Raw genomic sequence first — 56,975 nt, 5'->3', positions numbered from 1 at the left:
GAGGCCGTCCACGATGGGCATCACCACGTCGCGCCCAGCGAAGTCCACGAGCACGGGGGCGGGCGACGATCGGATGGTGGTGACGAGCGCGGCAGCGTCGACCGCCTGCGGACGTCCGGACGTGTCGAGGGGGCGCCGGCAGCGGTAGCACGCCTGCGGAGGCGCGCTGTCGATCTGTGTACGGTTCACCGCGCCGCAGCCGGAGCAGCGGAAGACGGCCATGACGTCCCCCCTTCGCCGGCGGAGTATCCCCCCGTCGCGTCCGGGGTGCAACTGGACCCGGGAAAGGGTCAGCGACCGAGGATGTCCTTGAACAGCGTCACGCCGAGGATCAGCGCGAACAGGGCGACCGCGCCGACGAGATTCACGACACCTTCGAGCTTCGCGTTGGCGCGGCGACGCGTCACGATCTCGTAGGCGAGGAACACCAGGCGGCCGCCATCGAGTGCCGGAATCGGGAAGAGATTCAAGATCGCGAGCACGACCGAGATCGTCCAGACGAGGCTCAGGAACGCCGGCTTGCCCTCGTGCGCGCTCCTGACCAGGTCCTTCCCGATCCCGACCGGCCCGGTGACGTCCGGCTTCTGCGCGCCCGAGAACATCGCGCCGAAGCCCTTGAGCTGAAGCGCGATGTTGCCGTTCGTGCGGTCGAACGCCTCGTGGAGGGCGCCGAGCGACGTGCTCCGGGCGAGGATCTGGTGCTGGCGGAAGCCGACGCGGCCGATCCCGCTCTGGTCCACCGGCGTGATCGGGATGGTGAGCCGCTGCGCCGCCGCCCCCTCCCCGCGCTCGATCTCGAGGGGGAAGGTGCGCCCCGGCCGTCGCTGCAGCTGGCCCACCAGCTCGAGCCAGGTCGCGACGGGCGTGCCGTCGACCGACACGATCCGATCCCCGGGCGCGAGCCCTGCCTTCTCCGCCGGCATCCCCGGCGTGAGCGCTCCGATGCGCGCCGACGGATCGCCGTCCGGCAGGCCGACGGAGACGAGGCACGCCGCGGCGATCGCGATCGCAGCGACGTAGTTCATCGCCGGCCCGGCGAGGATCACGAGGAACCGGCGCCAGGCCGGGTGGTTCGCGAACGCGCCCGCGTCCGTCTCGGGGACGTCCTCGCCCGGGGCCATCCCGGCGATCTTCACGTAGCCGCCGAACGGCAGCGCGGACAGCGCGAACTCGGTCCCGCTGCGGCGCGTCCGGAGCAGCACCGGGCCGAAGCCGACGCTGAAGCGCTCCACCCGCATGCCGAAGGCGCGCGCGGCGAGGTGGTGCCCCGCCTCGTGGATGATGATGAGGAGCGAGATGGCGAGGACGGCGGCGACGATCGCGAGCGGGGTGGTCACTCTAGGTGGGCTCCTCGCCGAACTCGTCCGCCTCGAAGGCGTCGAGCTCGGTGTCCGGCTCCTGCCAGGCGCGGGCGGGGAGGCCGGCCTTCAGGCACACGTGCTTCAGGAAGGTCTCCACGTCCCAGCCCTCGCGCGCCGCGACCTTCGGGAGGAGGACGCCGCGGTGCCAGCCCTTCCGCACGACGAGGCCGTGCGCGCCGACCTTCACCGCGCGCGGCTCCGCGAGCCGGAACGGCTCGCCGAGCACCGACACGGCGAGGCCGAGCTCGGGCACGTCGGCGGACGAGAGCGGCACGAAGCGCGGGTCCTCCGTCGCCGCGGACACCGCCATGCGCGCGACGGTGCGGGCGAGCGCGTCGGTCGGGCGGAGCGTGCCGATGCACCCCCGGAGCTCGCCCCGGACGCTCACCGTCACGAACGCGCCGCGCGGCTCGGCGAGCGGGCCCCTCTCCGGCAGCGCCGGCGCGGGGGCGATCCCGAGGTGGGAGAGGATGGCGCCGCGGGCGATGCCGAGGAGCGCGGCGCGGTCGGTCGGCGACAGCGGCGTCATGGGCGCCTTCGCGTGCCGGTGAGGAGGAACCGCCGCGCGTCCCCGAGGATCTCGGCGTGATCGAACGCGAGGGGGGACGGGAGCGCCCCCCAGGCGAAGGCGCGCGCCTCGTCCGCGTCGTCGGCGCCCTTCGGCTCCCCCGCCGCGCGCCCGATGAACACCGCCGAGAGCGTGTGCCGGCGCGGGTCGCGGCGCGGATCGGAGTACACCCAGAGCAGGTGCTCGAGCGTGACCTCGAGCCCGGTCTCCTCGCGTGCCTCCCGGACCGCGGCGGCCTCGACCGTCTCGCCGACGTCGACGAAGCCCCCGGGCAGCGCCCAGCCGGGCGGAGGGTACTTCCGCCGGACGAGCACCACGCGGTCCCCCGGCAGGAGGATCACGACGTCCACGGTGGGAGAAGGGCCCTTCGGCTCCGGCACGAGGGGAGACCTAGCGCACGGCGGCAGGACGGTCAATTCGGACCGGGGGCGCGCGACGGCGCGCGCAGCGGTACGGGAACCATCCCGCGGTCATCGCGGCGGCACGATCAGCGGCTCGCCCGGCGGCAGGGCATCCGCGGGGGCGGCGCCCCGCGGCGGCTCCGGCACCGACGGGAACGCCTTCTCCACGAGGAGGCGGGCGAACGGGATCGCCTCGGGAGGCGCCCCGCCCGCCAGCGCCCGGCCCGTCGCCGCCGCGACCCGCGCGTGGGCCGGGTCGCCGCGGTCCTCGAGGTGCTCGGCGACCGCGAACAGCCGCGACGCGAGCACCGCGCGCCGGGCCGGGTCGAAGTAGGCCGCGACCGCGTCCGAGACGACGCGCGCCATCTGCTCGGCGCGCTGCCGCTCGTCGAGGTACAGGGGCGAGACCGCGACCTCGTCGAGCTTCGCCGCGACCTGGCGCAGGTAGGTCTCGTCGGCGAGCCAGCCGCGCAGGAGGGGGAGGTCGTGCAGCTTCGCTCCGCTCGCGACCGCGTCGCGCTCCTCGTCGCCGGGGAGGGCGGGGAACCGCGTGGCCGGATCCGGGACCGCGGCCGCGGGGCCGAGCTGCGACAGCCACAGGTCCGCGCCGTCCGGCACGCGCTGGCCGGTGGTCTCGTTCCGCGCCCGCGCCGCCGCGACGAGCGCGTGCGCGCGGCTGCGGTCGATCTCGCCGACGCCCATCGCCGCGCCGCGGACGAGGACGTCCTTCGCGAAGGTCCGCCACTCCTTCCGGCCGAGCGTCCCGAGCTGCAGCTCGAGCAGGCCACGCTCGTCCGAGATCACGGCCTGCGCGACCTCCACGCCCTTGCCGGGCAGGGAACGAGGCAGCCAGATCGCGCGCTCGCCGTGGCCGTCGATGGCCGACGCATAGGCAGGGAGGGGGGCCTCGGGCGTCATCGTCGGGGCCGGCGCGGCGGGCCTCGGCGGCTCCGGGACGGCGACGCCGCGGCTCTTCAGGACGTGCAGCGCCCGCTTCGCCTCCTTCGCGACCTCCTTGCCGGGGTGGACGGCGAGGGCCGCGAGCACGTCGGCGCGGCCGGCGCCGAGCGCGGCGCGGGCGATGGCGGCGGCGAGCGGGGCGGGGAGGGTGGCGATCTCCTCGGGCTTGGCGCGGGAGATCCCGAGGAGGAGGCGTGCTGCGCGGCCCACCTCCTCGCGCGGCGCGCCGGTCGCGGCGGCGATCTCCTGGCTCTCGACGTTGGGGTCGCGGAGGAGCGTGAGCAGGCGGTCGGGATCGACGTTCGGCATCGCCGGGCAATCTATCCGCGCGCAGAGGGTGAATCCACAGGCGCGTGCCGGGGCTCCAAGCCGCGCCGCGTTCCACGATCGGGCGGCGCGTCGACCCTGGGTGGGGCATCCGCTCGCTTGACACTGCTCGAGCCAGGTCCGTAGGCTCGCCCGTACCCACCGTCGGCCGCGCGTGCGGTCCACGTGAAGCCCTCGAGGAGAGCCCCCATGACGAAGTTCCTGTTCGCAGCTTTCGCCGCGGTCTCGTTCCTCGCCGCGCAGCCGGTCTTCGCGTGCGAGGACTGCAAGAACTGCCCGCACCACAAGGTCGCCGACGCCGACAAGAAGCCCGCGGACAAGGCGGCCTGCGCCTGCGCCGGCGCCGGCAAGGAGTGCAAGTGCGGCGAGAAGTGCGCGTGCCCCCACTGCTCCGCGCAGAAGGCCGGCGCGAAGAAGGAGGAGCCGAAGAAGACGTAGTGGCCCCGGACCTCGGGCTTCGGCCCCGAGCGTGAGACGTCGACCGCGAACCGGCGGCCGCTCCGGACAGGGGCGGCCGTCGTCGTCCGTGCTCCATGGACGCCACGCCTCGCGGCGGTCGCCGGCGGCCCCAGGATCGCCGCCGCCCATCCATCCGGGCGTTGCGGCTGCGCGCACCCTGTCCTACCCTGTCGAGCCCTCCCGCGCGACGCCCGCCGGAAAGGACCGACCATGGCCCTCCTCGACGAGCTCCTCGAAGCGAACCAGAAGGCGTTCCACCCCGACGCCGACCCCGGCTCGTTCATCGCGAACCGGCACCTCTGCATCGTCACCTGCGTCGACCCGCGGCTCACGCACTTCTTCCCCGACGCGATCGGGGTCGACCGCGGCCACGCCGTCGTCATCCGCGTCCCGGGTGCTCACATCGCGCCGGGGTCGGAGATGCTCCGCGCGCTCGCCGCGAGCATCTACGTGAACGACTGCCAGGAGGTGCTCGTCCTCCCGCACACCGACTGCGGCGTGACGCGGGTCTCCGACGACGAGCTCCGGCGCGTGATGCGTGCCCGGGGCGTGACCGAGGCGGCGATCCCCGGCGATCCGGGCCGGTTCTTCGGGCTCATCCCCGACGTGGAGAAGGCGGCGCTCGAGACCGCCGAGGCCATCCGCCGGACGCCGTACCTGCCGCGCCAGATGCCGGTGCACGCGGCGCTCCTCGACATCCGGACCGGGGTGATGAAGGTGATCGAGCGGGGGTATGAAGCCGTCTTCAGGTAACGGGAGGCCCGTTCTCCGTTACCGTTACCGTTACCGTCACCGGCTTCTCCGTTCCCGTGACCCGAGTCCCGTGGCCCGTGGCCCGTGGCCCGTGACCCGTGACCCGCGGGGCCGGTCACGGGCACGTCGATCGGGCCAGGGGACACGGGAGGCGGGTCACGGTGACGGGACCGGGAACGGTAACGGGAACGGGAACGGTAAACGGTACCGCGAAGCGCCCTCAGAAACTCCCCGTCACCCCCGCCGTCGCACCCCCCGGCACCGGCGCAACGTCGATCACCCACCGGAACCGGTCCTCGACGCGCTTCACCGCGAGCGCCTGCGCGTCGCGGTTGAACCGCATCGCCTCCGAGACCGCGCCGAAGATCGCGCCGCCGTACCAGAGCGACTCCGCACCGGCGAGGACGATGCCGAGCGCGGGCTGCCCCTTCCGGAACGCCTCCATCGTCGCCCAGAGGAACAGGCCGTTCAGCGCGAGGGCGGCCGCGCCGGCGCCCGGATCGCCGGCGTAGGCGTGGCCGAGGCCTGGGACCGCCGCGGACAGGAGGCCGGCCGCGAGCGGGCTCCGGTGCGGGGCGTCGGCCACCTCGGCGGCCGCGCGGCGGAGGTCGTCGGCCGCCGGCGCGAGGGAGGCGTCGGTGCGCGCGGCCTCGAGCGCGCGGTCCGCGCCGGCGAGATCTCCCGTGCGCAGGAGCGCCAGCGCGAGGAGGAGGCGCGCACGGCCGGCGCCCGGGCCGCCCCGCGGATCGCCCTCGGCGTACGCGGCGAGCGCGGGCGCCGCCCGGGCCGCATCGCCCGCGGCGAACCGGATCCGGCCGAGCTCGAACAGCGCCGCGTCGCGCCGGGCGGGATCCGCGGCGCGCGCGACGACGGCGCGGAGCGCCGAGGCGGCGGCGTCGGTCTTCCCGGCTCCGGCGAGCGCGCGCGCCGCCTGGAGCTCGGCGCGCCCGGCGTCGGCGCTGCCCGGGGCGAGGAACAGGTAGCGCTCGTATTCCCCGGCGGCACGGTCGAGATCGCCGCGGGCGTAGAGCCAGTCGGCGAACCCGAGCGCGTCGGTCGCGGCGGTCGGGGTCGACGTCGAGGTCGACGGCGCGGTCAGGGTCGGCGGTAGCGGGCCTGCGCCCGCGGGCCACGGGACGCGGGCCACGGAAACGGGTGGCGGGTTCGCGCTCGGGTCGGGGTTCGGGGCGGCGGTGGCCTCGGATCGAGGGGGGGCCTCGAGGAAGAACGTCGCCTCCTCGAGCGGATCCAGGATGCCTCCGTCCGCCGCTCGCGGCAGGAGCCGGAGCGCCGAGGACCGCTCTCCGCGGAGGAGCCGCGAGACGCCGATGAACCCGCCGAGCACCAGGCCGTGGCGCGTCACGGCCTCCCGCGCGTACGCCGCACACGAGGGCCGGTGCGGGCAGCGCGGGCCATCGAGCCGGGAGAGGAGCGCGTACCCGGAGAGGAGGAGCCGCGCCGCCTCCGGCGGCCGCTCCGGCTCCGCGCCGCGCGACGGCCGCGCGGCCGCGGCCACGGCGAGCGCGAGGAACGACGCGGCGAGGCGCACACCGTCTGCTACACCGAGGGACGCGGTCCGTCAACGCGGCCCTTGCTCGCGAGGGGGCGACGTGATCTCCTCGGGCGGACCCGCATGAACGGGGAGGGAACCGCCACGATGAGAACTCCGACCCTGCGCGCCATCGCCGCCGCGACGGCGCTCCTCGTCGCCTCCGGCTGCGCCTCGAGCACCATCATCCGCTCCGAGCCGCCGGGCGCGAAGGTGTACCTGAACGGCGAGATGGCCGGCCGGACGCCGCTCGTGATGAGCGACACGAAGATCGTCGGCTCGACGACGTACGTGCGGCTCGTGCTCGACGGCTACCAGCCGTTCGACGGTGTGATCCAGCGGAACGAGTCCTTCGACGTCGGCGCCTGCATCGGCGGCGTCCTCGTCTTCTTCCCGTTCCTCTGGATCATGGGCTACAAGCCCGACCACAACTTCGAGCTCACCCCGCTGCGCGTTCCTCCCGCGGAGCCGGCGCCTCGCGGTGCGACGGAGTGGTAGCCCAGGACTAACGCTTCCCCCCGAGCCCCTTCAGCACGTCGCCGAGCGCGCGGCGTCCCGCGCGCTCGGCCTTGCCGCGCACCGCGCCCGTCGCCTGCTCGGCGCCGCCCTTCGCGAGCGCCGCGACCGCGGCGTCCGCCTCCACCGCCAGCGCCGGCTGCTCGAGGGTCCCCTTCACTCCGAGCGGGACGGACAGCGTCGGCGGCAGCGGGAGCCCGCCGGCGACGCCCGCGAGCGCGCTCCGCGGCACCGACGTCGTGCCGGTGAGGTCGAGCCGGCCGTCGAGGCCGATCCGGCCGTCGAGCGACACTCCCCCGAACGGCGCCTGGAACGTGAGCGGCGACCGCGCCGCGAGGAACCCGTCCTTCACGGTGAAGCTGCCCGCGAGGTCGCGGAGCTCGGTCCGCCCGCCCCGGGCGCCGCCCACCTTCCCGGCCGCGCCGCCCTTCCCGGCGGCGCGGAGCCCGGAGGCCACCGCGCCGAGCACCGCGTCGCCCATGTCCGTCGTCGTCAGCGCGCCGTCGCGGAGCGCGAGCTGGGCGAGCCCGTTCACCGCCTCCCGCACCTTCGACCACTCCGTGCCGACCCCGGCGACCTCGAGCGTCCCGTCCACCTTCCCCACGACCGGCGACGCGCCCGAGAAGGCCTTCGTCGCCGCGCCGACGTCGACGTCCGAGAGCCGGGCGGCGAGCTTCCAGCTCGGCTGCGCCTCCGTCAGCGCGACGCGCGTCCCGTCCGCCACGACCCGGCCGCCGAACACCGCCGCCTGCAGCTGGTCGAGCACGAGGTCGCCGCCCTGGAGCCGCACCTGGCCGCGCACGTCGGTCGCCTGCAGGCGGCCGGCGCGCAGCGTCCCGACCGCGACGGTGCCCCGGACCTGCGCCGCGGCGACCTCCCTGCGCATCGACTCGGGGAGGAGCGGACCGCCCTTCGGCGCGGCCTGGGCGTCCTTCTCGCCGGGCGGGAGGAGCCCCATCACGGCGTCGAGGTCGAGCAGCGGTCCGGTGACGACGAACCAGGCGCGAAGCGGCGAGAGGTCCACCGCGGCGTGACCGCCGAGATCGACGCCCGGGCCGCGGAGCGCGAGGTCCGTCACCTCGACCTTGCCGGCCCCGGGCCGCCCGGGCGCGAGCTGGGCCGCGGCGCGGAAGTGGCCGGCGGCGGGCTGGCCGCGGAGCAGCAGGTCCCTCACGTCGCCCGAGCCCTCGACCCGGTAGCGGCCCTCGACGGTCGCGACGCGCGCGTCGAGCGAGACCTTGCCGCCGCGCACGATCGCGCCGAGCGCGCCGGGGAGGAGGCCGCGGAGCCGCTCGAGCGCGAGCGCGCCGACGCGGAGGGATCCCGACACGACCGGCCAGTCCTGCGGTCGCAGGGGCACGGCGTCCGGGAGCTTCGCGATCGACAGCTCCGCGTGCACGTCCTGGACGTCGCCGCCCACCGCCGCGGCGACGCGCACCGAGGCAGGCAGCCCGGCGCCGACGCCGCTCGCGTCGAGGTCGAGGTCCTTCACCGCGACGGCGGGGGGCGCCGCCGCGCCCCGGTCGAGCATCCGGAACGCCGCCTTCTCCACCCGCACGCTCCGGATGGCGATCCGCGCGCGGCTCCCGCCCGGCTCCTCCGCCGGGGGCGGCTGCGCCTGGTCCGTCGGCGATCCCAGCCCCTCGGAGCTCCAGGTCCCGTCCGCCGCGCGGACGAGGTTCACCGTGGGGCGCACGAGGGTGATGGAGCGGACGTCCACGTCCTTCCCGAGGGACGTGAGGAGGGGCCAGAGCCCCACCTCGACATCCAGGGAATCGGCCTCCACGAGCGCAGGCTCTCCCGGGCGCCCGGCGACCGCGAGGCCGGCGAGTCCCACGCGGGCGTCCGGGAAGAGCGAGAGGCGCGCGTCGCGGATCGTGACCTCGCGACCGAGGGCGCGCGACGCGCGCGGCACGACGAGATCGACGACGCGGCGCGTGACCGCGCCCGAGTCCACCAGCAGGACGAGGACCGCGACCAGGACGACGAGCGCACCGGCCACGGCCGCGGCGGCGAGCGCGAGCTTGCGCGCGAGGCTCCGGGGCGCCATCCCCCGTAACCTCGGCCCGCCTGGCTGCCGCCGCAACGCGCCCGGGGGTCCGCCCGGAGCGGGGGTGGAGACGAGGCGGGCGGCGCCCCGCGCGGAGCGCCGCCCGGACCGCGGCCGGCCGCGCTCGCCCTAGAACCGCCGGGGCCCGAGGCCGCGCACGATCTGGTTCCAGTCCTCGAACCACTTCACCGCCTGCACCGCGAGCAGGATGAGCCCGAGGACGATGGGGCTCAGCACGGCGCCGACGATGAAGAGCACCTTGTGCGTCGAGTCGCTCGTCACGGGTACGCTCAGCTGGTACCGGCGCAGCCCCTCGTCCCGGAGGCTCAGCGCCTCGAACAGCGCGAGCACGGCGCAGACGAGGCCTCCGATCGAGAGCAGGAACCCGACCGGCGCCGCCACGAAGTTCACGAAGGGGGCGCCGAAGCCGAGGCCGACGACGAGCCAGAAGAAGGTCGCGAAGCGGCTCTCGCGCCCGGCGAGCCGCTCGTAGCCCATGCCCGTCTGGTAGAACTTCACGAGCCCGTAGATCCCGAACGTCACGATGCTCAGCAGGATCGCGCCCGCGACCGAGATCTCTTCGAAGACGAGCGGTCCGCGCGGCTGCGGGTAGGCCTGCTGCGGCGCCGTCCGCTGCGGGGCGGGGTAGGTGGGCTGGGCGCCGCCGGCCGGGCCGAAGGCGGGCTGCGGCTCCGCGGCGCGGCCGTTCTCGACCGGCGCGGAGAAGGGCCCCGTCGCGGCGGACGGGTCCGCCGTCCGGGCCGCGCCCTGGAACCCGCCCGCCTCGGCGCCCGCGCCCGGTGGAGACATCGGCGGCGGCGCCATCGGTGGGGGCTCCGGCGCGACGAGCGCCGCCAGCTCGGGGACGTTCGCGACCTGCTCCCACCCCGCCATCCCCGCCCGCCAGACGCGGGCGGTCGGCCGGACCTGGCCGGACTGGATGAGCCCGTGGAGCATGGCCGCCGAGATCGGCCCGGCCGGCTGCCCCTCGTTCTCGTACCACCACTGCGCGCTCTGCTCGGTCATTCCCCGCTCCGCGAAAGGCGCCGGCCGCGCCGGCGCGGACCGAGGTTGCCACGTGGAGCGCGGCGGTGTCGATGCACTTCGCGTGCTGGACCGTCCCGGGGACGCGGGGGGGCTGCGGCGTGACGCGCCGCCCCCGGCCCGGAGCCGAGGCGCTCGCTACACGGCCTCGGCGCGCCCGAGCCCGCCGCCGCTCGCGCGCGGCGCGAGCTTGCGCCGCTTCTCGTGCGCGGCGAGCACGCGGGCGAGGTAGTGGCCGGTGTAGCTCTCCTTCACGGCGGCCACCTCCTCCGGCGTGCCCTCGGCGATCACCTTCCCGCCCTCGTCGCCGCCCTCCGGGCCGAGGTCCAGGACCCAGTCCGCGCACTTGATGACGTCGAGGTTGTGCTCGATCACGACGACGGAGTTGCCGGCGTCGACGAGCCGATCGAGCACCTGCAGGAGCCGGTTCACGTCCTCGAAGTGCAGGCCGGTGGTCGGCTCGTCGAGGATGTAGAGCGTCTTCCCGGTGCCGACGCGCGCGAGCTCGCGGGACAGCTTGATGCGCTGGGCCTCGCCGCCGGACAGGGTGGGGGAGGGCTGGCCGAGCTTGATGTAGCCGAGCCCGACGTCCTCGAGCGTCGTGAGGATGCGGGCGATCTCGCGGTGGTTCTGGAACAGCTCGCGGGCCTCGGTCACGGAGAGGTCGAGGACCTCGGCGATGTTCTTGCCCTTGAACGTCACCCGGAGCGTCGCCTCGTTGAAGCGCTTGCCGCCGCAGACCTCGCACGGCACGAGGACGTCGGCGAGGAAGTGCATCTCGACGAGCTTCATGCCGTCGCCCTGGCACGCCTCGCACCGCCCGCCCTTCACGTTGAAGCTGAAGCGGCCGGGCTGGTACCCGAACGCGCGCGCCTCGGGGGTCTGCGCGAACACGTCGCGGATGCAGTCGAACACCTTCGTGTACGTCGCGGGGTTCGAGCGCGGCGTCCGGCCGATGGGCTGCTGGTTGATGTCGATGACCTTGTCGACCAGCTCCGCACCCTGGAGGCGCTCGTGCTTGCCCGGCACCTCGCGCGTCCCGTAGTGGTGGCGCATCAGCGCCGGCCGGAGGATCGCGTTCACCAGCGTCGACTTGCCCGCGCCGGACACCCCGGTCACCGCCACGAGCCGGCCGAGCGGGATCGAGACGGTCACGTCCTTCAGGTTGTTCGCCCTGGCGCCGAAGATCGTGATCGCGCCGTGGTCGTTCGTGCGCCGCCGATCCGGCACGGCGATCTCCTTCCGGCCGGAGAGGTACGCGCCCGTGAGGGAGCGCGGATCGCGCTTCACCTCGACGGGCGTGCCCTGCGACACGATCTCGCCGCCGTGGGCGCCGGCGCCCGGGCCGAAGTCGACGATCCAGTCGGCCTCGTCCATCGTCTCCTCGTCGTGCTCGACGACGATGACGGAGTTGCCGACGTCGCGGAGCCGCTTGAGCGTGCCGAGGAGCTTGCCGTTGTCGCGCTGGTGCAGCCCGATGGAGGGCTCGTCGAGGATGTAGATGACGCCCGTGAGCTCGGAGCCCATCTGCGAGGCGAGCCGGATGCGCTGGCTCTCGCCGCCGGAGAGCGACGGGCCGGCTCGGTCGAGGGTGAGGTAGCCGAGGCCGACGTCGAGGAGGAACTTGAGGCGGTTGCGGATCTCCTTGAGGAGCTCGTCCGCGATCTTCGCCTCGTTCCCCTTGAGATCGAGCCCGGCCAGCCACGCGTGCGCGTCCTGGATGGTGAGGCGCGAGAGCTCCACGATGCCCTTGGCGCGGATCCGCACCGCGCGGCTCTCCGGCTTGAGCCGCTCGCCGTTGCAGGTCTGGCACGGCTTGTCGGAGAAGTAGCGCATGTAGTGACGCCGCATCGCCTCGGAGCCGGTGGACTTGAACCGCCGGTAGAGCTGGTTCACGACGCCCTCGAACTCGAGCCGGTAGCGCGAGCCGTTCCCGGCCGCCTCCGTCCCGAGCATGACGACGTCGCGATCCTTCTTCGAGAGCTTCCCCCACGGCGTGTCGAGGTCGATCTTGAGCGCCCGCGAGAGGTGCTCGACGAACTCGAAGGTCCAGCCCTCGCCGCGCTCCATCCCGCTCGCCCACGGCTCGACCGCGCCCTGGCGGATCGTGAGGGTCGGGTCCGGGACGATGAGGTCCGTGTCCATCTCGGCGCGCGTGCCGAGCCCCTGGCAGTCCGGGCAGGAGCCGATGGGCGAGTTGAAGGAGAACGCCTGCGGCGCGAGCTCCCCGAAGCTGAGCCCGCACGCGTGGCACGCGTTGAGCTCGGAGAAGAAGCGGTCGTGCCGCTTGTACTCCTCCGGATCGATCCCCGGCCCGACCTTCTGCTCCTTGTCGGCGTCGGCGACGACGAGGGTGCCCTTGCCCTCGCGGAGCGCCGTCTCGACGGAGTCGGTGAGGCGCGGCCGGATCCCCTCCTTCACCACCAGGCGGTCCACCACCAGCTCGATGTCGTGCTTGAGCTTCTTGTCGAGGACGAGGCGATCCGTCAGCTGGTGGATCATCCCGTCGACGCGCACGCGGGCGAAGCCGCGCTTGGAGAGGTCGGTGAGCAGGTCCTTGTACTCGCCCTTCCGGTTCTGGACGAGCGGGGCGAGGACGAGGATGCGCGCGCCCTCGGGGTACGCGGCGATGGCCTCGACGATCTGCTGGGCGGTCTGCTTGCCGACCGGGCGCCCGCACGATGGGCAGTGCTGCATGCCGATCGAGGCGTACAGGACCCGGAGATAGTCGTGGACCTCGGTGATGGTCCCGACGGTGGACCGCGGGTTGTTCGAGGCGGCCTTCTGCTCGATGGAGATCGTCGGCGACAGCCCGCGGATCGTGTCGTACTTCGGCTTCTCCATCTGGCCGAGGAACTGGCGCGCGTAGCTGGAGAGCGACTCGACGTACCGCCGCTGCCCCTCCGCGTAGAGGGTGTCGAAGGCGAGCGAGGACTTGCCCGAGCCGGAGACCCCCGTGAAGACCACGAGCTTCTTCTTCGGGATCTCGAGGGTGACGGACTTGAGGTTGTGCTCGCGGGCCCCCTTCACGGTGATGGTGTCGGGCTCGCTCATGAGGCGCGTTACTTAATCGACCTGGGGGGCCTTGGCCAGCCGCCGCCGCGCGGCGCCGCCCGGCCGAGCGCGGGGGCCGAGGAGCGCCGGGTCCGTTCCCCGTGGCCCGGGAAGGTGGTAACACCGCGGGACCCATGCCGAACCGCGACACCGCAGCGGTCTCGCCGCAGTGCGCGGCCGCCTCCGCGGAGCCCCCGCCGGCCCGGGCGACGGCCGTCCGGGCGGCCGCCCGGCTCCGGCCGCTCGCGCCGCCGCCCACGGTGGCCCGGGCGCGCGCGCTCCTGTTCGCGTCCGGCGTCCTCTTCGGGCTGTCCGCCATCCTCGTCCGGCTCGCCACCCGCGCCGGCATGGCCGGCGGCCAGGTGACGCTCGTCCGCTTCGCGCTCGGGCTCGCGTTCGTCGTCGCCCTGTTCCGGGCGCGTCCGGGTACCTTCCGCCCGACGCGGTACGGGCTGCTCTTCGCCCGCGGGTTCTTCGGCGGCATCGCGGCGCTCCTGTACTTCCTCGCGATCCAGCGGATCCCCGCCGGCGAGGCGACGCTCCTCAACAACACCTTCCCGATCTGGGCGGTGTTGCTCTCGTTCTTCCTCCTGAACGAGCGGCCGACCGTCCACCTCGCGATCGCGCTCCTCGTCGCGAGCGCCGGCGTGTTCCTCGTCCTGGGCGGCGGCCAGGTGACCTTCGGGCTCGGGTGGGGGGAGATCCTCGGCATCGTCTCCGGCGTGTTCGGGGGGGCGGCGGTGACCGCGATCCGCGCGCTCCGCGCGACCGACAACGCGCCCACCATCTTCTTCTCGTTCTCCATCGGCGGGCTCCTCGTCGCGCTCCCCTTCGGCCTCGGCCCCTGGCCGCACGGCACGCTCCCGTGGCTCGCCGCGCTCGGCGTGGGCGTCTCCGCCTTCCTCGCGCAGCTCTGCATGACGGAGGCGTACGGCGCCCTGGCGATCGCCGAGGCGGCGCTCTGGCAGCAGCTCACGCCCATCGCGAGCTACCTCTGGGCGCTCACCCTCGGCGAGCGGATGGGCTGGCCGACGGTCATCGGCGTGCTCCTGGGCGTCGTGGGGATCGTCTACGGCAGCCTCCTCGGGCACCGGCCCAAGGAGGAGCGCTCGGTCGAGGCGCGGATCGCGGCGGGGATCCCGGCGGAGGAGCCGTGACGGCGGTCGCGCGCGGCGGCCCGGAGCCGGCCGCCGGCCCGGAGGCGAGCGCCGCGGAGGTCGCGGCGGCGCGGGGCCGGGGCGTCGCCCGCCTCCTCCTCCTCGGCTCCGCCGTGTCGTTCGGCCTCATGGCGGTGCTCGCGCGGAAGCTCTCCCGCGGCGACGCCGCCTTCTCCGCCGGCCAGCTCACCGTGATCCGCTTCGTGGTCGGAGCCCTCGTCTCGCTCGCCGCGTTCCGCGTCCGCCCCGCGCTGTACCGGCCGCACAACCGGCGCCTCCTCTGGACCCGCGGCGTCTCGGGCGGGATCGTCGTCGTGCTGTACTTCCTCGCGCTCGCGCGGATCCCCGCCGGCGAGGCCGGGATGCTCTACAACCTCTTCCCGGTGATCGCGACCGCGATGAGCGTCCGCGCCTTCGGGGAGCGCCCGACGATCCACCTCGTGCTGGCGCTGATCCTCGCCACGGCGGGCGTGGCGCTCGTCCTCGGCAACGGCTCGCTCCACCTCGGGCTCGGCGCGGGCGAGGCGCTCGCCGTGAGCGCCGCCTTCTTCGCCGCCATCTCGGCGGTGGTGATCCGGACGATGCGGGCGACCGACAACGCCCCCACGATCTTCTACTACTTCTGCCTCGGCGGCCTGCCGGTGGCGCTGCCGTTCGCGCTCGGGCGCTGGCCCCACGACCCGCGGGCCTGGGCCGTCGCCGCGGTGATGGGCCTCGCGGCCTACGCCGCGCAGGTGCTGATGACGCAGGCGTACGGCGCGCTCTCCATCGGCGAGGCGGCGATCTGGCTGCAGCTCACGCCGCTCGCGCAGTACGCGCTCGCCGCCGTCCTCCTCGGTGAGCCGGTGAGCGGCGCGGGCGCCCTTGGCATGGTGGTGGGGGTGGCCGGCGTCGCCTACGGGACCGTGCTCGGCCACCGGCCGCGGCTCCCCGCGCGCCGCGCGTGAGCGCGGGCGTCTCCCCCCGCGCCCTGGCCCGCCGCGGCGCGGGTGCTAGCTCATGAGGGGATGAGAGCGCTCGAGAGGCTCCAGCGCGAGGGGATCCGGCGCCTCGGGACGCCGAGGACGGGGTTCCGGTACGTCCGCCCGGACGGTCGACCGGTCCCCCGCGCCGACACGGAGCGGATCCGCGCGCTCCGGCTGCCGCCCGCGTGGACCGACGTGCACGTGAGCCCCGCGCCCGGCGCGAAGCTCCAGGCCGTGGGCCGCGACGCGGCGGGCCGGTGGCAGTACCGCTATCACCGGGAGTTCATGAAGCGGCAGGCGTCGGCGAAGTACCGGCGCCTGCTGCGCTTCGCGGAGGCGCTGCCGCGGATCCGGGCGGCCGTGGATCGCGACATGCGGCGTCGCGGCCTCGTGCGGGCCCGCGTCCTCGCGGCGATGGTCCTCGTCCTCGAGCGCTGCTTCATGCGCCCCGGCAGCGAGGCCTACGCACGGGAGAACCGCAGCTACGGCCTCGCGACGATCCGCCCCCGCCACGTGAAGATCGAGGGCGACCGGCTCGTCTTCGACTACCGCGGCAAGTCGGGGAAGCGGCAGGTCCGCGAGCTGGGCGACGCGCGCGTCGTGCGCCTCGTGAAGGAGCTCCTCGCGGTGCCTGGGCGCGACGTCTTCAAGTTCGTGGAGGACGGCGAGATCGTCGACGTCCGCCGGCGCCACCTCAACGCGTACATCCGCGCCGCGGCCGGCGCGCCGTTCACGGCGAAGGACTTCCGGACGTGGGCCGGGACGCTGCTCTGCGCCACCGCGCTCGCCGGGGCGCGCGGGGAGATGGTGCCGGGCCGGACCTCGTCGAGGTCGGTCGCGACCGCGGCGGTGAAGCAGGTCGCGCAGCGGCTCGGCAACACGCCCGCGGTGGCGCGGAGCTCGTACATCAGCCCCGCGGTGCTCGACGGGTTCGCGAGGGGGAAGGTCCTTCGGTGCGCCCTCGCCGACGCCGAGGTGATCGAGGCGCCGCCCGGCGCGCTTCACGAGACGGAGCGCGCGCTCGTGGCGTTCCTCCGCGAGGCCTCCCCGCGCGCGGCGCCCCCGCTGCGGGCCCTCGAGGGCGGTGGCCGGCCGGCGCCCGGACCGCGGCGCGCGACGCGCCCGACCGGCACGACGGCGAAGCCGCTCCGCCGCGCCGCGCGCGGTGCGGAGCGCGGCGAGGGCTAGGTGGCCGTCGCGCCGAGCTCCGCTTCCGCCGGGTCGGTGCAGTGCTCCTGCGGCTCGTCGTCGCGGCGCACGGCAGGCAGGGTGAACGTCACCGTCGTGCCCTGGCCCGGGCTCGACTCGGCGCGGATCGCGCCGCCGTGCGCCTCCACGAGCGCGCGAGCGATGGCGAGCCCCAGGCCGGTGCCGTGCCACGCGGCATCCGCGCCGCGCCGGAACCGGTCGAAGACGTGGGGCAGCTCCTCCTCCGGGATGCCCGGTCCGGTGTCCCTGACCCGGAAGACGACCGCGTCGCCACAGGCCTCCGCCGCGAGGCAGACCGCGCCGCTGTCGGTGGCCTTCACGGCGTTCGACGCGACGTTCCCGAGCACCTGGAGGATGCGGTCGCGATCCGCGACGACCTCGGGCAGTCCCGGGCTCGCCGACAGGCACAGGTCGAGCCCCTTCTCGCGCGCCGCCTCCCGCACCTCCTCCGCGGCAGCGCCGAGCAGGTCGGCCGGATCGCACGGCTCCGCGCGGATCGAGAGGCGCCCCTCGTCGAGGTTCGTGAGGTCGAGGAGGTCCTCGATGAGCCGTCGCATCCGCTTGCCGGCCACCGAGATCCGGCCAGCGGCGCGGCGCGTCTGCGCCGCCGCCGCGGGGCCGTCCGGCAGGCGCGCCAGGGTCGCCGCCCCGAGCATCACGGTGGCGAGCGGGTTGCGGAGGTCGTGGCTCACGATCTGCAGGACCTCGTCGCGGTGCCGGACGGCGCGCCGGAGCTCGGTCACGTCGAGCGCCGTGGCGACGGCGCCGGTGACCTGCCCCGCGGCGTCGAGGATCGGCTGCGCGCCGGTGAGGATCGTGGCCTGCCCGCCGTCGAACCGCTCGATCTCGACCAGCTGCGGCGGCACCGGCCGGCCCGTCGTGAGCGCGCGCTGCGTGGGCCAGTCCCGCGCCTCCAGCGGCGCGCCCGTCTCGACGAGGCGGCCGCGGTAAGCGACGTGGCCGCGCGGCTCTCGCAGCGGCGCGCGGCCACCCCAGATCCGGCGGGCCTCGTCGTTCGCCTGCACGAGCTGGCCGCTCGCGTCGGCGATGAAGACGCCGGCGGGCAACGTCTTGAGGAGGCACTCGAGGCGGCGGCGGTCCGACTCGAGCTGCTCCCGCGCGCGCACCTGCTCGGTGACGTCGGAGACGACGAGGAGCAGCTCCTCGCCGCCGCCGTCCGCCGGGATGGCGCGGAGCGACCACCGCCACCACGTCGGGCCGCGCGCGAAGCCGTCGAAGCGCTGCTCCTCCTCCTCCTGCGGGCCCTCGCCGCGCGCGACGGCGCGGAACCGGTCGAGGAGCCCCGCCTGCGCGGCGCCCGGAACCACGTCCTCGTACCGGCGCCCCTCGAGGCCGCCGGTACGGTGCGGCGCCTCCACGAAGGCGAGGCACGCGCGGTTCGCCCACCGGATGCGCAGGTCGACCGGATCGAGGACGGCGATCCCGGTGGGCGCCTCCTCGAAGGCCGTCCGGAAGCGGTGCTGCGCCGCGAGGAGCCCCTCCGCCATCCGCTCGTACGCGCGGCCGAGGCGGGTGATCTCCTCCGGGCCGCGGAGCGGGCGCCGGGGACGTCGGCCGCGGCCGAGCGCGTCCGCGTGCCGCTCGAGCCTGCGGAGCGCGGCCACGGTGCGGTTGCCGACGACGCTCGACGCGCCGACGGCGAGCAGCGACACGAGGACGCCCGCCGCGAGCACGATCGCCATCTCGCGACGGAGCGGGCCGAGCGCCTCGTCCGCGGAGCGGCTCGCACGGACCGCCCACCCGAACGGCGCGACGGGCGCCGCGGCGCCGAGGCGGACGTCGCCGGCCTCGCCGCGCACCTCCCCCGACGCCTCGCGGCCCGCGAGCGCGGCGGCGACGATCGGCTGCGTCGGCGCGACGCGGCGCGCCTCCCAGTCGAGGTCGAGCTCGGGCGAGCGGAACACGAGCCGGCCGCCGCGATCGACGATCGCCACGCCGGCGCTCCCCTCCCGCGCCGGCGGGAGCGCGCGCCCGCCGAACCGCTCCGGCGCGATCAGCGCGATGATCGTCCCGGCGAGCGCGCCACCGGGCCGCCGGATCGCGCGGGAGACGACGACCCCGGGCCGGCCGTCGACGCGGGCGAGGAGGAGATCCGAGAGCACGCGGTCCTCGCCGGCGAGCACGCGCTGGTAGTAGTCGCGATCCGCGATCGAGATCCCGACCGACGACGGGTTCGAGGAGAAGGCGATCCGGCCGTCGAGCCCGACCCAGCTGAACTCGCGAACCGAGGGGTAGTCGCTCACGGCGTCGGCGAGGAGCCGGTCGGAGTCGTCGCGCGAGAGCCGCCCGCTCGCGATGGTGCGGCCGAGGGTGCCCGCGTCGTGGAACAGGTCCTCCACGTAGATCCGCAGCGTGCCCGCGACCGTCCTCGCGACCTCGAGGTTCGCGCCGAGCTCCCCGTCGCGGCGCGCCCTCCACGCCGCCGACGCGGCGTGGACCGCGAGCGCGACGAACGTGACGGCGGCGAGGCCGACGACGAGGTACAGGCGCGAGCGGATGGTCCGGAACACGGGCGGGGAGTCCTCCGCGGGCCAAACCGACCTCGGCGGCCATGTATTCCGCCGTCGCACTGGCCGGTGCACACGCGCCCGGACGACGTCCGATCGGGGCAGCGCCTGCCCGCCCCATCGGAGCGGCGGCGCACGCGGCGGCATCACCGCGGTGGCGACCGGTGCGAACGTCCGGGGTACGATGCGGTCTCACCTTCCCCCGGGGTACCGCGATGGCCCGAAGGCCTGCGCCGCGCTCGCGCGCGACGCGCTCGAAAGCGCGAGAGCGAGAGCAGGAGGCGCTCCGGGAAGCTCACGAGCGGCTCCGGGTGCACGTCGAGACGATGCCGCTCGGGGTCGTCGAGTGGAACTCGGAGTACCGCGTCACGCGCTTCAGCCGGCGCGCCGAGGAGATCCTCGGGTGGGCGGCGGCGGACGTGCTCGGTCGGCGGCTCGACGAGATCCCATGGGTCCCGGAGGAGGACTGGCCCTCCGTGCGCGCGGTCATGCGGGACATGTCGAGCGGCGCCCGCCCCGTGAACGTGAACGCGAACCGGAACCTCCGCAAGGACGGCTCGGTGGTCCACTGCGAGTGGTACAACTCGACCATCCACGACTCCGCCGGGCGGCTCGTCTCGGCGCTCTCCCTGGTGCTGGACGTCACCGGCCGGACGATCGCCGAGCAGGCGACGCGGGAGAGCAGGGCGAAGCTCGACTCCGCGCTCGCCAGCATGACGGACGCGGTGTTCATCTCGGACGCGGAGGGACGGTTCGTCGAGTTCAACGACGCGTTCGCGACGTTCCACCGGTTCGCGAGCAGGGACGAGTGCGCCCGGACGTTCGGGGAGTACCCGGACCTCCTCGAGGTCTTCACGGCGGACGGCGCGCGCGCGCCGGTGGAGCGGTGGGCCGTGCCGAGGGCGCTCCGGGGCGAGACCGTCACCAACGCCGAGTACGTCCTCCGGCGGAAGGACACCGGCGAGACCTGGGTCGGCAGCTACAGCTTCGGCCCTCTCCGCCGCGACGGCGAGATCGTCGGGTCGGTCGTGGTGGCGCGCGACGTCACCGAGCGGAAGCGCGCCGAGGAGGAGCTGAAGATCGTCACGCGGCTCTACGCCGTCCTGAGCCGGGTGAACGAGGCGATCGTCCGGATCCGCGACGAGCAGGCCCTCTACGAGGAGGTCTGCAGGATCGTCGCCGACGAGGGCGGCTTCCCCCTGGTCTGGGTGGGCCTCGTGCGGGATCGCCGGATCGTGCCTGCGGCGTCGTGGGGGCGGGCAGCCGGTTACCTCGGCGAGATCGAGGTCGAGGTGGACGGCCCGCTGGGCCAGGGGCCCACCGGCGTGTGCGTCCGCGAGCGTCGACCCGTGATCAACGACGACTTCGGCGTCAACCCGTCCACCTGGCCGTGGCGGCAGCCCACCCTGCGGTACGGGCTCCGCGCGTCCGCCGCGTTCCCACTGGCGCGCGGCGACCAGGTGATCGGCGCGCTCACGTTCTACGCAGCGGAGCCGGGCGCCTTCACGCCGAAGCAGGTGAACCTGCTCGAGGCGCTCTGCGCCGACCTCTCGTACGCGCTCGACGCCATGCGGCAGGAGCGGCTCCGCAGCGACGCGGAGCGCGCGCTGCGGCAGAGCGAGCAGAGCCTGCGAGAGGCCGACCGCCGCAAGGACGACTTCCTCGGGATGCTCTCGCACGAGCTCCGCAACCCGCTCGCGCCGATCCGCAACAGCGTCTACATCCTGAACCACGCCGACCCGGCGGGCGAGCCGGCGCGCCGCGCGCGCGCCGTCATCCAGCGCCAGACGGAGCACCTGACCCGGCTCGTCGACGACCTCCTCGACGTCACCCGCATCGCGCGCGGCAAGATCGAGCTCCGCCGCGAGCGGATCGACGTCGCGGACGTCGTGCGGCGCACCGCCGAGGACCTCCGGGCGGTCCTGTCGAGCCGCGACCTCGAGCTCGTGGTGGAGGTGCCGCCGGCGAGGCTCTGGGTCCACGCGGACGAGACGCGGCTGGCGCAGGTCGTGGGCAACCTGCTCCACAACGCGGGCAAGTTCACCCCGCCCGGCGGGCGGGTCGAAGTCTCGGTGCGGGCCGGCGACGGGATCGCGGAGCTCCGGGTGCGCGACACGGGCGTGGGGATCGAGCCCGAGCTGCTCGAGCGCGTCTTCGAGCCGTTCGTGCAGTCGGAGCGCTCGCTGGCGCGGACGCAGGGTGGCCTCGGGCTCGGGCTCGCGCTCGTGAAGGGGATCGTGGAGCTGCACGGGGGGAGCGTCCGCGCCGAGAGCGCCGGGCCCGGGCGCGGCGCGGAGCTCGTCGTCATCCTGCCGCTCGCGTCCACCCCGGAGGCGAGGAGCGCGCCCGCGGGCGAGACGACCCCGGGCGCGGGGCGCCGGGTCCTCGTCGTCGACGACAACCGGGACGCCGCGGAGTCCCTCGCCCAGCTCCTCGAGGTGCGCGGGCACACCGCCGACGTCGCGTTCGACGGCCCGACCGCGATCCGGATGGCGGGGGCGACGCGGTACGACGTGATCCTGTGCGACATCGGGCTCCCGGGGATGAGCGGCTACGAGGTCGCGACCGCGCTCCGGAACGGGGCGGGAAACGGCGCGCAGCTCATCGCGGTGAGCGGCTACGCGCAGCCGGAGGACCTCGCGCGCGCGGCGGACGCCGGGTTCGACGGGCACGTCGCGAAGCCGGCGGACCCCGAGCGGATCCTGCAGCTGCTCGCGTGATCCCGCCGGCGGGGGAGGGCGAGGCGCGCGTCCCCCGACGGGGCGAGCCGCGCCGCGGCCGCTCGCGCGCGCTACAGTCGTCCCGTCCACCGTCACGAGGAGTCAACATGCGCACCACCGCTGCCGTGCTCGCCGTGGTCCTCTCCGCCGGCCCCGCCCTCGCCCGCGACGTCTCCGGAGTCAAGCTCCCGGACAGCGTGACGGTCGCCGGGCAGGAGCTCCGCCTGAACGGCGCCGGCGTCCGGAAGAAGCTCTGGATCCAGGTCTACGTCGGCGCGCTGTACGTCACCACCGCCTCGTCCGACGGCGAGGCGATCGTCGGCGCGGACGCGCCGAAGCGCGTGCGGATGGTGTTCCTGCGCGACGTGGACCGGAAGTCGATCCTCGGCGCGTTCCACGACGGGTTCGAGGCGAACTCGCGCGCGCAGCTCCCGGAGCTCGAGCGGGGGCTCGAGCGGATCGGGCCCGCGATCGGCGACGTGAAGCGGGGTGGCGAGATCGTGGTGACGTACGTGCCGGGGGAGGGGACCACCGTCACCGGGCCGGCGGGCACCGCGACGGTGGAAGGGAAGGTCTTCGCCGATGCCCTGTTCCGGAACTGGCTCGGGCCGAAGCCCGCCGACGGCGACCTGAAGAAGCGGATGCTCGGCCGGTAGGGTCCGCTCGGCTGGGCACACCCTCGCGGGCACGGTCCAGCGTCCACGGGCCACGGGAGTCGGGCCACGGGCAGGGCCCGCGGGTACGTTGACGGGCACGGAGCAGGCTCTGCCCGGGGTGAACGATGGGTGAGACGCGGAAGACCGGATTCGAGCCGTTCGGCGAGGATCACCAGGCGTTCCGGCGGACGGTCCGGGCCTTCTGCGAGCAGGAGCTCGCCCCGCACGCGAAGGAGTGGGACGACGCCGGCGCGTTCCCGAAGTCGCTCTTCAGGACGTTCGCGGAGCTCGGCCTGTTCGGGATCCGGCACGACCCCGCGTACGGCGGCTCGGGCCTCGACTACTGGTACGTGGTCGCCTACGCCGAGGAGCTGGTCCGGTGCCGGAACTCGGGCCTCATGGCGGGGATGCTCGTCCACGGGGAGATGGCGATCCCGGTGATCGGGGAGATCGGGACCGACGAGCAGAAGCGCGAGTTCCTCGGGCCGGCGATCCGCGGCGAGCGGATCGCGGCGCTCGCCATCTCGGAGCCCGACGCGGGCTCGGACGTGGCCGCCATCCGCACGACGGCGCGTCGCGACGGCGACGACCTCGTCGTGAACGGATCCAAGATGTGGATCACGAACGGCGCCCGCGCCGACTTCCTCACGATGGCGGTGCGCACGGGCGGCCCGGGGCACGAGGGGATCTCGCTGCTCCTCTTCCCCACCGACGTGAAGGGGTTCGCCGTCTCGAAGGTCCTCGAGAAGGTGGGGAACCCCTCGTCGGACACCGCGGTCCTCTACTTCGAGGACTGCCGCGTCCCGGCGCGCTGGCTGCTCGGGGAGGAGAACCAGGGCTTCTACCACGTGATGGCGAACTTCCAGGGCGAGCGCCTCGTCGCCGCGGTCCAGGCGGTCGCCGCGATGCAGCTCATGGTCGACGACGCCATCCGCTACGGCGAGGAGCGGACCGCGTTCGGCCGTCCCATCGTGAAGTTCCAGGCCTGGCGTCACCGGCTCGCCGAGCACCTCACCGCGATCGAGGCCGCGCGGTGGCTCACCTACCGCGCGTGCGACCTGTTCGACCGGGGGGAGCCGGCCGTGAAGGAGATCTCGATGGCGAAGCTCTTCGCCTGCGAGCTCGCGCAGCGCGTCGCCTACGATTGCATGCAGCTCCACGGCGGGATGGGCTACGTCCTCGAGACCGACATCGCCCGGGCCTGGCGCGACATCCGCGTGCTGACCATCGCCGGCGGAACGTCGGAGATCATGAAGGAGATCGTCTCGCGCGCGGCGGGGCTGTAGAAGGACGCCATGGACCCGACCGACGCCCTCGTCGTCCTCGTCACCGCGCCGTCCGCCGACAAGGCGGCGGAGCTCGCGCGCGCCCTCGTCGAGGAGCGGCTCGCCGCCTGCGGGAACGTCGTCCCCGGGCTCCGTTCGATCTACCGCTGGGACGGGAAGGTGCAGGACGACGTGGAGGCGCTCCTGCTGCTCAAGACCACGCGCGCGCGGTTCGAGGCGCTGCGCGAGCGCGTCCTCGCGCTGCACCCGTACCAGGTTCCCGAGGTGCTCGCGATCCCGGTCGCGGCGGGCAGCGCCCCGTACCTCGCGTGGATCGCGGCCGAGACGCGGTGACCCGGACGCGACCGGCGCGGTGCTAGCATCGCAGGATGACCCGCCTCGCCGCCGCCCTCGCCGCCGCGCTCCTCACCGCGGCGCCGTCGCCCGCCGCGCCGCGCGAGGCGCCCGCGCTCCTCGTGCCGCCCGCGCTCGGCCGGACCGACCTGGTCTGGATCTCGGGGCGCGTCCTCGAGGAGGCCCAGGGCCAGCACGGCCCCGCAGCGCTCCGCACCGCGCGCGCCCTCTCCGCGTCGAACCTCGAGGGCGCGGCCGTCGAGGTGACGTTCCTCGGTCGCACCGCGAGGGCGGTCTCCGGGGACGACGGCGAGTTCCTGGTCGCGATCCCGGCCGGCGACGGCCCTCCGTTCCCCGCGGGCGCATCGCCGGTGCAGGTTCGCGCCGGCGGTGCGGGCGCGACCGGCGTCGTGCACGTCGTCGACCCCGCCGCGCCGTTCCTCCTGGTCACCGACTTCGACGACACCGTCGCGGTGACGAACGTGGCCCGCCCCGGCGGTGCCGTGCGGACGACGTTCCTCGAGGACGCGGACACGCAGCCGGCGGTCCCGGGGATGGCCGCGCTCTACCGGTGCCTCGTCGTGCGCCCGGAGGGGACGCCGGCGCCCGCGGTGGCGTTCGTCTCCGGGTCACCGGTGCAGCTCGCGCCGCGGCTCGTGCGCTTCCTCGAGCGGAACGGCTTCCCGCCCGCCGCGCTGTTCCTCCGCAACCTCGGGCCCGGCTCGCTCTCCGGCTACAAGGAGCCGGTCCTGCGGACGCTGCTCGCGCGCTTCCCGCAGAAGCTCGTGCTGATCGGCGACACCGGCGAGCGCGACCCCGAGATCTACGCCGCGCTCGCGCGCGAGTTCCCCGACCGCGTCCTCCGGATCTACCTGCGTCGCGCCACTGCCGGGCCCGACCCCGCCGCGCGCCTCGACGGCGCGCTGCCCTTCTCGGATCCGGCCGTCCCGGCGCGGGATGCCGCCGGGCGAGCGCTCGCCGACCTCGCCTGCGTCGACGCCGCGTTCCCCGGGAAGGGGGCGGCGCCCGGCGCGCCGTGAGCGAGGATCCGTCCGGGCGCTACTTCTTCCGGAAGAGTGCGTCGAGCGCGTCCCGGGGATCGTCCGCCGGCCTCGCCGCCTCGCCGAACAGCGCGGCGAGCGCGTTTCGCGCCGCGTCGGACTTGCCGCGGCGGCGCGAGGCACCGTCGCCGAGCTGGAACAGGTCGCACGCGTTGGAGGCGTCCTTCTCCACGACGTGGTCGGCGTGGGGCTCGCGGCACTGGTGCGCCGCGGACTCGTCGTAGTGCCGGCAGTTCATGCAGGAGTGCAGGTCCGCGTCGCACTGGGGGCACGTGGTCCGGCGCCCGATGGGACCGTCGATGCGGACGATCGCTCCGCACGCATAGCAGCTCGTCGCCATGGGGTTATCATAGCCGGAACGCCCCGGCGCCTCATGCGCGAGCCTCTCTCCTTCGGCCGCTACGTCCTCCTCGATCGCATCGCGGTCGGCGGCATGGCCGAGGTGTACGTCGCGGCGGGGCGCGACGACCCGCCCGGCAAGCTGTACGCGCTCAAGCGGATCCTCCCGACCCTCGCCGAGGACGAGGGCTTCATCACGATGTTCCTCGACGAGGCGCGCCTCGTCGTGCAGCTCGAGCACCCGGCCATCGTGCCCATCCACGAGCTCGGGAAGCACGGCGACGGCTACTACATCGCGATGGACTACGTGCCGGGGAAGGACCTCCGCGCGCTCCTCGACCGGTGCCGCGCCCGGAAGGAGCCGCTGCCGGTGCCGCTCGCGGCCGCGGTGACGGCGCGCGTCGCGGACGCGCTCGACCACGCGCACCGGACGCGCGACGCCCACGGCGAGCCCCTCCGCGTCGTGCACCGCGACGTATCACCGGCGAACGTGCTCCTCGGGTTCGACGGCTCGGTCCGCATCATCGACTTCGGGATCGCCCAGGCGGCGATCCGGACGCGCCGCCAGGACACCGTGCTGCGGGGGAAGTTCGGGTACATGAGCCCGGAGATGGTCCGCGGGCTGCCGGTGGACCGGCGGTCGGACGTCTTCGCCCTCGGCGCCGTGCTGCACGAGATGCTCACCGGCGAGCGGCTCTTCACCGGCAGCTCCGAGCTGGCGGTGCTCGAGGCGGTGCGGAGCGCGGCGGTGCGGCCGCCCTCCGAGCGGCGACGGGACGTGCCCGCCCGGCTCGACGACGTGGTCCTCCGCGCGCTCGCGCGGGAGCCGGAGGACCGGTGGGCCTGGGCGGGCGAGCTCCGCGACGCCCTCCGCCCGTTCGCGAGCGGCGGCGATCCGCCCGCGCTCGCGCGCCTCATGGCGCGATCCTTCCCCGCCGACCTCCGGCGCGAGCTGGACCGGCTCGACCGGCTCCGCGTCGAGCCGCTCCCGCCCGTGCCGCCGACGCCCGAGGCCACGCAGGTGCTCGATCTGCACGCGCTGCCGCCGCCCGAGGCGGTGCCGCTGCTCCGCCCGCCGCCTCCGCCGCCGCGCGCGCGGCCGGCCCAGGCGCCCACCGGCGCGAGCGCCCCGCCACCCTTCCGCCTGCCCCGGCAGCCGTCCGCGCCGGAGCCGCCGCCGCCGCGACCCGCGGGCCTGACCGCCTTCGCGTTCGTCGCCGCCCTCGTCGCGGTCGCGGCGATCCTCGTGGCGGGCACCGGCCCGGCGCGCCCGCCCGCGCCGGCCGCCGCGCTCCCGCGTGGGGCCGGGCCGCCGGCGACGGGGATGCTGCGCGTCCAGCCCAGGGCCGCCTCGACCCTGGTCCTCGACGGCGCGCCGGTCCTGCCTCCGCTCGGGGGCGGAGAGACGCGCGAGCTCGCGGTGCCGGTGGGCGAGCACCGGATCGAGCTCCGGACCGAGGACGGCCGGCGCGCCGGCGCGACCGTGCAGGTCGGCCCGGGCGAGGTGTCGGAGCTGCTGGGCGTCGAGCTGCAGTAGGCGGCGCTCTCATGATTCATCACAAGCCGAACGAGAACCGGCGCCTTGCGCCCAGCCGGTCTTGATCGGTGAAAGTGAAGGAGGGCTGAGAAGGGGGCCGGCCGAGGCGGGTCCGCGGTGGGGAAACGTCGACCGCGTGGATCGGCTACCAAGAAGCCTGCGTCGCAATGACGGCGAGCTCCCGGCGCGAGACGCGGATGCGGGCGCGTTCGGGGGAACCCAACCGATCGCGTCGTGCGGTTGACACGTCCCCGGCGCTCTCGCGGATCGGGCGTCGCGCCCGCGCGAGAGCGCCGCTCTCGCAGCGCTCCACGCGCGCGGAGCGGCGCGAGCGGCGTTCGAACCCCGGCGCGACGCAGCGCGCTGATTCTCGCGCCAGCGGGTGCCTGGTCTACTTTGTTACCTATGTGCCTGGGTTGAACCGCCTGCGTCATTGCGCCCGGTTCGCCGGCAGAACTCGTCGATGCCAAAGTGGCCGCACGGACCGTGAATGCCCCGATTTCCCGGAGGGAGCCGCCGACCTTCGAGCCGCTCACCGCCGAACTCCGCCGGATGCACCTCACCGTCGCGAAGCGGTTCGAGGCGAAGGTTGCCGAGGCCAGGGACGCGCTCTCTTACTCGCATCCGGGGGCGAGCACCGAGGAGATCCTCGAGGTCGCGCTCGACCTCCTCCTCGACCGGGCCAAGAAGCGGAAGGGCCTGGTCGAGAAGCCGCGGCGCGAGAAGCGGCCGTCGAGACCGGACCACATCCCGGCGGAGGTGAAGCGGGCGGTGTGGGTGCGGGACGGCGGCTGCTGCCGGTGGGCTCTCGAGAACGGCGGCGTCTGCGGCTCGCGCCACCGTCTCGCCGCCGAGCGCCTTCGGCTGGATGTGGTCGTACTGCCAACTTGCTCGCCGCACGGAAAATCTTCGGCGATGCATGGATGGACAGGTACGCGCCGGCCCGCAAGGCCACCGCGGCGACGGGGCGCCGCGACGCCGGCTCGGCGGGTGCGCGCTCCGAAGTTCCCGCCGCGGCCCTGACCGGGCCGACGTGACCGTCGGGCGCGACGGAGCGCCTCCCGAAGCCTCCGGCTGGCCGGACCCCATCGCCGCCGTCGCGACGCAGGCTTCTTGGTGGCCGATCCCCGCGGCGACGTCTCGCCCCTGCGGCCACGCCCCGGCCGTCCCCCTTCTTCTAGAGCCCCTTCCCCGCTCGTCAACACAGACGAGGCGTCCCTGCGGCGACGGTCGCGGTGGTCCGAGATGTGATGAATCGTCAGAGACGGCGCTACGCGCGCAGCGCGGTCTCGAGCGCGCCGAGCAGCTCGTCCGCCGCGGGCGGGTTCTCGGCCAGATCCGCGGACAGGACCGCGACCGTCTCCACGTCGAGCCGGATCCGCTCCCAGTCCTCCGCCGGCACCGCCAGGAACGCGTCGACGATCCGCGGGTCGAACTGCGTCCCGCGGCAGCGCAGGATCTCGTCGCGCGCGTCCTGGAACGGCCGCGACTTCCGGTACGGCCGGTCGCTCGTGATCGCGTCGAGGGTGTCGACGATGTGGAAGATGCGGGCGCCGACGACGATCTCCTCGGTCTTCAGCCCGGCCGGGTAGCCGCCGCCGTCCCACTTCTCCTGGTGCTGCAGCACGATGGCCGAGGCCGGGCGGAGGTAGTCGACGCGCTGGAGGAGCGCCCACCCGAGCTCGGGGTGCCGCTTCATCTCCGTCCACTCGTCGGTGGTGAGGGGGCCGGGCTTGAGCAGCACGCGGTCGCGCACGCCGATCTTCCCGATGTCGTGCAGGAGCGCGCCGTGCTCGATCACCGTCAGCTCCGGCTCCTGGATGCCGAGCTGGAGCGCGAGCCGCCGCGCGTAGAGGGAGACGCGCCGCGAGTGCCATTGGGTCTCCGCGTCGCGGTAGTCGAGCGCGGCGATGAGGCCCTCGAGAAGGGCCTGCGTCCGCTGCCGGACCATCTCCTCGAGCCGCAGGTTGATCTCGCGGAGCTGCCCGTTCTGCCGCTGCACCTCGGCGGTGAGCCGCTCGTTCTCGCGGCGGAGCCGGGCTGCCTCGGCCGCCTGGTTCACGGTCGCGAGCAGCTCCTGCTGGTGCCACGGCTTCGAGATGATGCGGAACACCTCGCCGGCGTTCACGGCCTGCAGGGCGACGCGGAAGTCCTCCGCCGCGGTGCACAGGATCCGGACCGCGCCGGGGAACCGCGCGCGCGCCGCCTTGAGGAAGGTGACGCCGTCCATCCCCGGCATCATGTAGTCGGAGATGATCACGACCGGGGCGTCGGACTCGATGGCGTTGAGCGCGTCGTCCGTGCCCGCGTAGCAGCGGGGCTCGAACCCTGCTGCCTCGAGGATGCGGGCGAGCGCCTTCAGGATGAGCTCGTCGTCGTCGACGATCAGCACCCGTTCGGCGGACATGGCGGGAGTAGAGCAGGCGGACGCGGTCGGTGCAAGGCGAAGGTCCATCGCCGCGCAATCTAGGATCTGCGCGCGGCGACCGCATGCTCCCTCGCCGCGGGTTCCACGCCCGAGATGTCGGCGCCCCAGGGGTCGCTAGAAACTCTGCAGGAACTCCTCGTTCGAGTCGAACTCGGAGAGCTTCTTCAGGAGCCGCTCCATCGCCTCGACCGGCTTCAGCGAGGCGAGGGCGCCGCGAAGACGGCGGACCTTCTCGATCTCCTTCACCGAGAAGAGCTTCTCCTCCTTGCGGGTGCCGGAGGCGCCGATGTCGATCGCAGGGAAGATCCGGCGCTCGGCGAGCTGGCGAGAGAGCACCACCTCCATGTTGCCGGTGCCCTTGAACTCCTCGAAGATCACCTCGTCCATCCGGGACCCGGTGTCGATGAGCGCGGTCGCGATGATGGTGAGCGAGCCGCCCTCCTCCGCCTTGCGCGCCGAGCCGAACAGCCGCTTCGGACGCTCGAGCGCGCGCGAGTCGACGCCGCCCGTCAGCGTGCGGCCGGAGGACTCGACCTCCTTGTTGTACGCGCGGGAGAGCCGGGTGATGGAGTCGAGCAGGATCACGACATCCTTGCCGCCCTCGACGAGCCGCTTCGAGCGCTCGAGCGCCATCTCCGCGACGTGGATGTGCTCCTCGGTCGGGCGATCGTTCGACGACCCGATCACCTCGCCCTTGATGTTCCGCTTCATGTCCGTGACCTCCTCGGGCCGCTCGTCCACGAGCAACACGGTGAGGTGCACGTCCGGGCGGTTCGCGATGATGGCCTGGGCGATCCGCTGCAGCATGATGGTCTTGCCGGCCTTCGGCGGAGAGGTGATCAGGCCGCGGGCGCCGAGCCCGATGGGGGAGATGAGGTCGAGGACGCGCCCGATCATCTCGTCGGAGCTCGTCTGCATCACGAGCCGCTCGGTGGGATCGGTCGCGGTGAGGTTGTGGAAGTGGGTGCGGCGCGCGACGGCGATGGGATCCGTGCCCTCGACCGTGTCGATGCGGCTCATGACCCGCTTCATGTTCCGGACCGCCGCGAGCCCCTTCACGAGCATGCCCGGCTGGAGGTGGGTCCGGTCGATCATCCAGCGCGGGACCTCGACGTCGAACGGCTGGGGGAGGTAGCTCCGCTTCGGATCGCGAAGGTACCCGTTGCCCTTCCCCTCGAACTGGAGGACGCCCTCGACCTCCTCGGTCACCTCGGGCTGCGCCGCGGCCTGTGGCTGACCCTGCGGCGCCGGGGCACCATTCTGCCCCTGGGTCGGCGCGACCTGGCCGTTCGGCCCGACGGCCGCGGGTCCGCCCGCGGCTCCCGGCTGACCACCCCGACCGCGGCGACCGCGACGCCGCCGGCGCCGCCGTCCTCCGCCCTGGCCTGGAGCGCCGCCCGCCTGGCCGTTCTGGCCCTGCGCGTCGGCGCCGTCCGGCGCCGTGCTCTGCGCCTGGGTGGTCTGCGGGGCCCCGCCCTCACCCGGGGTCGGGGTCTGCTCGTTCTCGCTCATGCTGTCGTTGCTCCGGCCGCGGGACGGTGCTTCGCCCCCCTGCGGTCCTTCATCGCGTCTGGAACGGCGCTCGCCCGCGGAAAGACGATTGTGCGATCCGCGAACCGCCTGCCCCCCGGACCCGTCGCTGGCGCGCCGCGCGCTCATCGCGCGGCCTCACTGCATCGCTGCCAGGGGTCGGTCGACCGGGGGTCGGTCCCCCCGCCGCCTCGAAACCTACGTCGTTCTCGGAGGGGAGACAACCGAATGCATAGCAAAAAAGATTCGGGAGCGAAAGCCTCGATACGGCCTTCTCGGGTCCCTCGGTCACGGGGGCGTCACGGGGATCCAGTCGAGCGGCAGCGCGACGACCGGCCCGATCTCGCAGAGCACCGCGAGGGCCGACAGCTCCGGCACCGCCGCGAGCGCGCGCGCGAGCGGGTGGACGTCGAGCACCTGGGCGAGGGCGGCGGTCGACATCTGTGCAAGGACACCGCGGTCGCCGTCGTCGGCGCGGATCTCCACCCACTCGCTCCGGCCGAGCAGCGCACGGTCGCGCGCGAGGCCGATGGCGTCCGTGAGCGAGCCCATCGCGTCCACGAGCCGCCGGTCCAGCGCCTGCCGACCGGTCCAGACCCGGCCGCCCGCCACCTTCTCCACCTCGGCGCGGCCGAGCTTCCGTCCCTCCGCCACGCGGTCGAGGAACGTCGTGTAGAACGCCTGGATCTGGCGCTCGAGGACCGCCCGCTCGGATGCGCTCCACGGGCGCGCGAGGGACGTGAGCTCGGCGTTCTCGCCGCGGGTGAAGGAGGTGCGGTGCACCGAGATCTTCCCGAGCAGGCCGGAGAGGTCCGGCTTCGCCGCGAAGACGCCGATCGAGCCGGTGAGCGTCGAGGGTTCCGCGATGATCGTGTCGGCGCCGACCGCGATGAAGTACCCGCCGCTCGCCGCCACGTCGCCGAGGGAAGCGATGACCGGCTTCCCCTTCCGGCGCGCGCGCACGACCTCGCGCCAGATGAGGTCCGAGGCGAGCCCGTCACCGCCGGGCGACTCGATCCGGAGCACGATCGCCTTCACCCGCGCGTCGTCCGCGGCGCGCGCGATCTGGCCGCGGATGCTGTCGGCGCCCGCGATCGCGTCCTGGCCGAGGGGCGAGCGGGTCCTGCCCTGCGCGATGACGCCCTCGATGCGGATCACCTGCACGACCGGCGGCAGCCCCCACCGCTGCGCCGTGCGCTCGGGCTCGGGCCGGTACCGGCCGCCCTGCTTCACATGCCTGCCGGCGGTCCGCCGGACCCACTCCTCGAGCTCGTCCTGCCAGAAGACCGCGTCGAGGAGGCCCACGTCACGGGCCTCCTCCGACGTGAAGAGGCCCTGGTCGACCAGGGCGCGGACCCGCTCCGGCGAGAGCTTCCGGGCCGTGCCGACGTCGGCGACGATCCGGCCGAACACGTCGTCGAGCAGCGCGTTCGTCGCCTCCCGCGCCTCGGGGGACGGCTCGGTGCGGACGAGCGGCTCGGTGGCGCTCTTGTAGGCGCCGGCCTTCACGACGTCGAACGTCACGCCCAGCCGGGCGAGGGCGTCCTTCAGGTAGAGCTGCGAGGTGCCGATCCCGTTCACGAAGAGCGGCGCGCCGGGCGGCGCCACGATGGTCGTGGCGGCCGTCGCGAGCCAGTAGGCCCGGGTCCCGCCGCCCGTGAGGTACGCGACGACCGGCTTCCGCGCCGCGATGCGCGCCACGACCGCCCGGAGCTCCTCGACGCGCCCGGAGCCCACGGGCACGTCGTCGATGCGGATCACGAGGGCGGCGAGGTCTCCGTCGTCGCGAGCGCGCTCGAGGCGCCGGAGCAGCGTGCCGTACGGATCGCTCGGGCCGATGTCCAGGAAGAGGGTGCGATGGCGGCGGAGCTCCTCGTCGAGGTCGATCGTCGGCGCATCGTCGCCGGACGGCGCGGCGCGGTATCGCTCCGAGGAGACGCGCACGCCGGTGAGCCAGCCGGTCTGGTCACCGACGGCGGACGTGCCGCCGATGACCCCCGAATGCGGGGCGTTCCAGGAGACGGCGAGGAGGCCGGTCACGTCGCCCGCGGGGCCGGGCAGGCTCCGGAGTGGCACCTGCACCTGGACGCCCACCGCGACGCCGAAGGGGGTCTCCGCCGCCGCGCCGAAGGCGAGGTGGGTCGAGCGGAAGTCGCCTCGCGTCTGGTCGTCGGCGAGGAGATCCGCGGAGAGCGTCAGGCCGTCGTCCCAGAAGCGCGTCGCGAGCCCGAGATCGTAGCGGACCGGGATGCCGGGCCCGGCGTCGCGGTCGAGCATGGCCGCGCCGATGGAGAGCGCGCGCAGCGGCCGGACGGTGAGCCCGAGGTCCCACCCGCCGACGTGCTCGAGGGTCGGGTCGGGCGAGGTCACCCACGTCCACGCGGCGCCGGCGGACACCGCCCGCCCGTCGCCGAGGGTGACCCCGAGGCGCGTCCGGCGGTACCGCGCCGCGTCCTCGCCGGGCCGCATCCACTCCTCGGAGAACCCGATCCCGAGCGGTCCGAGGCGGTTCGCGACGTACACGCCGTCCGCGGCGGACTGGGGGGTGACGTCGCCCTCGTGGAAGTAGTGCAGCGTGAGGCCGTCGACGAAGCCGATGGCCGCCGGCGTCGTCGCGAGCCCGGTGGGCTCCTCGACGGCGGCGACGCCGAACGCCGGGAGCGCGATCCCCGCCGGTCGCCCGGCGGCGCGGTCGGTGGCGGCCTGGACCTGCGCGCGGGCGGCGGGCGCTGCGGCGAGGAGGACGGCCGCCGCGGCGGCGTTCACGAAGCGTGTCATGTGGGGCTCCCGCGCGGGATTCTACGCGGGAGCGGCGCCGCCCGGGTCGGTCCGGGCGGGACGTGCGTGCGGTCACCCGTCGCTGCCGGCGTCCTCCACGGCGCGGAGGTGCTCCTCGCCGAGCGGCACGAGGTTCCCGGACCGATACTCGCGAAAGACCTCCAGGATCTGCTCCTTGTGCGGCCGGACCTTGCCGAGCGGGCACTTCTCCCACTCCTTGCGCGGCTCGTCGCAGTACCCGGTGCGCTTGTCGCCGCACTTCGGCTGGAGGTACCCGCCGATCTCCGGGATCGCCTTCATCACCTCCCGGCGCATGAGCGCGACCATGTGACGGATCTCCCACTGCGCGCGCCAGCAGAGCCGGAGGTCGGCGATGTGCAGGAGCTCCGTGAAGTTCACCATGATCTGGAAGTTCGTCGGGGTCGCGTTCGGCAGCACGAACCGGGCGTCCTCGGCCGGGATACCCTTCGCGAGCGCGTCCTCGTAGACCCGCGTGATCTCCCGCATGAGCCGGTCGTACTCCTCGGCCATCCCGGGGGTCTTCTCCCAGGTCTTGGGCATCACGTAGTCGAGCCGCTCCTCCTTGTACTTCACGTACCGCTGCGACTGCTGCTCGAACGAGATGCCGATCCGGTGCCGCACGAACTGGTGGGAGAGGGCGCGCGACACGCCGGAGATGCCGAACCAGAAGACCACCTGCTCGAGCGGCGAGGCGTGGCCGGTTTTGAGCCGCTCGCCGATGAACTCCCGGATCGCGTCGGGCGAGATCTTTCCCGAGCCGATCTCGCCCCAGACCTCGCCGGGCGTCTTGGGCGTGTAGCAGGTGCGATAGGCGCCGTAGAGCTTCTGCAGCGGATCGCGGGCGTAGTCGATGAGCGTGACTTCGAGCGGCATGGGGGCTCCAGAGGACGATGTTATACGACGCGCCTGTCACGGGCGCTGCCGGGCCCGCGGGCCCGTGCTAGGAAGCCTCCATGACCGACGCCGAAGCCAAGCCCGCCGCAGCCTCGCACGTCGACGTCACGCACCTCGTCATGCCGAGCGACGCGAACATGCTCGGGACGGCGTTCGGCGGGATGGTGATGCAGTGGACCGACCTCGCCGCCTCGATGGCCGCGATGCGCCACGCGCGCCTGCCGGTGGTGACCGCCTCGATCGATCAGCTCTCGTTCCTCGCGCCCATCCGGATCGGCCAGATGGCGATCCTCTCGGCGCAGGTGAACGCGGTGTTCGGCACCTCGATGGAGGTCGGCGTAGAGGTCGTCTCGGAGGACCCGCGGACCGGCGAGCGGCGCAAGTGCTGCGACGCGTTCCTCACGTTCGTCGGCCTCGGCCCGGACGGCCGGCCCACGCGGGTCGCGCCGCTCGCCCTCGCGACCGACGCGGAGCGCCGCCGGGACAGGGAGGCGCGGGCTCGCCGGGCCGCGCGGCTGTCGCTCCGGGACGCGCTCCGGGCGCCTTGACGGTGGGTCGTCCGGCACCGCGCCGGCGCTCCGGTTTTCCTTGAGCGGTGCCGGGGGGCGCGCCATATTGCGCGCGGTTTTCGGGCGCCGGAGCGCCCGTCCTCGGAGGAGGCTTCCGTGCGTCGCACCCTCTTCGCCGCGCCCGCCGCGCTCGCGGCCCTCACCCTCGCGCTCGCCGCGTGCAAGACCGCGCCCAAGAAGCCGGACCACGACGCGCCGCTGCCGCCCATCGATCCGACGGCGCTCGATCGCTCGACCTCGCCGTGCGAGGACTTCTACCAGTACGCCTGCGGCGGCTGGATCGCCCGGACCGAGATCCCGCCCGATCGCTCCTCCTGGAGCCGCGGGTTCGCCGAGCTCACCGAGCGCAACGCGCGCCAGCTCCGGCGGATCCTCGACGCGGCCGGGGCCGCGAAGACGCCGCCCCCCGAGCCGTTCGCGAAGAAGGTCGGCGACTACTGGGCGTCCTGCATGGACGAGGCGACGATCGAGGCGCGCGGGCTCGCCGACCTCCAGGGCGAGTGGGCGCGGATCGACGCGATCCAGGATCGCCCGGTGCTCGCCGACGAGGTCGCGCGGCTCGAGGCGGCCGGGCTCGACGTTCCGTTCAACCTCACCTCGGGCCAGGACGCCAAGGACGCCACCCAGGTGATCCTGCTCGTCTACCAGGGCGGGCTCACGCTCCCCGACCGCGACTACTACCTCACCGACGGTGGCAAGAACGTCGAGATCCGGCAGCGCTACGCGGAACACCTGCGGAAGATGTTCGCGCTCGCCGGCCTGCCGCCCGCCGAGGTGGAGGCGAACGCGAGCGCCGTGGCGCAGGTCGAGAAGGCCCTCGCGGAGACGCACTGGACCCGGACCGAGATGCGCGATCCGTCGCGGCTCTACAACCGCGTCGACCGGGCCGGGCTCGAGAAGCTCGCGCCGGCGTTCCCGTGGGCGCGGCTCTTCGATGGGCTGGGCCGGCCGGACCTCCGGGCGGTGAGCGTCACGACCCCGCGGTTCGTCGAGAAGGTCGGCGCGATGTTCGAGAGCGCGCCGCTCGAGAGCTGGAAGGCGTACCTCCGGTGGCGGCTCCTCACCACGATGGCGAAGGCGCGGGCGCTGCCGCGCGCGTTCGTGGACGAGTCGTTCCGGTTCACGAGCGCCTCCTTCTCCGGCGCGAAGGCGCTCCGGCCGCGCTGGAAGCTCTGCGTGGACGCGACCGACGACGCGCTCGGGTTCGCGCTCGGCGAGATCTACGTCAAGCAGCACTTCGGCGCGGACGGCAAGGAGCGGACCATCACGATGGTGAGCGAGATCGAGCGGTCGATGAGCGACGACCTCGGCGCCATCGGGTGGATGGACCGGGCGACGCGCGCGAAGGCCCTCGCGAAGCTCGGGAAGGTCGCGAACAAGATCGGCTACCCGGAGAAGGAGCGCGACTACTCCTCCATGACGGTGAAGCGCGAGTCGTACTTCCGGAACGTCCTCTCCGCCGGGCGCTTCGAGACCGCGCGCCAGCTCGCGAAGGTCGGGAAGCCCCTCGATCGTACCGAGTGGCTGATGAGCCCGCCGACGGTGAACGCGTACTACGAGCCCTCGCTCAACGAGATGGCGTTCCCTGCGGGCATCCTCCAGCCGCCCTTCTTCAACAAGGCGGCGCCCGAGCCGGTGAACTACGGGGCGATCGGGATGGTGGTCGGCCACGAGCTGACGCACGGGTTCGACGACGAGGGCCGGCAGTACGACGGCGACGGCAACCTGCGGGACTGGTGGACGCCCCCGGTGTCGAAGGCGTTCGACGACCGCGCCCGGTGCGTCGCGGACCAGTTCTCCGGGTACGAGGTCCTGCCGGGCGTGAAGGTGGACGGGAAGCTCACCCTCGGCGAGAACATCGCGGACCTCGGCGGCCTCAAGCTCGCCTTCGCCGCCATGCAGGCGGCCCGGCGCACCGCGCCGGAGGGCGAGAAGGTCGAGGGGTTCACGCCCGAGCAGCAGTTCTTCGTGGGCTACGCCCAGTCCTGGTGCTCGAAGTTCCGTGACGAGGAGACGCGCCTCCGCGTGGTGACGGATCCGCACTCGCCGCCCAGGTTCCGGGTGAACGGCCCGCTGTCGAACCTGCCCGAGTTCCAGGCGGCGTTCTCCTGCAAGGAGGGGAACGCGATGGTGCGGCCGGAGGGGAAGCGCTGCGAGGTGTGGTGATCGGCAACGATCGCCAGGCAGTCACGCCCGTCGCGCCCGTGCCCGTGCCCGTGCCCGTGGGCGTGCCCGAGTTTCTCCGTGCCCGTGACCCCGGTCCCGGACGATTCATCACATCTCGGACCACCGCGACCGTCGCCGCAGGGACGCCGCGTCTGTGTTGGCGAGCGGGGAAGGGGCTCTAGAAGAAGGGGGACGGCCGGGGCGTGGCCGCAGGGGCGAGACGTCGCCGCGGGGATCGGCCACCAAGAAGCCCGCGTCGCGACGACGGCGATGGGGTCCGGCCAGCCGGAGGCTTCGGGAGGCGCTCCGCCGCGCCCGACGGTCACGTCGGCCCGGTCAGGGCCGCGGCGGGAACTTCGGAGCGCGCACCCGCCGAGTCGGCGTCGCGGCGCCCCATCGCCGCGGTGGCCTTGCGGGCCGGCGCGTACCTGTCCATCCATGCATCGCCGAAGATTTTCCGTGCGGCGAGCAAGTTGTGCCGAGCGCAGAGGAGGCGAACGTTGTCGATCGTCGACTTCCCGCCGAGCGCCTTCGGCTGGATGTGGTCGTACTGGAGACGGTGGCGCGAGCCGCAGACGCCGCCGTTCTCGAGAGCCCACCGGCAGCAGCCGCCGTCCCGCACCCACACCGCCCGCTTCACCTCCGCCGGGATGTGGTCCGGTCTCGACGGCCGCTTCTCGCGCCGCGGCTTCTCGACCAGGCCCTTCCGCTTCTCGGCCCGGTCGAGCAGGAGATCGAGCGCGGCCTCGAGGATCACCTCGGTGCTCGCCCCCGGGTGCGAGTGAGAGAGCGCGTCCCCGGCGTCGGCAACCTTAGCCTCGAACCGCTTCGTGACGGTGAGGTGCATCCGACGGAGGTCGGCGGTGAGCGGCTCGAAGGTCGGCGGCGTCGTTCGGGAAATCGGGGCGTTCACGGTCCGTGTGGCCACTTTGGCATCGACGAGTTCTGCCGGCGAACCGGGCGCAATGACACAGGCGGTCGCCGGCGCGCCGAGCTCGAGCACTGCGGCGGGTTCGGGGTCGCGCACTGGTGGCGCCGCGGCCGCGACGCGAACAGTCGTCACGACCTCCCGGCGCGGAGGCCGCTCCACCGGCTTCAGCTCAGCGACGACCGACCGCGCCTCCTGCTTCGAGAGGTGGAGGAACCGGGGGATCACCTCGTACCGGTTCTCCGGCGTGAGCACCTGGGCGAGCTCACCGACGGTGGAGAGGCACAGCTTGCCGTCCTCGAGCGGCTCGACCAGCTCGGGGAAGCGCTGGATGAGCTCGGCGGCGGTCTTCCGGTAGAAGGCCGCGCTCTTCGACAGCCCGAGCTCCCGGTTCAGGTAGGTGAAGAGACTGGGGTACCCGAGCTCGGCCCATAGCCGCTTCGCGTCGAAGTCGGCGAGGGCGACGAGGAAGGCCGCCATCGCGTGGTGCTCGCGGCGGAGGAGCTCGGAGAGGCGGATCGAGGAGTCGCGGGCGTTCATGCGGGCATCGTCTCACGCGAATTCTCACCCTCCGGAAACGCTCGGATTCGGGCGCTGGCGCGAGAATCAGCGCGCTGCGTCGCCCCGGGGTTCGGACGCCGCTCGCGCCGCCTCACGCGCGTGGAGCGCTGCGAGCGCGGCGTTCTCGCGCGGGCGCGGCGCGCGAACCGCGCGACCGCCGAGGAAGCGTCAACCGCTCGATCCGATCAGTTGGGTTCCTCCGAAAGCGCCCGCGCCTCCCGCGCTCCGCCGCGACCTCTGTGGTCGCTGCGACGCAGGCTTCTTGGAGGCCGATCCACGCGGTCGACGTTTCCCCACCGCGGACCCGCCTCGGCCGTCCACCTTCTTCTCAGCCCGATCCCGCTTCGACGACCGACCACCCGACGCCCGCGCGGTCACGGACGCCGACGCGCTCGGCTCGCGTGGGATCTGATGAATCATGAGCCCCGGTCCCGTGGCCCCTGGGCCGTGAACCATCTTCAGCCGACCCCCGACCCCGACCCCGACGCCGACGCCAAATTGGATCGTGAATCGGGCACGGGGAGCGGGCCAGGGTCCACGGGCCACGGGAGGCGGGTCGCGGGCACGAGCGCCCGGGCACGGTCACGGGCACGGTCACGGGAACGGAGGACGTTCCCGTCACGGGAGCGTTTCCGTCTACCGGAGCGCCTCCCGGATCCGCGCCCCCAGCTCCGCCGGCGTGTAGGGCTTCTGCAGGAACAGCGTCCCGTCCTCGAGTGGACCGCCGGGCAGCAGCTCGGAGTACCCGGAGGCGAGCAGGACCCGGACCTCCGGCCGGATCGCGCGGACGCGGCGGGCGACCTCGCGGCCGTCCATGTGCGGCAGCACCATGTCCGTGACGAGCAGGTCGATGCGCCCGGGGTGCCCGACGGCGATCGCGATCGCCTCCGCGCCGTCGCGCGCCGCGAGCACCCGGTAGCCGAGGGCGCCGAGCGCGCGCTGCGCGAGCGCCCGGACGCGGTCCTCGTCCTCCACGAACAGCAGCGTGGCGTCCCCGCGCGGCGCCTGCGCGGGACTCCGCGCCGCCTCGTCCGCGGGATCGCCGTCGTGGCCTGGGAGCAGGATCACCGCCGTCGTCCCGCGGCCGGGCTCGCTCTCGAGCCAGATCGCGCCGCCCGCCTGCGCGACGATGCCGTGACAGGTCGCGAGGCCGAGGCCGGTCCCGCGGTCGGGCCCCTTCGTGGTGAAGAACGGCTCGAACGCCCGGGCGAGCGTGGCGCCGTCCATCCCCGCCCCGGAGTCGCGCACCCGGATCGCCACGTGCGGGCCGGCGGCGATGAGCCGGCCCCGCGCCTCCTCCGCGGTCACCTCGACGAGCGCCGTCGAGACCGACAGGAAGCCGCCGCCCGGCATCGCGTCCCGCGCGTTCACCGCGAGGTTCACGAGCACCTGCTCGAGCTGGCCCGGGTCCATCCGCACGCGGCCGTCCGGCGCGCCGAGCCGGACCTCGAGCTGGACGTCCTCGCCGAGGAGGCGCGTGAGCAGGCGGCCGAGGTCGCCGACGAGCCGGTCGAGCTCGAGCACGCGCGGGCGCGTGACCTGCCGGCGCGCGAAGGCGAGGAGCTGCCGCGTGAGCGCCGTCGCGCGCTCCGCGGCCTCGCGGATCGGGATCACCAGCTCGAGCGCCTCCGCGTCGCCCGCGAGGTGTCCCTCGGCGAGCTCCGTGAAGCTGCGGATCACCGTGAGGAGGTTGTTGAAGTCGTGCGCCACGCCGCCGGCGAGCCGCCCCAGCCCCTCCATCTTCTGGGCGTGCAGCAGCCCGTCCTCGAGCTTCCGCCGCTCCGTCACGTCCGCGATCACGCCGGAGATCCGGGTCGATCCGTCCGGCCGCCGCGTCACGCGCCCGCGCTGGTGGATCCAGCGCTCCGGTCCGCCGCCGGCCGCGACGCGGTACTCGACGTCGATGCCGTTCTTCCGTCCGGAGATCGCGTCGCCCGCGCATGAGATGACGAGCTCGCGGTCGTCGGGGTGCACCGTCGCGACGAGGTCCTCGAGCCTGCCCCCGAACGATCCGGGCGCGAGGCCCAGCACCGCGGCGGCGCCATCGGACCAGCGCGCCTGCTCCTTCGCCGGGTCCCAGTCGAACGTGGCCATGCCGGCCGCCTCGAGCGCGAACCGGAGCATGTCGTCGCTCTCGCGGAGCCGCTCCTCGCTGCGGATCCGGGAGAGCTCGGTCGCCGCCCGCGCCGCGAACACGCGGAGCACCGCCTGCGGATCGAGCGACTCGTCGAGCGGCGCGTCGTGCAGGACCACGAGGATGCCGAGCACCGCCCCGTCGGGCGCGAGCAGCGGCGCGCCCATGTACGCCTCGATGCCGAGGCGGGCGAGCCCGGCGTCGTAGGGGAAGGCGTGCGCGGCGCCGCGCGGGTAGTACGCGAGGGAGCTGGAGACGAGGACGTTCTCGCAGGGCGTGCCGGCGAGGTCGTAGACGAAGTTGTCCCCGAGCGTGCCGTCCCACGCGACGGCGAGCGTGCGCGCGCGCACCGGGGTCACGCCCGGCAGGAGCTCGCCGGCGAACGCGTGCCGGACCCGGAGCGCGCGGGCGAGGTTCACCACGAGCGCATCGAAGAACGCCCGCCCGGTCGAGGTGGTGGCCTCGACGATCGCGCGGAGCGCGTCGAGGCTGCGCCGCGACCCCTCGGCGGATGCGGGCGTCTGCACGTCGAGGATGCGCACGGGCTCACTGTGCCACCCGGGCGGGTGGGGCAGCAATCCAGAGTTGCGATGACGAGGTGGGCGGGTGGCCCACCCGCGATCAGCGGGCGCCCTTCAGCCGGAGGTACAGCCCGGCGGCGTCGTAGAAGGTGAGCCGGACCGCGCCGGCCTGCACCGCCGTCCCGGCCTCGAGGACGGCCGGCGCCGCGCCCATCCGGACGCCGCCGACCCGCGTCCCGTTCGACGAGCCGAGGTCTCGCACCGTCCAGCGCCCCGCCGCGTCGCGCACGAACGCGAGGTGCGAGCGCGAGAGCGTCGCGTCATCGATGACGACGTCGTTGTCCGAGGCGCGCCCGAGCCGGACCTCGGCGCGGCCGGGCCGGGGCGCGAGCAGGATCGCCAGCGACTCGCCGGACTCCCACGCGACCCGGAGGTCGTCGGCGTGCAGCGTCTCCTTCATCGGCGTCGGCGGGCGCCACGGCCCCGCCTCCCAGACGATCCACTCACCGGGGCGCTCGCGCGCGAACGCCTCGACTCCGGTGCCGGCGTGCTGCCGGCGCAGCCACGAGACGAGATAGCTCTTCAAGATGGCTCCCCCCCGGGCGCGGCCCGACGGCGCCGCCTCGGCCATCGAAGCAAACCGGGGGGGGCGAGTCAAAGGGGCGGCCCGCCGACTCGGGCGGTGCGGCCTGAGCCGGGGGACGAGGCTAACCCTGGACGGCGGCGGCGACGATGCCCGGGACGTGGCGCCAGCTGCCGGTCGTCTCGAGCAACGTGAGCCGGCGCCCGAGGACGTGCGCCGTCCGGTGGCTCGGGAAGAACGGCGGCTTCGGGAACGTCCGCGCCGGATGCCGCAGGACGCACTTCTCCACGCGCTCGAGCATGAGCGTGTTGTGGACGAAGCCGCCGCGGCCGCTCTGCACGTCCGTGAGCGTCGCGCCGGGGTAGGCGCCCCAGGGCGTGGTGCCGAACGCGAAGCCGTACCCCGCCCAGCAGTTCACCGCGACGGTGCCGTACCGGAGCGCCCGGATCGCCCGCTCCACCGCCGGGCCCGTGACCGGATCCGCGAGCGTCCGCGGGTGCACGACGAGCTGCGCGGACAGCGTGCCCCAGATTCGCTCGTTCGCGAACGCGGCCGCGCGCTCGAGGAACTCCACCGGATCGTCGGACGCGAGCGACGTCTCGGAGACGATGGCGCAGAAGGGCTCGGTCGTGAACGCCGGGTCCTTCGACTCCGGGTCGAGCCCGGTCACGAGCGTCCACGGGAGCGTCCCCTCGACCCCGCCGACGCGCCGGATCGCCGCGCGTCCGTCGGTGAGGGCGCGGTACCGGTCGAGCGCGCCGGGGTACCAGGCCTTCCGCGTCGGCACGAGCGCCATGAAGTGCTCGATCGCGGCGAGGAACGCGTCGCGGTGCCGCCAGCCGCGCGCGGTGACGAGGAGCTTCGCCGCGTTGCAGTTGAACGAGGCGTTGTGGGTGACCATGCCGGCGACGCTCTCGGCCTGGAAGCGGAGCGTGCCCGCGTCCCAGGGCCCCGGCACGACGAGCACCGGCGACACGTTCCCGAGCTCGCTCGTGATCTCCTTCTGGAGGATGGGCTTGTTGCGCGCCATCCGCTCGGCGCGCTCCGGCCCCGGCGGGCCCCAGACGATGTTGTCGTGCGTCGCGTCCGAGCCGGTGATGTGCACCTCGTCGACCGCGGCGTGGTAGGCGAGGTAGCTGCCCTCCGCGGCGCCGCCGTAGACCACGGAGAGCACGCCCTTCTCGATCGCCTCCGCGAACGCCTCCTCGAGGAGGGGGCCGAGGTAGGCGTTCACGGGATTCATCTTGAGCAGGCAGACCTTGCCCTCGACGAAGAGCTTGGTCGCGACGTCCGCCGGCGGGATGGCGTTGATGTTCCCGGCGCCGAGGACGAGGCAGACCCTCCCGTCGTGATCCGGCGCCTTGTAGAACCGCGCGCGCGACTCGTTCAGCGTGCGCTCGTCGACGCCCGCCTCCAGGTGGACGTCGGCGCGAACGCCCATGAACAGGAGCGCGTCGAGCCGGCTCGCCGGGAAGACGCGAGCGGAGAGGCGCCCGTCGATCGTCTCGCCCGTGGGACCGACCGGCGTGTTGCCGTTGCGCCCGAGGAGCGTGAGCGAGTGGACGAGCTGCCGGAGGATGCGGGCGGTCACGTAGGGGCCGCTGAGCCACTCCTCGCCGGCCTGCGGGACGTCCAGCGCGATCCCCTTCGCCGCGCAGGCCGCCTCGACGGAGCGCTGGGCGATGCGCGCGACGCCCCGGAGCATGGCGCGGGCGAGCGCGACCCGCTCCGGGATGGGCGCGCGCGCCCAGCGGGGCGCCGCGTCATGGAGGCGCGCGAGCGCCTCGTCCAGGTGACGCTGATCCGTCGAGGTGGGTGCGGGCGCGGTGGCGGGCATCAGAGCCTCCCTCTTGCACGACAAAGGGTAGGCGAGTCGCGGCCCTGCGCACCCGGTCTCGTGGGGGGGGAGGCGGCTCGCCGGCGCCCTCGCGCCGGAGACGCCCGCGCGCGGCGCCCCGTCGCGCTAGGCGGCGCGGCGCTCGACGCTGCGGAGGGTGGCGAGCGTCACCTCCGGCGGCGAGTTGATGCGGGTGCGGATCCCGGACATCCCGATCCCGCGGTTCACGTACAGCGACACGTCGCCGACGCGGTAACGTCCGCGCACGTAGGGCTCGTGCACGACGAGGTGCAGGAACAGGGGCGTGATGATGGGCAGGTTGATCTGCCCGCCGTGCGTGTGGCCGGACAGGCACAGGAGCGGGCGCCCGAGGCCGCGCAGGGTGTCCGCGCTGCGCGGCGCGTGGGCGAGTACCAGGGGGGCGGCCGCAGGCGGCAGCCCGCGCACGGCGCGCGCGACGTCCTCGTGCTTCGTGAGCCGGTCGCCGACGCCGACGATCGGGAGGGGCGCTCCGCGGAGCCGGACGGTGGTCCAGGCGTTCTCGAGCACCTCGTAGCCGTGGCCGCGGAGCGCATCCGCAGCGCCGTCGGGGTCGGTCCACACGTCGTGGTTGCCGAGCACCGCGACCGTCGGCGCGACGAGCCCGCCGAGCTGCTCCTGCATCGCGAGCACCTCGCGCGGGTTGTGACAGAGGTAGTCGCCGGTGAGGACGACGAGATCGGGGTGGAACGCGTTCGCCTCCTCGATGGCGGCGCGGATCACCTCGGGCGGCGTACGCGGCCCGACGTGCAGGTCGGAGAGCTGGGCGACCTTGAGGCCGTCGTGGGCGGGGTCGAGGCCCGGCACGTCGAAGGTGACGTGCTCGGGGACGGGCATCGGCCGCTCCGCCTCCGCGGTGGCCGGGAGCGCCCCGATCGCGCCCGCGGCGCCCGCGAGCGCGGCGCCCCTCAGGAAGCTCCTGCGTCCGAAGCGGCTGCTCATTTCACCCCTTCCGTTCCGCCCTGCGGGCGGACCCACCTGGATCCTGCAACGCATGGGCCCGCGGGGCGATTCCAGGTCGGGGGCTCCGCCCGCTCGGCCGCGCATGCGGGTGTGGCGCCGGCGGCCGCGTCAGCGCGCCCCTGCCTTGCGGCGGTCGATCGGCGCCCCGGCCGCGGCGACCTTCCGCAGGTGCTCGAGGACGAGGGCGTCGATGGTCCCGTCCTTCCGGATGCGCGTCTCGAGGTTCTCCCAGCCCTGGAAGTCCTCCAGCGCCTGCTGGCTGGCCGGCGACCAGGCCGCGCCCGGCGCGACCTTCAGGAACCCGAGCCGGGCGAGATCCGCCTCGACCTCGCGGGCGACCGGTCCCTGGAGCGGGACCGTCCGCGTCGTCTCGCCGAAGTAGAACTGGTGCACGTCGCGATAGAGCCGGGTCAGCTCGGCGATCGGTCGCGGGTGATCGTCGACCCGCAGGTCGACCCAGACGTCGCCCGCGCCGCCGTAGCCGCCGCCCGGCTTCACGACGAGCAGCGCCGCGCTCTCCATGCCGCGACGGTCTCCGCCCGCGGCCTGGCCGGCCGCGAGCGCGGCGAGGAGCCGCTCCGCGAGCGGGACGCCGCGGTCGCGCGCCTCCTCGTAGGCCCGCGCCATCGCCTCGAGGGTGGCGCGCCCGACGAGGATGTTCCCCTGCACCGCGTACCCGTCCCCCGCGATCCCGCTCGCGTGGTCGAAGCACCGCTTCCCGGTGAACGTCGCGGCGCGACCCTTCGCGTCGACGAGCCCGATCTGCCGATCGTCGGCCTGCGGGTCCGCGGCGACGAGCCGCCGCACCACCTCGTCCGGCGCGAGCCCCTGGGCGAGGAGCTTCAGCGCCTCGTCGCGCCAGGTCACGTTCGCGAGGGCCTGCGTCGCGACGCCTCCGACGCCGGCGCGCGCGGCCGGCACGATGGCTCCGACCGCGGGGAACTTCGACTGGACCGCGACGCCGATCTGCCCGGTGGCAGGATCCGCCGCGACGATGCTGAAGGTGCCGAGGGCGAGGGCGAGGAGGGCGCTGGTCATGGTGTGTTCCACGTTGACGCCGCGGCGGCGGTGCCCTTAATCGATGGGCGGTACGACAATCGATGGGCGGTACGACGCGGCGAGGGAGGTCCTCCGTGCTGAGCATCCTCGACAGGGCGCCGGACTTCAAGGCGGCGGCGGTTCGCGGCAGGGGGGAGCGGACCGAGGTCGCGCTCGCGGATCACGCCGGGCGCTGGCTGGTGATCTTCTTCTACCCGAAGGACTTCACCCTCGTCTGCCCGACGGAGATCACGGAGCTGTCGAAGCGGCGGCGCGAGCTCGCAGACCTCGGCGCGGACGTCGTCGCGATCTCGACGGACGACGTCGAGACGCACGGACGGTGGATCGCGGAGAAGCTCGGGGAGGTCGCCTTCCCGCTCGCCGCGGATCCCGACCGGCGCATCGCCCGTGCGTACGGCGCGCTGCTCGAGCGCGAGGGGATCGCGGCGCGCGCCACGTTCCTCGTCGATCCGGCGGGCGTCGTGCGGTACGCCGCCGTGCACGACCTCGCGGTCGGCCGGTCCGTCTCGGAGATCCTGCGGGTGCTGGAGGCGCTGCGAACGGGAGAGAAGGCGCCCGCGGAGTGGACGCCGGGGACACCCACGCTCGGCCGGTGAAGGCCGGCGCGTCAGGGAACGCCGCGTCGGAACGGTTCGATGCTCAGCGGCCGCCGAGCAGCGCGGCGGGCGGAACGCCGAGCGCCTTCGCCATCTTCTCGATCGTCTCGAGGGGCGGAGAGCGCTGGCCGCGCTCGAGCATCGACACGTACGACACGGAGATCCCGACCTTGTCTGCGAGCGCCTTCTGCGACAGCTTCTTCTTCGAGCGGAGGCGCCGCACGTTGCCTGCGAAGCGCGTCAGGAGATCCATGGCGCGAACGATTAGCAAAGGGGTCCCCACACGGCATGCTCCTTTTCGGGTCGTCACCCGGTCGTCCTGCGACTCGTAGTGACGTCCGGATGAATAGGTTCCTCTCCGTTCACTGCTGGAGAGGAGAGGACCCATGTCGAAGCCGATCTGGAAGGTCGAGGTGGGCGACGAAGCGCCCGACTTCGAGCTCATGGCGACGGGTGACGCCGCGGGCCGCGGCGGCCCCCGGAAGAAGATCAGGCTATCGGGCTATCGCGGGAAGAAGAACGTGGTGCTCGCGTTCTACCCCGCGGCATTCACGCCCGTTTGAACCGTCCAGATGCCCTCGTACGAGGAGGATCTCTCCGAGTTCGAGCGGCGCGATGCCCAGGTCCTGGGCATTTCGACCGATCAGGTGTTCACCAACGAGGCGTGGGCGAAGTCGATGGGCGGGCTCTCGTTCCCGCTCCTCTCCGATCACTGGCCGCACGGCTACGTGGCTGCTCTCTACGGCGTGCTGCGCGGCGAGTCGGGACAGTGCGAGCGCGCCATCTTCGTCGTCGACAAGCAGGGGAAGGTCGCCTACGTCGACATACACGACATCGGCGAGCAGCCGCCGACGGACAGGATCATGCAGGCGCTCGACCGGATCCAGCAGGGCGCCGGAGCAGGCGCGAATGCCCCCCACTGACGTCAAGCCGCTCGAGCTGTCGCGCTACTGCGTCCCCTTCACGCCGTTCAAGGGGAAGCTCGAGGACGCGCCGATCTGCCTCGTCTCGACCGCGGCCGTTCGCCGCGCCGACGACCGGCCGTTCGACACGGAGGGTGACACCACCTGGCGCGTGATCGGCTCCGACGCGGAGGCGAAGGACCTCCGGTACGACGACACGCACTACGACCACGCCTGCGTGGACCGCGACCTGAACTGCGTGTTCCCCATCGACCGGGTGCGGGAGCTCGCGAAGGAGGGGCGCGTGGGGGCCCTCACCGCGCGCCACTTCTCCCTCGGGTTCAGCCAGGCGCTCCGGGAGCTGCGCGAGAGCACCATCCCGGCGCTCGTCCGTGAGGTGGACCGGGAGCGGCCCGGCGCGGTGCTCCTCACCGGTGGGTGACGGCTCTGCCACCGCACGGTGGTCACCGTGCAGCGGAGCATCGAGATGATCGGGATCCCCACCGTGGTGATCACCGTCGAGCCGGAGGAGACGCTCCAGGCTCGACCGCCGCGGGCGCTCTGCCCGCGGGGCTTCGCCGCCGGCCACTCGCTCGGGCGCGCCGGAGATGCGGCGCTACAGAAGTGGATCCTGATGGACGCCCTCGGCCTCCTCACCGGGGATCCGCGGCCGGGCGAGGTCGTGATGCGGGACTACACGAGCACGTAGGAGGCACGGACCTCGGGCGCTCCACGCGCCCGAGGTCCGGCGCCGCGTCAGGGCCCCGCGTACACCGTCACGCCGCCCGCCCCGAGCTTCGCGCTCGGCCCGTGCGCGAGGTAGACGAGGCGCGGCGACGACCACCGGTCGAACTGGATGCTCGTCACCCGGTTCGAGGCGAACGCGGGCGCTCCCTGCGGGACGCCCTGCCACGTGCCGTCCTTCAGGCGGCCGAACCCGCCGTAGTCGAACCCGACCCAGATCGAGCCGTCCGACGGGTCGCACGCGACGGTGCTCACCCGCTGGTCCGTGGACGCTGGCAGCGGCACCTGCGACCAGTTGCCGGAGGGGTCGCGGCGCTTCAGGCCGTAGGTCACCGATCCGACCCACATCGTGCCGTCGTCGCAGAACGAGATCCCGGTGACGACGTCCCAGTGCGTCGCGTCGGCGGCGTCGCCCCAGAGCGCGAGGAACGGGCTTGGCGGGCTCATGGCGCCCCACCACCCGTTCCAGCTCGGGTGGGAGGTCGTCGCGTAGTCGGGGAGGCTCGCCGTGCGGACCTCGTTCGCGAACCAGGGGACGTTCGTCGTCGGATCGAGGGCGAGGGCCATCGACTCGCCGGTGAGGAAGCGCCCGTCCGGCGCGGAGATCGCGGGGTGCTCGTGTTCCCAGATGCCCTTCGTCTCCGCCCACTTCGGATCACCCCTCGTGTAGTCGATCCAGCCGCGCTGGTCGGGGTGCGCGACGAGGATGGAGATCGAGCCGTGCGTCGACCCGAAGAAGACGTCGCCGTACGAGAGCGGGCGGCGCTTGTCGTGGTTCACGACGATGCGCCTCACCTGCCTGTCCTTCTTGCGCCCGCTCATCCACGTCGAGTCCACCCAGGTCTCGTTGCAGATCGTGTTGTCGGGAGGGTTCGCCCAGTGCTCGCAGATGACGCCGGGCGGCGACGCGATGAACACGTGCCGGTCCTTCGTCAGCGTCGTGCCGTCGAACGACACCAGGTCCGCGCCGCCCGAGTCGAGCGCCCAGGGAGCGTCGTAGTCGTAGTCGATGCCCACGCCCTTCAGGCCGAGCACCGCCTTCCCCGGCGCGGCCCCCGCGACGGAGATCACCGGGCAGGGCTGCGGCGGGCCCGCCGGCGTGGGGTTGTCGATCTCCTTCGGGTCCCAGCAGTTCGCGGTCACGCCCGCGGTCGCGAGATCGAACTTCTTGAAGTCCTGGTCGTCGTGTCTCTTCGCGAACACGGCCGAGCCGCCCGCGACGTAGACGTTGCCGCCCTCGTCCGCGGAGACGTCGGAGATCTCCGGCGTGAGCCCCTGGTCCGTCGAGTAGAAGAGGAAGTCGCCCATCTGGACCGGCGCCTTCACGGTGGGGCCGCCGGTTCCGCCCCCGGTCCCGCCGCCACCGGTGGCACCTCCGCCACCGGTTCCGCCCCCGGTCCCGCCACCACCGGTGTCACCTCCCCCACCGGTCCCGCCTCCGCTCCCGCCGCCCGTGCTGCCGCCGCCGTCCGTGCCCCCGCCTCCTCCTCCGCTCCCCTTCGGCGCGCCGTGGCCACCGCCACACGCCGCGGCGGCGAGCGCCGCCGCGAACCCGCTCGCCAGGACCCACCCCCACGCCCTCATGCCGCCTTCCCTCCGGGGCCGCTCGCCCCGACCGACCTGACCCGCACGGACGGACGCGCGCCCACCGAGCGCGGGCGCCAGGGGAAAGCTGGCCCCGACACCCGCGAGCCGCCAAGCCGGCGCCGGGTGCCACCGCGGGGGCGGACCGGGTGGAGAGGGCGCGCCCCGCTCGCCCGGCCGCCGGGCGCGGCCGCCGCCTCGCCCGGGCCGCTGCGCCGTGCCACAATCGACGGGTGCTCCAGGGGGATCTCACCACCTTCCCGCTGCCGGACCTCTTCCAGTGGATCGATCACGGGCGCCGCTCCGGCGTCGTCGAGATCGACGTCGGGGAGGGCGCGCCGTACTGGCTCGAGGTGCAAGACCGCCGCATCGTCGCGGCCGCCCGGCCTCCGGACGGGCAGGCGGGCCTCGGAAGCCTGGCCGGCTGGGCTCACGCCGAGCGGCCCGAGGCGCTCTGGGCGGAGGCGTGCGCCGACAGGATCGTGGACCTCTTCCTGGCGCCCCCAGGCGGCCGCTTCGCGCTCGCGGACGGCGCGGCCGGGTTCGAGGACGGCGTCGCGCTCGACCTCGGCGTCGCCCAGATGACGCTCGAGGGGCTCCGCCGCCTCGACGAGTGGCCCGACCTCGACCGGCGCTATCCATCCGAGTCCGCGCTCCTCTGCGCCACCGGCGCCGGCCAGCCGCGCACCGCCGGGCTGCGCGCGCTCCTCGACGCCGCCCGCCGCCGCGTCTCGATCGCCGAGGCGCGCCTCGCGCTCCACCTCTCGCGCCCCGCCGTGCTGCGGCGGATCGAGGCGCTCCGCGAGCTCGGGCTCGCGCACGTCGAGGGCGTCGCGCCTCGCGCGGATCCCGTGTCGTCGCTCATCGACAAGGCGCAGGTCCTCGTCGAGCTGCGGCAGTTCGACGAGGCGGCGATCGTCTTCAAGAGCCTGCTCGCCGCCGATCCGTCCGATCGACGCGTGCGGAACCTGCTCCGCGAGGCGGAGCGCGAGCAGGTCGCGGCGCTCTACGAGGAGCTCTCGCCGATGGCCGTGCCGGTGCTCGCCGGCGCGGTCGCCTCGCCGGATGCGCCGGCGGCGCGCCGCCTCTCGAGCGCCGACCGGGAGGTCGCGTCGCGCGTGAACGGGTCGTGGGACGTCGCGAGCATCGCGCTCGCGTGTCCCCTCCGCGAGGTCGAGACCCTGAAGGTGCTTCGTAAGCTGCTCCGGCTGGGCCTGCTCGACCTCGTGGACCCCGGCCGGCCGGCGTAGCCGGGGGCTCGCCCCGCGGGGGCGGCGACCTCATGCTCTGTTCGTGGTGGAGATCCTCGAGCAGGGCGCGATCTCCTTCCTCGCGGTGGTGTCTCCCGGGACCGGGGACCCGGACGCGTGGGACGTGGCGCGCTTCTTCGTCGTCCTCGCGCCGGCCGGGAGGCGGCCCCTCCGGCGCCTCTCGGTGCGCCGCCGGCGGCTCCCCGAGCCCGAGCGCGCGCAGCGGTTCTACGCGCACGTGGATCGCCTCGCGATCCGCGCCGCCCGGCTCACGGACGACGTGCGCGCGGGCCGGCGCCCGGGCCGCATCCGCGTCCTCGCCGTGGGCCGCTACACGCTCGCACGCCACGGGGACCACGTGCACCTCGCGTACGCCCTCGCGCGCGCGTGCGGCCGCGGTGGCCTCGCCCGGGCGCTCGGCGTCCGCGCCGCCGCGAGCTTCCTCCTGTGCGTCTTCCGCCGGAGCCTGCCGCCGCCGCGCCGGCCCGCGGGGCCGCTGCCCCTCGCGGCCGCGACCCCGGAGCGGCTCGACGTGCTCGGGGCCGAGATCGCGCTCGTCGCCGGCGGCCGCGACGGCGACGGCCGCCTCGGGATCCCGCGCGCCCCGGCGGACCGCGTGGGCGAGACCCTCGCCAGCGCGCTCCTGCGCCGCGGCCCGCGGCCGCGCATCGCGTCGATGACACGCGCGTGACGGAGCGGGCGTATGTCGGGGGTGCGCCGGGGAGGCGCCCGCCATGCACGCCGCGACCGAGACCATCACCCCACCGAAGCCGCTCCTCCGCGGGGTCTCGCACGAGATCGCGGCGGGCGTCGCGCTCGCGGCGGGCGTCGGGCTCGTCCTCTCCGCGACGTCCCCCCGCGGCCGCGTGGCCGCCCTGGTGTACGGCGCGAGCCTCTTCACCCTCTTCGCGGTGAGCGCGCTCTACCACCGGCCCACCTGGTCGCCCCGGGCGCGGCTCGCGATGCGCCGCCTCGACCACTCCGCGATCTTCGTGCTCATCGCGGGGACGTACACGCCGCTGTGCCTCCTCCTCGGCGGCGCCCGCGGCGCGACGATGCTCGCGATCGCGTGGGGCGGCGCGCTCCTCGGCGTCGGCCGCGCGGTGCTGTGGCCGACGGCGCCCAAGGCGCTCGCGGCGGCCATCTACGTCGCGCTCGGCTGGGTCGTGCTCCCGGTCCTCCCGGCGCTCCGGGCACTGCTCGGCGCCGGCGACCTCGCGGTGCTCGCCGCGGGCGGGATCGTCTACAGCCTCGGCGCGGTGGTGTACGCGAGCCGCCGGCCCGACCCGTTCCCGCGCGTCTTCGGGTACCACGAGGTGTTCCACGCGATGGTGATCGTCGCGGCGGCGCTCCACTTCGTGGTGGGCGCCCGGGCCGTCCTCGCGCTCGGGTAGGGTTCGGCCCTCAGGATTCATCACGAATCCGTCGAGGACCGGTGCCTCAGGCCCGGGCGGGCTTCGCCGGCGGACGTGGAAGAGGGCACAGAAGAAGGGGGACGGCCGAGGCGGGTCCGCGCGGTGGAAACGTCGACCGCGTGGATCGGCCTGCAAGAAGCCCGTGGTGCATCGCCGCGAGGTCGCGGCAGGAGCTCGTCGGCCGCGAGCGCTTTCGGGGGAACCCAATGGATCGCATCGCGCGGTTGACGCGTATGCGGCGGCCGCGTGAATCACGAACCGCGCTCGCGCGAGGAGGCCGCTCTCGCAGCGCTCCGCGGACGTGAGGCGGCGCGTTCGACGTCCGAACCTCGGCGCGAGGCGCGGCGCCACTTCTCGCGCCGGCACCACCATTCCGCGCGTTTCCGGAGCGTGAGAATTCGCGTGCGACGATGCATGCATGAACGCACGCGACTCCTCGGCCCTGCTCTCCGAGCTCCTCCGACGCGAGCACCACGCGATGGCGGAGTTCCTCGTCGCACTTGCCGCCTTCGACGGGAAGCGGCTGTGGCTGGAGCTCGGCTATCCGAGCCTCTTCACGTACCTGCACCGGGAGCTCAGGCTCTCGAAGAGCGCGGCCTTCTACCGGAAGGCGGCCGCCGAGCTCATCCAGCGCTTCCCCGAGATCGTCGAGCCGCTCGAGCTCGGCCGACTCTGCCTCTCGACCGTCGGCGAGCTCGCACAGGTGCTCACGCCGGAGAACCGGGACGAGGTGATCCCCCGGTTCTTCCACCTCTCCAAGCAGGAGGCGCGGGCGGTCGTCGCGGAGCTGAAGCCGGTGGAGCGTCCTCCACAGCGGGAGGTCGTGACGACCGTTCGCGCCTCAGCCGCAACGGCACCGCCAGCTCGCGCCCCAGAACCCGCCGCAGCGTCGGAGCTCTGCGCTTTGGTGCCCGCGTGCGTCGTCGCGCCAGGTTCGCCAGCTGAACTCCTCGATGCCAAAGTGCCCGCACGGAACGTGAACGCCCCGAGTTCCCGGGCTGACCAGCCGACCTTCGAGCCGCTCACCGCCGACCTCCGCCGGATACATCTCACCGTCACGAAGCGGTTCGAGGCGAAGGTCGCCGCGGCGAGGGATGCCCTCTCGCACACGCGCCCCGGGGCGAGCACGGAGGAGGTCCTCGAGGCCGCCCTCGATCTGCTGCTCGACCGAGCCGCGAAGCGGAGGGGCCTGGTCCAGAAGCCGCGGCGCGAGAAGCGCCCGTCGAAGCCCGACCACATCGCCGCGGAGGTGAAGCGGGAGGTGTGGGTGCGCGACGGCGGCTGCTGCCAATGGGCTCTCGAAAACGGCGGCATCTGCGGTTCGCGACACCGCCTCCAGTACGACCACATCCATCCGAAGGCCCTGGGCGGCCCGTCGACGATCGAGAACGTTCGCCTCCTCTGCCGTCGCCACAACTTGCTCTCCGCGCGGAGGATCCTCGGGAACGCATGGATGGAGCGGTTCGCTCCCGCCCGGAAAGCCACCGCGGCGGGGGGACGCCGACGCGAGGACACCGATGGCGACCATCATGGCGCCCGCACCGGTGCCGGCTCCGGGGGTGCATACTCCGAGGTTCTCGCCGCCTCGTCCTGACCGGTCCACCGGGGCGGTCGAGCCCGGAGCGCGCCCCGGAACCCTCGGGCCCCCAGTCCAGATCGCCATCGTTGCGACGCAGGCTTCTTGCGGGCCGATCCACGCGGCGACGTCTCGTCCGCGCGGCGCCGCTCCGGCCGTCCCCCTTCTTCTCAGCCCGATGCCGCCCCTACTACCGATCACGCGACGCCCGAGCGGACGCGGTCGCGAATCCGTCGCCGAGATGCGATGAGTTCTGAGAGGGTTCGGCCGGGGCTAGATCCGCTCCGCCTTCACGGCGGCCGCGACGAGCACGTACAGCGCGAAGAGCGCGTCCTGCTCGGTCATCGCGACGTCCGGCTTCGCGGCGAGCCTCCCGAGGCGGAGGAACTCCCGCCCATCGAGGCCGAGGAGCGCGGCGCGGGCGGTCGGCGCCTGCTCGTCGACGGGGAGGGCGGCGAGCAGCTCCGCGACGGCCTCCGCCGCGCGGCGGACCGCCGGGCCGAAGGCGCGCTCGCGGATCTCGAGCTCCACCTCGGCGATGGCGGTGCCCTCGCCCGGGAAGAGCCGCGCGAACGAGAGCCCCACGAGCTGCCCGCGATCCCGCGGCGGCGCGGCCGCGGCGATGGCCTCCTCGCGGCGGGCCGCCGGGCCGGCGGAGAGAGGCGGCGGCGTCCGCGCCGGGCGTGGCGGCTCCGCGGCCCGCGCCGGAGCGTCCGCCGCCGCGGAGATCCCGCGCGCCAGCTCCGACCCGCCCCGCGAGAGCGACATGCCGGGCGCGCGCCGCGGCTGGCGCGCCTTCAGGTCCCGCACGACGAGCCGCGTGATCTCCTTCAGCGCGTCGAGGATGCCCTCTCCCCGGCTCGCGACGGTCTCGAAGTCCGGGACGGCGCGCGGGTTGAGCTGGCGCCGGAGCTCGGCGACGGGGAGGGCGCTCGGGAGGTCGCGCTTGTTGTACTGGATGACGAACGGGAATGCCGCGAGGTCGATCCCCATCTCGGAGAGGTTCGTCTCGAGGTTCGACATCGACTCCAGGTTCGAGTCGACGGCGAGCGGCTGCGAGTCCGCCACGAACACCACGCCGTCGGAGCCGTTCAGCACCAGCTTGCGGGTGGCGTCGTAGAACACCTGCCCGGGGACCGTGTAGAGCTGAAGACGGAGCGTGAGGCCCCGGACCTGCTCCACCCGGAGCGGGAGGAAGTCGAAGAACAGCGTCCGATCGCCCTCGGTCGACAGGCTGATGAGCTGCCCGCGCGCGTCCGGGCGCACCCCCGCGTGGATCTGCTGCAGGCTCGTGGTCTTCCCGGAGAGGCCGGGGCCGTAATAGACGATCTTGGCCGAGATCTCGCGCGAGACCGGGTTGACGGTGGACACGCGCGCATTCTATCCGTCCGGCGGCGGGTGGCGAGGCGCCGCCCGGCGCCGCCGCGGCGAATCCGTCGCGGTCCACGAGGAGTCGTCCCCATGCTCAACGACACCGCCCCCTCCGCTCCCGCGCGGCGCGACGGGCTGACCATCCGGCGCCTTCTCGAGTCGCCCGTGGCGCGCGATCCGGCGCAGGAGATCGTCTACCGCGACCTCCGCCGGCACACCTACGCCGACCTCGAGCAGCGGATCCACCGGCTCGCGGGCGCGCTCGCCGCGCTCGGCGTGAAGCCCGGCGACACCGTCGGCGTGATGGACTGGGACAGCCACCGGTACCTCGAGGCGTTCTTCGCCGTCCCGATGATGGGTGCCGTACTCCACACCATCAACGTCCGCCTCTCGCCGGAGCAGATCCTCTACACGATCGAGCACGCCGGGGACGACGTGCTCCTCGTCCACTCGGACTTCCTCCCGGTGCTCGAGACGATCCGCGGCCGCATCGATACGGTCCGCGCCTTCGTGGTGCTCACCGACGACGGCGCACCCGGGTCCCACACCGTCCGGTTCGCGGGCGAGTACGAGGCCCTCCTCGCCGCGGCGCCGGAGCGCTTCCCGTTCCCCGAGCTCGACGAGGACACCCGCGCGACGACGTTCTACACGACGGGCACGACCGGCCTGCCGAAGGGCGTCTGGTTCACGCACCGCCAGCTCGTGCTGCACACGCTCGGGACGCTCGCGACGCTCGCGACGGCGCACCATGCGAGCTTCCGACGCGGCGACGTCTACATGCCGATCACGCCCATGTTCCACGTCCACGCGTGGGGGTTGCCGTACATCGCCACGGCGCTCGGCGTGAAGCAGGTGTACCCCGGCCGCTACGCGCCGGACGTCCTCCTCGGCCTCATCGCGCGCGAGGGCGTCACGTTCTCGCACTGCGTCCCGACCATCCTCCACATGCTCCTCCGGACGCCGGGGGGCGAGGCGGTGGACCTCTCGCGCTGGAAGGTGCTCGTGGGCGGCGCGGCGCTCCCGAAGCCGCTCGCGCTCGCCGCGCTCGCCCGCGGCATCGACGTGGTGGTCGGCTACGGGATGAGCGAGACGTGCCCCGTGCTCACCATCGCCCACCTCGACCCGGCGGACCTCGCCGGCCCCGCCGAGGCGCAGGCGGAGCTCCGGACGCGCACCGGGCGCGCCCTCCCGCTCGTGGACCTGCGGGTCGTCGGCGACGAGCTCGCGGAGCTCCCCGCCGACGGCCGGGCCACCGGCGAGATCGTGGTGCGCGCGCCGTGGCTCACGGCGGGGTACCTGAAGGAGGAGAAGGCGTCCGAGAAGCTCTGGGAGGGCGGCGTGCTGCACACCGGCGACGTCGCGTGGCGCGATGCGCGCGGGTACGTGAAGATCGTCGACCGCCGGAAGGACGTCATCAAGGTGGGCGGGGAGTGGGTGTCCTCGCTCGAGCTCGAGGACGTCCTCGCGGCGCACCCCGCGGTCGCGGAGGTGGCCGTGATCGGGAGGCCGGATCCGAAGTGGGGCGAGCGCCCGCTCGCGCTCGTCGTCGCGCGCGCCGGCGATCCGGCGCCCGACGAGCGGACGCTGCACGCCCACGTGAAGGGGTACGTCGAGAAGGGCGTCCTCGGGCGGCAGGCCCTGCTCCTCGAGGTGAAGGGGGTGGACGCCATCGACCGGACCAGCGTCGGGAAGG

At 74.0% G+C, this 56,975-nt stretch carries 47 protein-coding genes (2 of these 47 cut by a window edge); 23 read left to right on the top strand and 24 right to left on the bottom strand.

Going from position 1 to position 56,975, the window contains the following annotated elements; translation table 11 throughout:
- The 5 genes from AMOR_RS05025 to AMOR_RS05005 form a co-directional block, all read right to left on the bottom strand.
- On the bottom strand, window positions 1-222 hold the 5' portion of the coding sequence (locus AMOR_RS05025) for a thioredoxin family protein (protein WP_248359093.1). 198 nt of this gene lie to the left of the window's left edge; the window shows 222 of its 420 coding nt (coding positions 1-222); the start codon lies at window positions 220-222; its stop codon lies off the left edge, out of view.
- A 68-nt stretch (window positions 223-290) separates the two neighbouring features.
- A complete protein-coding gene (locus tag AMOR_RS05020) occupies window positions 291-1,337 on the bottom strand; it encodes a M50 family metallopeptidase (RefSeq protein WP_248359091.1) in 1,047 nt (348 codons plus the stop codon).
- Window position 1,338: 1 nt separating this feature from the next.
- The gene (amrA, locus tag AMOR_RS05015; RefSeq protein ID WP_248359089.1) at window positions 1,339-1,890 is read right to left on the bottom strand and encodes an AmmeMemoRadiSam system protein A; all 552 of its coding nucleotides are present in this window, start codon (window positions 1,888-1,890) and stop codon (window positions 1,339-1,341) included.
- On the bottom strand, window positions 1,887-2,309 hold the full coding sequence (locus tag AMOR_RS05010; RefSeq protein ID WP_248359088.1) for an NUDIX domain-containing protein: 423 nt from the start codon (window positions 2,307-2,309) through the stop codon (window positions 1,887-1,889). Before AMOR_RS05010 ends, amrA begins: the two co-directional genes overlap by 4 nt.
- 90 nt (window positions 2,310-2,399) lie before the next feature.
- A complete protein-coding gene (locus tag AMOR_RS05005) occupies window positions 2,400-3,599 on the bottom strand; it encodes a hypothetical protein (protein ID WP_248359087.1) in 1,200 nt (399 codons plus the stop codon).
- A gap of 207 nt (window positions 3,600-3,806) precedes the next feature.
- On the opposite strand from AMOR_RS05005, the gene AMOR_RS05000 reads away from it, so the two are divergent.
- Together AMOR_RS05000 and AMOR_RS04995 are read left to right on the top strand one after the other, a co-directional pair.
- Window positions 3,807-4,055, top strand: coding sequence for a hypothetical protein (locus AMOR_RS05000; protein ID WP_248359085.1), 249 nt, complete (start codon window positions 3,807-3,809; stop codon window positions 4,053-4,055).
- A 231-nt stretch (window positions 4,056-4,286) separates the two neighbouring features.
- Complete coding sequence (locus tag AMOR_RS04995; RefSeq protein ID WP_248359083.1) at window positions 4,287-4,829, top strand: beta-class carbonic anhydrase; 543 nt, start codon at window positions 4,287-4,289, stop codon at window positions 4,827-4,829.
- A 220-nt stretch (window positions 4,830-5,049) separates the two neighbouring features.
- Here AMOR_RS04995 and yidD read toward each other — a convergent pair whose 3' ends face one another.
- Entirely contained in the window at window positions 5,050-6,378 is a 1,329-nt protein-coding gene (gene yidD / locus AMOR_RS04990; RefSeq protein WP_248359081.1) for a membrane protein insertion efficiency factor YidD, read from the bottom strand.
- A gap of 108 nt (window positions 6,379-6,486) precedes the next feature.
- On the opposite strand from yidD, the gene AMOR_RS04985 reads away from it, so the two are divergent.
- Window positions 6,487-6,876 (top strand): PEGA domain-containing protein, encoded by a 390-nt coding sequence (locus AMOR_RS04985; protein ID WP_248359079.1) that lies wholly within the window; start codon window positions 6,487-6,489, stop codon window positions 6,874-6,876.
- 7 nt (window positions 6,877-6,883) lie between these two features.
- Here the strand turns inward: AMOR_RS04985 and AMOR_RS04980 are convergent, their stop codons facing one another.
- The 3 genes from AMOR_RS04980 to uvrA all read right to left on the bottom strand — a co-directional run bounded on the left by AMOR_RS04980 (window position 6,884) and on the right by uvrA (window position 13,042).
- Complete coding sequence (locus AMOR_RS04980) at window positions 6,884-8,944, bottom strand: AsmA family protein (RefSeq protein ID WP_248359077.1); 2,061 nt, start codon at window positions 8,942-8,944, stop codon at window positions 6,884-6,886.
- Between the two features lie 129 nt (window positions 8,945-9,073).
- Window positions 9,074-9,970 carry a GYF domain-containing protein gene (locus tag AMOR_RS04975; protein ID WP_248359075.1) on the bottom strand — a complete coding sequence of 299 codons (897 nt, stop codon included), beginning with the start codon at window positions 9,968-9,970 and terminating at the stop codon, window positions 9,074-9,076.
- Window positions 9,971-10,126: 156 nt separating this feature from the next.
- Window positions 10,127-13,042 carry an excinuclease ABC subunit UvrA gene (gene uvrA / locus AMOR_RS04970; RefSeq protein WP_248359073.1) on the bottom strand — a complete coding sequence of 972 codons (2,916 nt, stop codon included), beginning with the start codon at window positions 13,040-13,042 and terminating at the stop codon, window positions 10,127-10,129.
- A gap of 134 nt (window positions 13,043-13,176) precedes the next feature.
- Between uvrA and AMOR_RS04965 the strand changes: the two genes are divergently transcribed.
- From AMOR_RS04965 to AMOR_RS04955, 3 genes are read left to right on the top strand one after another with little or no spacing between them, the layout of a single operon-like run.
- The gene (locus AMOR_RS04965; protein ID WP_248359070.1) at window positions 13,177-14,199 is read left to right on the top strand and encodes a DMT family transporter; all 1,023 of its coding nucleotides are present in this window, start codon (window positions 13,177-13,179) and stop codon (window positions 14,197-14,199) included.
- Window positions 14,196-15,146, top strand: a complete 951-nt coding sequence (locus tag AMOR_RS04960) for a DMT family transporter (protein WP_248359067.1) — start codon at window positions 14,196-14,198, stop codon at window positions 15,144-15,146. Before AMOR_RS04965 ends, AMOR_RS04960 begins: the two co-directional genes overlap by 4 nt.
- Before the next feature lie 60 nt (window positions 15,147-15,206).
- On the top strand, window positions 15,207-16,352 hold the full coding sequence (locus tag AMOR_RS04955) for a DNA topoisomerase IB (protein WP_248359064.1): 1,146 nt from the start codon (window positions 15,207-15,209) through the stop codon (window positions 16,350-16,352).
- On the opposite strand, the gene AMOR_RS04950 is transcribed toward AMOR_RS04955, so the two are convergent.
- Window positions 16,349-18,904: an ATP-binding protein gene (locus AMOR_RS04950; protein WP_248359061.1), complete on the bottom strand. Its 2,556-nt coding sequence runs from the start codon at window positions 18,902-18,904 to the stop codon at window positions 16,349-16,351. The genes AMOR_RS04955 and AMOR_RS04950 overlap by 4 nt on opposite strands.
- 308 nt (window positions 18,905-19,212) lie before the next feature.
- Here AMOR_RS04950 and AMOR_RS04945 point away from each other — a divergent pair, with 308 nt between their 5' ends.
- The 5 genes from AMOR_RS04945 to AMOR_RS04925 all read left to right on the top strand — a co-directional run bounded on the left by AMOR_RS04945 (window position 19,213) and on the right by AMOR_RS04925 (window position 24,936).
- Entirely contained in the window at window positions 19,213-21,621 is a 2,409-nt protein-coding gene (locus AMOR_RS04945; RefSeq protein WP_248359058.1) for a hybrid sensor histidine kinase/response regulator, read from the top strand.
- A 107-nt stretch (window positions 21,622-21,728) separates the two neighbouring features.
- On the top strand, window positions 21,729-22,277 hold the full coding sequence (locus tag AMOR_RS04940; RefSeq protein ID WP_248359056.1) for a chalcone isomerase family protein: 549 nt from the start codon (window positions 21,729-21,731) through the stop codon (window positions 22,275-22,277).
- A gap of 125 nt (window positions 22,278-22,402) precedes the next feature.
- Complete coding sequence (locus tag AMOR_RS04935; protein ID WP_248359053.1) at window positions 22,403-23,563, top strand: acyl-CoA dehydrogenase family protein; 1,161 nt, start codon at window positions 22,403-22,405, stop codon at window positions 23,561-23,563.
- Window positions 23,564-23,572: 9 nt separating this feature from the next.
- Window positions 23,573-23,896, top strand: coding sequence for a divalent-cation tolerance protein CutA (cutA, locus tag AMOR_RS04930; RefSeq protein WP_248359051.1), 324 nt, complete (start codon window positions 23,573-23,575; stop codon window positions 23,894-23,896).
- Window positions 23,897-23,931: 35 nt separating this feature from the next.
- Window positions 23,932-24,936 carry a phosphatase domain-containing protein gene (locus AMOR_RS04925; protein ID WP_248359049.1) on the top strand — a complete coding sequence of 335 codons (1,005 nt, stop codon included), beginning with the start codon at window positions 23,932-23,934 and terminating at the stop codon, window positions 24,934-24,936.
- Between the two features lie 19 nt (window positions 24,937-24,955).
- Here the strand turns inward: AMOR_RS04925 and AMOR_RS04920 are convergent, their stop codons facing one another.
- On the bottom strand, window positions 24,956-25,297 hold the full coding sequence (locus AMOR_RS04920) for a hypothetical protein (RefSeq protein ID WP_248359046.1): 342 nt from the start codon (window positions 25,295-25,297) through the stop codon (window positions 24,956-24,958).
- Between the two features lie 33 nt (window positions 25,298-25,330).
- Between AMOR_RS04920 and AMOR_RS04915 the strand changes: the two genes are divergently transcribed.
- Both AMOR_RS04915 and AMOR_RS04910 read left to right on the top strand, forming a co-directional pair.
- A complete protein-coding gene (locus AMOR_RS04915; RefSeq protein ID WP_248359044.1) occupies window positions 25,331-26,833 on the top strand; it encodes a serine/threonine-protein kinase in 1,503 nt (500 codons plus the stop codon).
- Between the two features lie 552 nt (window positions 26,834-27,385).
- Complete coding sequence (locus AMOR_RS04910) at window positions 27,386-27,856, top strand: hypothetical protein (RefSeq protein ID WP_248359043.1); 471 nt, start codon at window positions 27,386-27,388, stop codon at window positions 27,854-27,856.
- Between the two features lie 247 nt (window positions 27,857-28,103).
- Here AMOR_RS04910 and AMOR_RS04905 read toward each other — a convergent pair whose 3' ends face one another.
- The 4 genes from AMOR_RS04905 to thyX form a co-directional block, all read right to left on the bottom strand.
- Window positions 28,104-29,240, bottom strand: coding sequence for an HD domain-containing phosphohydrolase (locus tag AMOR_RS04905; RefSeq protein WP_248359041.1), 1,137 nt, complete (start codon window positions 29,238-29,240; stop codon window positions 28,104-28,106).
- A 135-nt stretch (window positions 29,241-29,375) separates the two neighbouring features.
- Window positions 29,376-30,773: a transcription termination factor Rho gene (rho, locus tag AMOR_RS04900; RefSeq protein WP_248359039.1), complete on the bottom strand. Its 1,398-nt coding sequence runs from the start codon at window positions 30,771-30,773 to the stop codon at window positions 29,376-29,378.
- Between the two features lie 306 nt (window positions 30,774-31,079).
- Window positions 31,080-33,569, bottom strand: coding sequence for a signal peptide peptidase SppA (gene sppA, locus AMOR_RS04895; RefSeq protein ID WP_248359036.1), 2,490 nt, complete (start codon window positions 33,567-33,569; stop codon window positions 31,080-31,082).
- A 72-nt stretch (window positions 33,570-33,641) separates the two neighbouring features.
- Window positions 33,642-34,463: an FAD-dependent thymidylate synthase gene (gene thyX / locus AMOR_RS04890; RefSeq protein ID WP_248359033.1), complete on the bottom strand. Its 822-nt coding sequence runs from the start codon at window positions 34,461-34,463 to the stop codon at window positions 33,642-33,644.
- Between the two features lie 80 nt (window positions 34,464-34,543).
- Between thyX and AMOR_RS04885 the strand changes: the two genes are divergently transcribed.
- Entirely contained in the window at window positions 34,544-35,032 is a 489-nt protein-coding gene (locus AMOR_RS04885) for an acyl-CoA thioesterase (RefSeq protein ID WP_248359030.1), read from the top strand.
- A gap of 117 nt (window positions 35,033-35,149) precedes the next feature.
- Window positions 35,150-37,219, top strand: a complete 2,070-nt coding sequence (locus AMOR_RS04880) for a M13 family metallopeptidase (RefSeq protein WP_248359027.1) — start codon at window positions 35,150-35,152, stop codon at window positions 37,217-37,219.
- Window positions 37,220-37,541: 322 nt separating this feature from the next.
- Here the strand turns inward: AMOR_RS04880 and AMOR_RS04875 are convergent, their stop codons facing one another.
- From AMOR_RS04875 to AMOR_RS04850, 6 genes are all read right to left on the bottom strand, one after another.
- Complete coding sequence (locus AMOR_RS04875) at window positions 37,542-38,687, bottom strand: HNH endonuclease (RefSeq protein ID WP_248359024.1); 1,146 nt, start codon at window positions 38,685-38,687, stop codon at window positions 37,542-37,544.
- Window positions 38,688-39,344: 657 nt separating this feature from the next.
- A complete protein-coding gene (locus AMOR_RS04870) occupies window positions 39,345-41,384 on the bottom strand; it encodes a hybrid sensor histidine kinase/response regulator (RefSeq protein ID WP_248359021.1) in 2,040 nt (679 codons plus the stop codon).
- A gap of 79 nt (window positions 41,385-41,463) precedes the next feature.
- Window positions 41,464-41,949 (bottom strand): FHA domain-containing protein, encoded by a 486-nt coding sequence (locus AMOR_RS04865; RefSeq protein WP_248359018.1) that lies wholly within the window; start codon window positions 41,947-41,949, stop codon window positions 41,464-41,466.
- A 121-nt stretch (window positions 41,950-42,070) separates the two neighbouring features.
- Window positions 42,071-43,783, bottom strand: a complete 1,713-nt coding sequence (locus AMOR_RS04860; RefSeq protein ID WP_248359015.1) for an aldehyde dehydrogenase family protein — start codon at window positions 43,781-43,783, stop codon at window positions 42,071-42,073.
- A 126-nt stretch (window positions 43,784-43,909) separates the two neighbouring features.
- Window positions 43,910-44,764: a metallophosphoesterase gene (locus tag AMOR_RS04855; protein ID WP_248359012.1), complete on the bottom strand. Its 855-nt coding sequence runs from the start codon at window positions 44,762-44,764 to the stop codon at window positions 43,910-43,912.
- Between the two features lie 129 nt (window positions 44,765-44,893).
- Window positions 44,894-45,823, bottom strand: a complete 930-nt coding sequence (locus AMOR_RS04850) for a DUF1028 domain-containing protein (RefSeq protein WP_248359009.1) — start codon at window positions 45,821-45,823, stop codon at window positions 44,894-44,896.
- Between the two features lie 95 nt (window positions 45,824-45,918).
- Between AMOR_RS04850 and AMOR_RS04845 the strand changes: the two genes are divergently transcribed.
- Window positions 45,919-46,440 carry a peroxiredoxin gene (locus AMOR_RS04845; RefSeq protein ID WP_248359006.1) on the top strand — a complete coding sequence of 174 codons (522 nt, stop codon included), beginning with the start codon at window positions 45,919-45,921 and terminating at the stop codon, window positions 46,438-46,440.
- A gap of 43 nt (window positions 46,441-46,483) precedes the next feature.
- On the opposite strand, the gene AMOR_RS04840 is transcribed toward AMOR_RS04845, so the two are convergent.
- Window positions 46,484-46,693 (bottom strand): helix-turn-helix domain-containing protein, encoded by a 210-nt coding sequence (locus tag AMOR_RS04840; RefSeq protein WP_248359004.1) that lies wholly within the window; start codon window positions 46,691-46,693, stop codon window positions 46,484-46,486.
- 133 nt (window positions 46,694-46,826) lie between these two features.
- On the opposite strand from AMOR_RS04840, the gene AMOR_RS04835 reads away from it, so the two are divergent.
- Together AMOR_RS04835 and AMOR_RS04830 are read left to right on the top strand one after the other, a co-directional pair.
- On the top strand, window positions 46,827-47,363 hold the full coding sequence (locus AMOR_RS04835; protein WP_248359001.1) for a peroxiredoxin: 537 nt from the start codon (window positions 46,827-46,829) through the stop codon (window positions 47,361-47,363).
- Complete coding sequence (locus AMOR_RS04830; RefSeq protein ID WP_248358999.1) at window positions 47,350-48,051, top strand: selenoprotein B; 702 nt, start codon at window positions 47,350-47,352, stop codon at window positions 48,049-48,051. The genes AMOR_RS04835 and AMOR_RS04830 overlap by 14 nt, the downstream gene beginning before the upstream one ends.
- A 47-nt stretch (window positions 48,052-48,098) precedes the next feature.
- Here AMOR_RS04830 and AMOR_RS04825 read toward each other — a convergent pair whose 3' ends face one another.
- On the bottom strand, window positions 48,099-49,670 hold the full coding sequence (locus tag AMOR_RS04825) for a hypothetical protein (RefSeq protein ID WP_248358998.1): 1,572 nt from the start codon (window positions 49,668-49,670) through the stop codon (window positions 48,099-48,101).
- 233 nt (window positions 49,671-49,903) lie between these two features.
- Between AMOR_RS04825 and AMOR_RS04820 the strand changes: the two genes are divergently transcribed.
- The 4 genes from AMOR_RS04820 (at window position 49,904) to AMOR_RS04805 (ending at window position 53,929) form a co-directional block, all read left to right on the top strand.
- Window positions 49,904-50,920 (top strand): DUF4388 domain-containing protein, encoded by a 1,017-nt coding sequence (locus AMOR_RS04820; RefSeq protein WP_248358997.1) that lies wholly within the window; start codon window positions 49,904-49,906, stop codon window positions 50,918-50,920.
- A gap of 43 nt (window positions 50,921-50,963) precedes the next feature.
- Window positions 50,964-51,611, top strand: a complete 648-nt coding sequence (locus tag AMOR_RS04815) for a hypothetical protein (protein ID WP_248358995.1) — start codon at window positions 50,964-50,966, stop codon at window positions 51,609-51,611.
- Window positions 51,612-51,654: 43 nt separating this feature from the next.
- Window positions 51,655-52,314 carry a PAQR family membrane homeostasis protein TrhA gene (gene trhA, locus AMOR_RS04810; RefSeq protein ID WP_248358991.1) on the top strand — a complete coding sequence of 220 codons (660 nt, stop codon included), beginning with the start codon at window positions 51,655-51,657 and terminating at the stop codon, window positions 52,312-52,314.
- Window positions 52,315-52,753: 439 nt separating this feature from the next.
- Window positions 52,754-53,929: an HNH endonuclease gene (locus AMOR_RS04805; RefSeq protein ID WP_248358989.1), complete on the top strand. Its 1,176-nt coding sequence runs from the start codon at window positions 52,754-52,756 to the stop codon at window positions 53,927-53,929.
- Between the two features lie 255 nt (window positions 53,930-54,184).
- Here AMOR_RS04805 and AMOR_RS04800 read toward each other — a convergent pair whose 3' ends face one another.
- Window positions 54,185-55,282 carry a GTP-binding protein gene (locus AMOR_RS04800; protein WP_248358987.1) on the bottom strand — a complete coding sequence of 366 codons (1,098 nt, stop codon included), beginning with the start codon at window positions 55,280-55,282 and terminating at the stop codon, window positions 54,185-54,187.
- Between the two features lie 90 nt (window positions 55,283-55,372).
- On the opposite strand from AMOR_RS04800, the gene AMOR_RS04795 reads away from it, so the two are divergent.
- Window positions 55,373-56,975 carry the 5' portion of a fatty acid--CoA ligase gene (locus AMOR_RS04795; protein ID WP_248358985.1) on the top strand. The gene runs 35 nt beyond the window's last position, so 1,603 of the gene's 1,638 nt are visible here — the first part of the coding sequence; the start codon lies at window positions 55,373-55,375; its stop codon lies off the right edge, out of view.

Origin of the sequence: Anaeromyxobacter oryzae (assembly GCF_023169945.1) — a bacterium.
Classification (GTDB): Bacteria; Myxococcota; Myxococcia; order Myxococcales; family Anaeromyxobacteraceae; genus Anaeromyxobacter; species Anaeromyxobacter oryzae.
Note: the sequence above shows the minus strand (reverse complement) of the source record. Positions and strands in the feature narration are given on the sequence as shown.

Bases quoted from the DNA above. Each gene is read 5' to 3' on its own strand.
- amrA (WP_248359089.1), bottom strand. From the start codon at position 1,890: ATGACGCCGCTGTCGCCGACCGACCGCGCCGCGCTCCTCGGCATCGCC.
- AMOR_RS05005 (WP_248359087.1), bottom strand. From the start codon at position 3,599: ATGCCGAACGTCGATCCCGACCGCCTGCTCACGCTCCTCCGCGACCCC.
- AMOR_RS05000 (WP_248359085.1), top strand. From the start codon at position 3,807: ATGACGAAGTTCCTGTTCGCAGCTTTCGCCGCGGTCTCGTTCCTCGCC.
- AMOR_RS04995 (WP_248359083.1), top strand. From the start codon at position 4,287: ATGGCCCTCCTCGACGAGCTCCTCGAAGCGAACCAGAAGGCGTTCCAC.
- AMOR_RS04985 (WP_248359079.1), top strand. From the start codon at position 6,487: ATGAGAACTCCGACCCTGCGCGCCATCGCCGCCGCGACGGCGCTCCTC.
- AMOR_RS04980 (WP_248359077.1), bottom strand. From the start codon at position 8,944: ATGGCGCCCCGGAGCCTCGCGCGCAAGCTCGCGCTCGCCGCCGCGGCC.
- AMOR_RS04975 (WP_248359075.1), bottom strand. From the start codon at position 9,970: ATGACCGAGCAGAGCGCGCAGTGGTGGTACGAGAACGAGGGGCAGCCG.
- uvrA (WP_248359073.1), bottom strand. From the start codon at position 13,042: ATGAGCGAGCCCGACACCATCACCGTGAAGGGGGCCCGCGAGCACAAC.
- AMOR_RS04965 (WP_248359070.1), top strand. From the start codon at position 13,177: ATGCCGAACCGCGACACCGCAGCGGTCTCGCCGCAGTGCGCGGCCGCC.
- AMOR_RS04955 (WP_248359064.1), top strand. From the start codon at position 15,207: ATGAGAGCGCTCGAGAGGCTCCAGCGCGAGGGGATCCGGCGCCTCGGG.
- AMOR_RS04940 (WP_248359056.1), top strand. From the start codon at position 21,729: ATGCGCACCACCGCTGCCGTGCTCGCCGTGGTCCTCTCCGCCGGCCCC.
- AMOR_RS04935 (WP_248359053.1), top strand. From the start codon at position 22,403: ATGGGTGAGACGCGGAAGACCGGATTCGAGCCGTTCGGCGAGGATCAC.
- cutA (WP_248359051.1), top strand. From the start codon at position 23,573: ATGGACCCGACCGACGCCCTCGTCGTCCTCGTCACCGCGCCGTCCGCC.
- AMOR_RS04925 (WP_248359049.1), top strand. From the start codon at position 23,932: ATGACCCGCCTCGCCGCCGCCCTCGCCGCCGCGCTCCTCACCGCGGCG.
- AMOR_RS04920 (WP_248359046.1), bottom strand. From the start codon at position 25,297: ATGGCGACGAGCTGCTATGCGTGCGGAGCGATCGTCCGCATCGACGGT.
- AMOR_RS04915 (WP_248359044.1), top strand. From the start codon at position 25,331: ATGCGCGAGCCTCTCTCCTTCGGCCGCTACGTCCTCCTCGATCGCATC.
- AMOR_RS04910 (WP_248359043.1), top strand. From the start codon at position 27,386: ATGCACCTCACCGTCGCGAAGCGGTTCGAGGCGAAGGTTGCCGAGGCC.
- AMOR_RS04905 (WP_248359041.1), bottom strand. From the start codon at position 29,240: ATGTCCGCCGAACGGGTGCTGATCGTCGACGACGACGAGCTCATCCTG.
- rho (WP_248359039.1), bottom strand. From the start codon at position 30,773: ATGAGCGAGAACGAGCAGACCCCGACCCCGGGTGAGGGCGGGGCCCCG.
- sppA (WP_248359036.1), bottom strand. From the start codon at position 33,569: ATGACACGCTTCGTGAACGCCGCCGCGGCGGCCGTCCTCCTCGCCGCA.
- thyX (WP_248359033.1), bottom strand. From the start codon at position 34,463: ATGCCGCTCGAAGTCACGCTCATCGACTACGCCCGCGATCCGCTGCAG.
- AMOR_RS04885 (WP_248359030.1), top strand. From the start codon at position 34,544: ATGACCGACGCCGAAGCCAAGCCCGCCGCAGCCTCGCACGTCGACGTC.
- AMOR_RS04875 (WP_248359024.1), bottom strand. From the start codon at position 38,687: ATGAACGCCCGCGACTCCTCGATCCGCCTCTCCGAGCTCCTCCGCCGC.
- AMOR_RS04860 (WP_248359015.1), bottom strand. From the start codon at position 43,783: ATGCCCGCCACCGCGCCCGCACCCACCTCGACGGATCAGCGTCACCTG.
- AMOR_RS04855 (WP_248359012.1), bottom strand. From the start codon at position 44,764: ATGAGCAGCCGCTTCGGACGCAGGAGCTTCCTGAGGGGCGCCGCGCTC.
- AMOR_RS04850 (WP_248359009.1), bottom strand. From the start codon at position 45,823: ATGACCAGCGCCCTCCTCGCCCTCGCCCTCGGCACCTTCAGCATCGTC.
- AMOR_RS04840 (WP_248359004.1), bottom strand. From the start codon at position 46,693: ATGGATCTCCTGACGCGCTTCGCAGGCAACGTGCGGCGCCTCCGCTCG.
- AMOR_RS04825 (WP_248358998.1), bottom strand. From the start codon at position 49,670: ATGAGGGCGTGGGGGTGGGTCCTGGCGAGCGGGTTCGCGGCGGCGCTC.
- trhA (WP_248358991.1), top strand. From the start codon at position 51,655: ATGCACGCCGCGACCGAGACCATCACCCCACCGAAGCCGCTCCTCCGC.
- AMOR_RS04805 (WP_248358989.1), top strand. From the start codon at position 52,754: ATGAACGCACGCGACTCCTCGGCCCTGCTCTCCGAGCTCCTCCGACGC.